Origin of the sequence: Rhizobium ecuadorense, assembly GCF_001187535.1 — a bacterium.
Lineage (GTDB): Bacteria > Pseudomonadota > Alphaproteobacteria > Rhizobiales > Rhizobiaceae > Rhizobium > Rhizobium ecuadorense.
The window spans coordinates 167,870-225,162 of record NZ_LFIO01001796.1; the positions used below are offsets into that span (position 1 = coordinate 167,870).

Below are 57,293 nucleotides of genomic sequence, written 5' to 3' on the forward strand. Positions count from 1 at the left end.
CTCGCCGAGCAGCAGGGCTGCGAGCGAGGCGCCGAAAAGCGCTTCGGAGGAGAGAAAGATCGCGGCCTGCGAGGGTGTAGTATAACGCTGGGCGATCACCTGCAGCACGAAGGCCAGGCCCGAGGAGAAGATGCCGACATAGAGGATCTCAGGTCCTGCGGCCCATATCGCCGATAGGGTGATCGGTTCAAAGGCTGCGGCCATCGCGAGCGCACAGACCGCGGTGACGGCGAATTGCGTGGCCGAGAGCGCGAGCGGCCTGCCGGTCGCAGAAACCGTCGTGCCGGCAAGGGTGATCTGGATTGCCCAGAAGACGGCGCAAGCGACGGTCAGGAGATCACCTGATGTGAGCGCCGAGAGATGACCGCCGGACAGGAGATAGATACCGGCGACGGCCATCAGCGCGCCCGGCCAGATGATCCAATGCGGGGCGCGGCGCAGGAAGAACACGGCAATCAGCGGCACGAAGACGACATAGAGGCCGGTGATGAAGCTGGAATTCGTCACAGTCGTCGTCTGCAGCCCGACCTGCTGCGTGACTGCGCCGCTGAAGAGGGCAAGGCCGGTGAGGACATAGAGTTTCGCATGGCGTGCGCTTGTCTTCGCCTTGGCTTTGCGCGCTTCAAAAACGACGAAAGGCAAGACGGCCAGCGTGGCGACGGCAAAACGCAGGGCGATGAACCAGAAGGGTCCGACTGCCTTCATCGCCGTCGACTGGGCAACGAAGCCGCCGCCCCAGATGGCGGCTGCGAGCAATAGCAGGAGGTTCGCCTGAGCGCGCGTCATGTCGGCCTCGATGGGAAAGGGTGCGCCCGAGCGGTTAGCAGTTGCGTTTCCTCAAGGCAAGGGTGAAGACTTCATGCCTATCGGCGGAGATGGCAGGATGCGACACGAAGAAAGCCGGCCGGCCGGCGATACGGCAGCGACGTCCGGGACGGCAGGATATTCAGGCAGACCGCTCGCCAGCAAGCTCGGCCTTGGACGCGGGCAGGCGGCTGCTCTTCTCGGCGTTCCCGAAACGATGGGCGACATTCATGGCTTCGAGGGTTTTGCCTCGCTCGCCCTTGCGCTTCCGGACACGGCTTGGCGGGCGTTTGACTATGTGCATCTGTTTGTGACCGAACGCGCGGCGCTGGAGGCTGCCGCGGTTAAACTCTTCGGGGTTCTCAAGCCGGACGGCATGCTCTGGATCTCCTGGCCGAAAAAAAGTTCGCGGGTGCCAACCGATGTCACCGAGGACGTTTTGCGGGAGATCCTGCTTCCGACCGGTCTTGTCGACGTCAAGGTCTGCGCCGTCGACGGGATTTGGTCCGGGCTGAAATTCGTCATCCGCAAGGAGCTGCGCGGGGCTTTGTGATCTTTCAGCCGTTATTGGCCTCAGCGCGCGAAACCCTGAGCAGCGCGCCGTTATCCTCATCCGTCACCATCAGCAGCGCCCCATCGGGCGCGACGATGACATCGCGGATGCGGCCGTATTCGCCCTCGAACAGGCGTTCCTCGGCGACGAAGACGCCGCTCTCGTCGCGCTGCATGCGCGAGAGCAGCTGGAACTTCAGCGCCGCGACGAGGAAATTGCCGTCCCATTCCGGAAACATGGCGCCGCGATAGACGGTGAGCGCGCCGGGGGCGATCGATGGATCCCAGTAATGCAGCGGCTGTTCCAGCCCCTTTTTGGCGGTGCCTTCGCCGATCTCGGCACCAGAATAATCGCGGCCGTAGGTGATGATCGGCCAGCCGTAATTCTTGCCCGCCTCGGGTTCATTGATCTCGTCGCCGCCGCGCGCGCCGTGTTCGACGGTATAGAGTTTGCCGTCCTTGGTGTCGAAGGTGATGCCCTGCGGGTTGCGGTGGCCTTTCGACCAGATTTCCGGCAGCGCCTTGCCGCCGTCCTTGAACGGATTGTCGGCCGGAATGCTGCCGTCGGCATTGACGTGGATGATCGAGCCGGCATCGTCCCGCCAGTCCTGCGAGCGGTCGCGGTCGCCACGGTCGCCGACGCTGATGAACAGCGAACCGTCGCGGGCAATGGCGATGCGCGAGCCGTATTGGATATTGCCCGAGGTGAAGCGCCGCATGGTGAAAACGGGTGTGACGGCATCGAGTCGCCTCTCGTCAACGGACAGCGTGGCGCTGAAGGCCTCTGTGCCGGAGCCCTGTCCATTGGCGACAGCGGCGGTGAAATAGAGCTTTCTCGATGTCGCAAAGTCCGGAGCGAGCGCAGCGTCCATCAGGCCGCCCTGGCCGCGGGCGCTGACCTTGGGCACGCCGCCGATCGGGTCGGAGACCTTGCCGTCGCGGACGATGCGCACGCGGCCCGGCCGCTCGGTGACGAGGTATGCGCCGTCGGGCAACACCTCGACCGCCCAGGGATGGTCGAGCCCGTCGGCGAGCTTTTCGACACGGACCGTGGGGCCTTGTGTGTTGACCGTATCGGCGGCATCAGCCGATATGGTGCCGAGCAAGACCAGCGCTGCGGCGAAATGGAAGGCGGACAGTCTCTTCATCTTGTTTCCCCGTCGTCTCTCCAGCGTCAAACCTGGAGCGGACAGGGGAGGGGTTCAACCCTCATTCGGCCTGCAATAACGGCTTTGTGTTTGCCGGTTGAACGGAACCTGTCGCTTGTCCATCGACCAGTTCGGCTTCGAGGATGTAGCGCAGCGGCCCGCGTTCGGTCGTGTCGAAGGGCCAGCAGGTGGTCAGCACCAGGTGACGACCATCGGAGGCGGGATCGATGCCGCTGGCATCCCAGGGAGCGATGCGGCCTTCGCCGGCCTTGAAGGTCAGCACCTTGCCGTCGCGGCGGGTGACTTCGATGCTGTCACCCGGCTTTATGTATTGCAGCCAGCGAAAGTGGGTGTCGCGATGGGCGGCGATAACAGCGGTGCCTTCATCGCCTGGCTGCGGCGTGTTGGCGAGCCAGGCAGGACCAAAGGCAAGCGCTTCGCCGGAAGCGCCGGACAGCACGATCGCCTCTTTGCCCAGGCGCGGCGCACGCACTTTGGCCTCGGTGGTGAAATCCGCCCAAGGCCAGGGTTTTGTCTCCTGGCCCTTGAGTTCCGCGGCGAAGGCGCGTTTCAGCAGGATCTGAGAGAGCTCCGCCTTCGCCTTCAGCAGGAAGCCGTCGCCGATCAGCACCAAGCCGTAGAGCGCAAGGCCGGCAATGGCGACGGCGATCGCTTTTTCGATCGAGGAAAGGCGCCAGAGGAAGAAACCCTTCCTCTGGCGCGCCTTCGGCCGGTCGTGGGCCGTGGCAGCGGCCATGGCGAGCTCCAGATAGGTCGGAAGCGGCTCGAATTCGGCCGCTTCCTCGTCCCGGCTTGCTACGAGCCTAGAGGCCATTTGGCTTGGCTCCGACTGCTATCATACGCTTGATGCGCCGGCGCCAGACGGCGAGCCCGCTTGCCGCCGTCAGTGCCAGGAGCAGCATGGTAAACCCGCGGATGATCTGCCCGTCGGCGCGCGTCGCCGTCTGCGGCAGGTTCACGGTCGAACCCTTCTGCGCGATCATCGTCGCGGCCTTGGCGGTCGGGGCTGCGGCCATCATATTTGCAATTTCAGGCGATGCCGCGAGTTCCGCTGTTCCCGCCGCGGCCTGCTGCGGTCCGGCATTTCCTGCAGGCGTAGCCGCGCCATGACGTTCTCCGCCACCGGGAGGAACAGCGTTTTCGCCGAAGACCTTGTCGAAGTCCCAACCCTCAGGCAGGTTGAGCGGCAGTTTCGCCGAGCCGAGCGGCTCGCCGGCCGGCCGAGACGGGGTGACATCGACGGCGACCAGGCTGGTGAGGCGGGAGACGAGATGGTGGGCGAGTGCCACCGTCTCGATATCCTTGTCGAGCGCAGCCGGATCCTGACGCTCATAGGCGCGGGCTTCGAAATCGTCGATCTTGCGCCGCGCCCAGAGCTTGGAGATGCCGCTGCCGTCGGCGGCATTGGCGATATCCATTTCGACGCGCCAGGGCTGGTCGCCTGTCTTGCCGATGATCTCGAGCTTGCCGGCGGGCTTATTCCCAGGCAGCTCCGCTGTGAGAATGACAGGTTCGCCGCTATAAAGGTCCGGCATCGGGTTCGGCGTGATGTCCTCGGCTGCGATGCCTTCGAAATGCGCTGATATATCGGTCATGGCGGGGTTCTGCAGCTTGGCGAAAAGCTCGCCCATGCGGCTTGCCACCTGATCGGCCGAACCGATCTGAGTGAAGGTCCCACGGCCGATTTCGGCGGCCTTGGTCATGAAATAGGTGTTCGGCGCCGAGCCGATGCCGACGGTGAAGACACGGGCATCGCCGCGGTTTGCGGTAATTTCCTGGAAGAGCTGCTGTTCGTTGCCGATCGCGCCATCGGTCAGGAATACGACCTGCCGCAGTGCGCCGGCTGCGACCGGTCCCTGATTGCGCAGCGCATCCTCAAGAGCGGGCAGCATTTCCGTGCCGCCGTCGGCAGTCAGGCCCCTGACATAGGCGATCGCCTTTTCGCGATTATCCGGGGTGGCGGCGACGAGGCCCTTGAAATAGTCGGTCATCGTGTCGTCGAAACGGATGACGTTGAAGCGGTCGTCAGGGTTCAGCCTGGAGATGGCGAGCGCCAGGCTCTGCCTTGCCTGCTCGATCGACGGGCCGGACATGGAACCGGAATTGTCGATGACGAAGACCACTTCGCGTTTTGCCGGCGGCGTTGCCGCATCCGGCGCCGTGGGCGGGGTGACGAAGGCGAGCAGATAGGCCTTGCCATCCTTCACCTCGCGGAAGAGGCCGGCACTCGGCAACTTGCCGGGAGCAGCCTTCCAGGTAAGCTCGAAATCCTTGTCGGCGGGAACGGCGTCCCCCTTCAGGCTGATCGTTCTCGCCTGGTCGCTGTCCTGGCGGATATCGACCTCGTGAAAGGACGATTTGACGTCGCCGAGCGGGAAGCCGGCCTTGAGGTTGACGGTCAGCGATACCGGATTGATCCTGGCATTCTCGCGCGGATCGAGTACCGGGGCCTCGATCTTCTCACGATTTTCCACCGGATCGCGCGGCGTCGCGAAACCGGCGCCGTTGTTGAACTCGACGGTCTGAACGATCGGTGCCGGATTGTAGCGCGGCGCGACCACCATCGGGAAGCGCAACGAGAACTCGCCGCCCGACTGGTGGACCGTCTCCTGATATTCGATCTGAACGACGATCTCTTCGCCGGGGCCGATATTGGCAACCTGGTTGGTGAAGATGTTCGGCCGCTGCTGTTCGAGCAGCGCCGTCTTCTTCCCCTCGGCCTTGGCCTGCTCGTAGATCTCGCGGGCTTCCTGGCGCGGCTTGATCTGGCCTTCGATGAAGCGTTCGCCGATTTGCATCTTCAGCGCATCGACGGCGGAATTGTCCGGCAGCGGAAAGACGTAGGTGCCCTCGACCCAGCCCTTGCTCGGGTTCTGGAAACGCTGCGTCACCTTCACCCTGGCGACCGGGCCGGAGACATCGATGGCGACATCGGTCTTCAGCCGCGGCGCCTCGACATAAAAGCCCGGCTCCGTCGACGGGAAGAGCAGCGAGCCGCTGTTGACGTCGTTCGGCCGGACGAAGGCCACGCGTTGGCCGGATATCTGCTGCGTCTCGGCGCGGGCAGCGGAGGCAAGCCCCAGCATCGCCGTGACACAGGCGACAAAGGCGGTGGCGGCGACAAGAAATGAAATGGAAATTCGGCGCGCGCGTATGCGCCCTATGGCATACTCATCTTCCAGAAACATTGGCATACCCTCAATAACCAATTTCGGATGTGAGAATGATGCGGCTTCGATCTCGGCGCGCTCGCGACCGAATTGCGGCGCGGCGTGGCATTTGTTGCGGCTTATTCGTGGCCATGACGAAATCCGACGATCTGTCTGATTTCAAAAGACATAGGTGAGGAAAAATCGCGATCGTCGCACCCGCGAAAGTGCCGGATGCTGTCGAGACGTCACCGACCGTCCGCCGCAGTCGTTAGCGATAATCCTAATCTCTTTGACATGCCCGCAAATGACTTCGAGGAAACGGAGAATCCCGATGATCTCAGATCTGGCTGCAAGAGTTGCGCCGAGCACTTCAACTTCTGTCCGAAGCGCCGGCAAGCTGGGCGGCCGGTGCGGCAAAAGGATCAATAAGAATCATTGCCCCCATCACGCCTTTGCGCTTGAAATGCCGTCATACATTGGACATAGAGCTAACCGCAGAACTCCGGTCGCGGCTTTCTGCCCGTTTCAACCAATAGGACCGATATCATGGCCTTCCTTGCCGATGCTCTTTCCCGTGTGAAGCCTTCAGCCACCATCGCCGTTTCCCAGAAAGCGCGCGAGCTGAAAGCAAAAGGACGTGACGTCATCGGCCTCGGTGCAGGTGAACCGGATTTCGATACGCCCGAGAATATCAAGACGGCCGCCATTGACGCGATCAACCGCGGCGAGACGAAGTACACGCCCGTCTCCGGCATTCCCGAATTGCGCAAGGCGATCGCCGCCAAGTTCAAGCGCGAGAACGGCCTGGAATATTCCTGGGAGCAGACGATCGTCGGCACCGGCGGCAAGCAGATCCTGTTCAACGCCTTCATGGCGACGCTGAACCCCGGCGACGAAGTCGTCGTCCCGGCACCCTATTGGGTGTCCTATCCTGAGATGGTGGCGCTGTGCGGCGGCACGCCGGTTTTCGTTTCGGCCAGCCAGGAGCATAATTTCAAGCTCCAGGCCGCCGATCTCGAAAAGGCGATCACGCCGAAGACCAAGTGGTTTATCTTCAACTCGCCGTCCAACCCGACGGGTGCTGCCTATACGCATGATGAGCTGAAGGCGCTGACGGATGTGCTGATGAAGCACCCGCATGTCTGGGTGCTGACCGACGACATGTACGAACACCTGACCTACGGTGACTTCAAGTTCGTCACGCCCGTCGAAGTCGAGCCGAAGCTCTACGACCGTACGCTGACGATGAACGGCGTCTCCAAGGCCTATGCGATGACCGGCTGGCGTATCGGCTATGCGGCAGGCCCGATCCAGCTCATCAAGGCGATGGACATGATCCAGGGTCAGCAGACCTCGGGCGCGACCTCGATCGCCCAGTGGGCGGCCGTCGAAGCGCTGAACGGCACGCAGGATTTCATCCCCGAGAACAAGAAGATCTTCGAAGGCCGCCGCGATCTCGTCGTTTCCATGCTGAACCAGGCCAAGGGTATCGTCTGCCCGGTGCCGGAAGGCGCCTTCTACGTCTATCCCTCCTGCAAGGGCTTGATTGGCAAAACCGCCCCCTCGGGCAAGGTTATCGAGACGGACGAGGATTTCGTTTCCGAACTGCTGGAATCGGAAGGGGTTGCTGTCGTTCATGGCTCGGCCTTCGGCCTCGGCCCGAACTTCCGCATTTCCTACGCAACCTCGGAAGACCTTCTCGAAGAAGCCTGCCGCCGCATCCAGCGCTTCTGCGCCGCCTGCAAGTAAGCGGACTGCGCTAGTATCGATCGAAGGCCTGCCGGCGACGGCGGGCCTTGTTCTTGCGGCGACGTTGATGATGTGGCTGCATGTAGCTACATTTGTGGCATGAAGACCGTTTCGATCCGCGATGCGAAGAACCGCCTGACCGAGCTTGCCCGCGAGGTCGAGGAAGGCGAGACTATTGTCGTGACGCGCAACGGCCGGCCGGTGTTCGATCTCGTGCCGCATCAGAAGCGCGGCGGCTTGGACCTGGAAGCCGGTCAGGCTTATCTTTGTGCGCGGGGCATCACCAATCCTGTACCGTTCATCGCCGATGATTTTGATGATCCGCTGCCCGAGGATTTTCTCCTGCAGCCTTTGCCGTAGCGATGAGGCTTCTTCTTGATACCCACATCGTTCTTGCCATCCTCCGGAAAGACGCTGGCCGACGATTTCCTGAGATCGTCTCACTGCTTGGCGATAGCAAAACTGTAGGCTTCGTCAGTGTAGCAAGCCTTTGGGAAACGGCGATCAAGGCTCGTCTGGGAAAGCTGGATCCTGGCATGCCGCTTGAAGACATTGCCGGGTCTCTCGAGGAAATAGGGCTGATACTGCTGCGGATCGACATCCCGCACGTCATCACCGCCGCCGACCCGGAGCCGGAGATGCGCGATCCTTTCGACCGACTGCTGCTGGCGCAATGCAAGGTCGAGGGCCTGCAGCTTGCGACGGTTGATCGGCTGCTCGTTGGTCATCCGCTGGCGCTGCGACTTTAGGCTCACATCCTGATTCAAGGCCTTAGGGCGTTGAATCCATTTTTCTTCGCAAGTCGTTGAATTCAGATTCAAAACGTGACGAGGAGCGACAGTTCATCCGGTGATCTGCGGTTGCGGGCGGCCGCCAAACCCACTAGATATCCGGCATCAAATTTAAGTTGCCGCTTCGGGGGGCCGGGATTTTGCAGCAGAGTGCGGTGATCGTCTGTTCGGATGTCAACATGCTGCCAGCCGCCTGCTGCACGCTGCTTTCGGTCAAGCGCAATCTCGGCGGTCCTGGCGTGGAGTTCCTGCTTCTCGGTATCGACCTTAAGCCGAACGAGATCGCCGAGGTCGGCAATTTCGCGAAGCTGCACGACATGGCGATCACTGTGCTGCCCTACAATACCCCGGATACTGCAAAGCAGGCCCGGGGCCGCTGGTCGGGCGCGACGCTGGCGCGGCTCTATATGGATCTGCAAATCCCTGAAACGGTCGAACGCCTGCTTTACCTCGATGCCGACGTGCTTGCGGTGGCGCCCGTCGACGAACTCTTCACCAGAGATCTCCGAGGCAAGGCGCTTGCCGCGGTCGACGATTATGTCATGGCCTTCCCAGAGAAAGCCGGAGCACGGCAGCGTAAGATCGGCATGAGCGAGGGCGGACGCTATTTCAATGCCGGCGTATTGCTGTTCGACTGGTCGGCCTGCCAGGCGAAGGGACTTTTCGCCAGAACCCGGGAAATCTTCGAGGAGCGGTCGCATCTGTTCGAAAACAACGACCAGGACGCGCTGAACGTCACGTTCGACGGCGACTGGCTGGTGCTCGATCCGCGCTGGAACACGCAGACCGGGCTCCTGCCTTTCGTCGCCCGGCCGGCCATTTTTCATTTCACCGGCCGCAAGAAACCGTGGCAGGCGACCGTTCCCTGGGTGCATCGGCGGATGGCCAGGCAGTATGTCGAGGATCTCCGCAATACGCCCTGGGCGTCCTTCTGCAGGCAGCCGTCGGCCGCGGGCCGGATCGGCGGATTCTTCTCGCATGTGGGAAAGCAGATCGGCGGGCTGGCGCGGCTTGCCCGGATGCGCGCCTATTTCAGCAACAGCTAGCAAGGTGCGTCCTTGGAAAGTGCATGTGAGCCGATATGGAATCGATCCCCAGTGATATGCAGAGGCTAGCCGCCGCCGATAGCGGCTTCAATTTCCTGACGCCGGAGGCGTGGACGGCGCTGCTGTCGCGCTATTCCCACATCGTGCTGGTGGCAAACAGCGAGGCGGTCGATTTCGAGCGGCTGCGAAGCGAGCTGCCGGAGACGGCGCTCTACGTCTTCTTCAACAATGTCTACAAGGTGCTCGACGAACCCTTCGCCGGTCATGGGGTGCTGGTTGCCCGCAGCGGCGTGATGGGCGCCAATATCGTCCACCGGCGCGAGGTGGCGGATGTCCTGCGCTTTTTTGCCGGCGGTGATTTTCTGGGCGTCGTCAACATCCGCGTTTCCCCCGAGGAGAACTTCAGCGAGGAGAGCCGCTTCAACGGCGCCGGCGCCCGCCACCTCGACCTGACGCAAATGATCGGAGATCTCTATCCGACCGGCAAGATCGCGACGAGCGGCTTTGCGATGGCGCTCTGGCTCGCCGACTTGCACCTGCCGGGCAAGATCCTGCTTGCCGGCTTTTCGGCAAAGAGAAGCGAGAAGTGGAAGGTCTTCGACGTGCACGATTGGACGTTCGAGCAGATTTTCCTGCGCCTCTTTGCCAGGATGGGCACGATCTCGATGATGGGCGGCGTCGATGCCAGCCCTTATGCGGCGCTCGCCAAACGCTTTCCGCAGGTGCCGCCGATCGAGATCGCGATGACGGCGGCCGAAGTCCTTTCCGAGCGGCTTCACAATGCGAACAGTCAGATCGACAGGCTGATGTCCGTCACCAAATCCATCCGCGCCATCGAGGGTTTCTTCCGGCGTTTCAAGCCGAAAACCCGTAAGGAGCGTTTCCTCGAGAAGTCGAAGGAGTGACGGCGCGCCGCTTTTAAAGCCCCAGCGCCGTCAGCATGACGAAGGTGGCAAAGAGAATGAAGTGCGTCATGCCCTCGATGGCGTTGGTCTCACCGTCGTTGAGGTTGATCGCCGCGGCAATCAGCGTGATCGTCACCATCACCGTCTGCACCGGGGTCATCGCCATGAAGAAGGGCTGGCCGGTATAGAGCGCGATCGCCTCCATGACAGGCACCGTCAGGATCACCGTCGACAGCGAGGCGCCCATGGCGATGTTGACGGTCGCCTGCATGCGGTTTCTGAGCGCTGCCCTCAAGGCGGTCAGGATCTCAGGGGCGGCTGAAATCGCTGCGACCACGACGGCGGTCACGGCGATCGGCGCGCCGCTGTCGCGCAGGCCTTCGCTCATGAAAGCGGCCATGAACTCGGCCAGCAGGCCGATGATGACGACGCCGACGAGAATGGTGGCGATCGAGATTGCGGCCGGCTCGTCGGAACCATGCTCGTCCGGGCTTTCTTTTTTCCGTTCGGAGCGCGGGTAGCTGTAGCTGAAGAAATAGCTGTGCTGGCCGACCTGCATGCGCAGGAAGAGGCCGTAGAGCGCAATCATCGCAACGATGGTGAAGGCGGAATAATAGTGCCATCTGTCACCGGGCACGAATTCCGGAACAATCATCGAGATGCCTATGGCGGTCAGGATCATCACACCGTAGGTCTTGCCCGAATTGTCGTTGTAGGGCTGTTCGCCGTGCTTGAGGCCGCCGAGCAGGGCGGCGAGACCCAGAATGCCGTTGATATCGAGCATCAGGGCAGAATAGATCGTGTCGCGCACCAGTGTCGGCGAAGTCTCTCCGCTCATCATGATGGCGAGGATGATGACCTCGACGGCGACGGCCGACAGGGTCAGGATCATCGTGCCATAGGGATCGCCGACCTTGATGGCGAGCAGTTCGGCATGATGGGCAACGCGGATCGAGGCGAGAACGATGGTGCCGACCAGGGCGGCGGCGGCGATCAGCGCGACGCCACGTCCCATCTCGATCACGGCCTGTTCCAAGAGATAGGCGACGGCTGCAACGGCAAGTGCGGCGACCAGAAACTTCTCTTCTTTCAAGCGTGACGCAATCCCCACGTCTCAGCTCCTGTCCTGATTCATGCGTTTTATCTAAGTCACTGATTTCGCATATCAAGCAGGCGGCTATCCAGGGCCATTTGCAGTCTTTGGCGTTTAATGGAATACTGAACGTCATCGGGGCCGGAAAGCAGATCGCGGCGTCCTCGAATTCTCGTCAAGCGGCCGCGATGATCCGGATCCTGTCCGGAAGCGTGCGAATGCGCAACAAAGATGAGGAGACGGATGCATGATCAAGGTGGTCTACGAAGTCGTGCCGCACGATGGCGGTTGGGCCTACAGGCTCGGAGGCGTCTATTCCGAGGCATTTCCGACTCATGCCGAGGCGCTCGAAGCTGCGCGCATCGTCGCGGACGAACAGCAGGTCGGCGGCGATTCCGCCGAGATCAGCTGGCAGGACGAGAATGGCAAGTGGCATGAGGAATATGCCGAAGGTGGCGACCGGCCCGAAACTGAGGTGGTGGATGGTCAGTGGAAGGACCGCGGGGCCGGGGCCTCGCAAGGCATATGAAGTCAACGATCGTCCGCCAATGCCCGCGCGACGATCGCGTCGACGAATTCGCGCTTGTGCGCGGTATAGCCGTCGCCATCCATCCTGAATTCGCCTGCCAGCCTGCGTTTGAGCGCGGCATATTCGGCCGCTACCTCCGGGTGCGCGATGAGATAATCCCGGAACGCCAGCCTGTTTCGATGCGTGCCATTGCCGGCAGGACAAAGGTAGACTCGCTGCCGCGGCACCGAACCTCTCGATAGAAACGCCCAGACCTCGTCGTCATAACGATTGCCGCGTGGTTCGTAGCCTTCCGCCAGAAGCACAGCGGTAGCCTCCTCGATATGCCCGAGGCCGGGAAGAACGATGTCGATATCGATCAGCGGCTTGGCGGCCATGCCTGATATGGACGTGCTGCCGATGTGATCGATGGAGAGCGCCTGCGGCAGCAAAGCGAGCAACCTGTCGCGGATGCGCCGGAACGCCTGCGGCCATTGCGGATCGTAGGGCACAAGTTCAACCGGATCGTGGCTCATCATCTCTTTCCGCTACAGGGCCGCGCATCCAATAGCGACGGGATGCTCTCTTGCGTTGAAATTTGCGCATGATTCTCTCCGAAAATCGATGCCGGATTTCGAGACGAAAGCGCGTCGCGATCTTTCAGATTCGCTCCTTGCGCTTTGGCTCTTTGTTTTGACGCATGTCGTTGCCGCAAAAGCGCTTCGGGCTTTGCCTGGCAAAACCCCTTCGCGCTTTGCCTGGGAAAGCCATGGTACACTTTTGCGCGACTTGCTTTATGTGCCGATCGAATATCGGTGATAGTCCTGAAGCCCCTTGACCAGGGCATCGAAGGTGGCGCGGCAGCGCGGCGAGGTCTTCAGGCTCTCATGCATCGCCACCCACGTGCCGAGCGGGATGCTTAACGCATCGGGCAGGAGGTGAACTAGATCGGGATTGTCCCGCGCGAGCCCGATCTGGCAGAGACCGATGCCGACGCCGGCGCGGATCGCCGAAAGCTGGGCAAGATTGCTGTCGGTCCGGTAGGAGAAGTCGATGCCCGGCACGTCATAGCGTTTTGTTACCATGCGAATATAGGCCGTCTGCCGGTCGAAGCCGATGAGCCGGTGGTTTGCGAGTTCAGCCAGGGTTTGCGGAATGCCGTGTCGCTCGAGATAGCGGCGATGGGCGTGGAAACCGAGCGGGATATCGCCGATGCGGCGCACGACGAGCGCAGCTTGCTGCGGCTCGGCCATGCGCACGGCGATATCGGCCTCGCGGTTCACCAGATCCTCAATCGCATCGGAAGCCGAGAGCTCGATCTGGAGCTCTGGATAGGCCTCCTGCAGCGGTCCGAGAATCCCAGGCAGGACTTCGACGGCGATGACCTCGCTGGCGCTGACCCTGACGGTTCCGGCAACACGCTGCCGCTCACCGGATGCGGTGCGCAAAAGGGCCGCGGTGGTTGCCGCCAGCGTCTCGGCATAGGGCTTCAGTGCCAATGCGGCATCGGTTGGCAGCAGCCCGTTCGGGGATCGGGTGAAGAGTTCAGCGCCGATTGCCGTCTCCAGCGCGTCGACATGGCGGCCTATGGTCGGCTGCGTCAGCCCCAATTCTCGGGCGGCGGCCGAAAGCGAGCCCTGCTGAAGCACGGTCAAGAAACTGCGGTAGAAATCCCAGCTCGGTTCGATGTTCATATATTTTTGTATAGCGGCAGCATTTATTTCGTCAATTTTGTTTATTGCGGACTGGTGGCATAGTCCTTCCACCCAATCGAAGGAGATGATTGTCATGAGCAGCGAAATGAAGACGACGGCGCTCGTTCTCGGCGCCACCGGCGGTATCGGCGGCGCGGTCGCCCGCAAGCTGCTTGCGCGCGGCTGGCGCATCCGGGCGCTCAACCGTGACGCCGCCAAGGTGTCGAGGCGCGAGCCGGCTTTCGAATGGGTGCAGGGCGATGCGATGAATGCCGGTGACGTGTTGAGAGCGGCTGAAGGCGTCAGTCTGATCGTCCACGCCGTCAATCCACCCGGTTACCGCGACTGGGAAACACTGGTGCTGCCGATGCTCGACAATACCATCGCCGCTGCCCGCACCGTGGGCGCGCGCATCGTGCTGCCTGGAAACGTCTATAATTTCGGTCCCGATGCCCTGCCGGCGCCGACGGAGGAAAGCCCGCAGCAGCCGCTGACGAAGAAGGGAGCGATCCGCGTCGAGATGGAGAAGCGGCTGGAAGCGGCGTCGCAAGCCGGCGCCGGCGCGATCATCGTCAGGGCCGGGGATTTCTTTGGTCCGGGCACGACTGGAAACAGCTGGTTTTCATCGGGATTCGTCACCCCGGGCAAACCCGTCGGCACGATCCGGAATCCGGGGCGGCGCGGCGTCGGCCATCAGTGGGCCTATCTGCCCGATATGGCGGAAACCATGGCCCAGCTCATCGAGCGGGCCGATCGGCTGCCGCCCTTTGCCGTCTACCATCTGGAGGGATTCTGGGATGGCGATGGCATGCAGATGGCCGAAGCAATCAAGCGTGTCGCCGGCGGCGCGGCGAAAATCGGCCGTTTTCCCTGGTGGATCGTACCGCTCGCTGCGCCGTTCGTTCCGATCATGCGGGAGATCAAGGAGATGCGTTATCTCTGGAAGGTGCCGCTCAGGATGCGAAACACCAGGTTGACGGCCGAACTCGGCAAGGAGCCGCAAACGCCGATCGACGAGGCGGTCAGAGCTTCGCTCACAGCACTCGGCTGCTTGCCGGAACCGCATCGTGAAACGGCGGCCGCCTTGATCGTGCCTTCGCCCGAGAATGCGGGTTAAGCCGCTAGCTCGGCCAGCGCAATCCGGGCGACAGTCAGGGCCGTCTCTGCCTGCAGAATATTGCTATCGCCGAGGAACCAGGCGGCGGAAAGGCCGGAATAGGCGGCGATCCATTGCAGCAGCCGCTTCGGCTCCAGCCGAGCCTCTGCCGAAACGACGGCTAGCTGGCGGCGGAAACGGGCAGGAACGGTGATGACAGGCAGTTCCTCATTGGCGAAGATATTGGCGAAATCGAAGCCGCGCTCACCATGGAGCCGCTTCGGATCGATCGCCAGCCAGCCACGCGCCTCGAAATCGAGAATGTTCTCGTGATGAATATCGCCGTGCAGGACGGTGATATCACGCTGGTTGGAAAGCAGGGTGTCGGCAATCGCCGAGCAATCGGCCAGTGTGCCGCCATGTTTTCTGGCTGCCGGTTCCAGATCGCGGAACCAGCGGGTGAGGGGCACGGGGTCGGGAAGCGGTCTTTCGCGCGGCGCATGCAGCCGTGCCGCTGTCCGGCAGAGGATGCGGCTCGCCTCGTCGTCCTCGCCGTTCATCGCCATGGCAAGCAGCGAGCGTTTTCCCGTCGCCCGTTCCAGGAGCACGGCGTCGTCTTCATGGGCATAGACATGGGCCGCGCCGTCGCCGTCCCACCACCGCATCAGCAGCGCGCCGTAGCGTTCGTCGATATCGGTGGCGACTTTCAACATCGCGGGCCTGCCCTGCCAGAGGACCGGCAGCAGGCGGCTCGAATGGGTGATGATGGGCTCGCCGTCTGATATCAGCGACCAGCGATCAAGATGGGGAGCGAACATGATGGCACCCTACAGAGACGGGTCGAAAATGGAAATCCCGCCTTTCGGCGGGATTCGCGTTGGCGTGGAAGGGCTCAGGCGACCTTTTCGAGGGCGGGGTAATCGACATAGCCCTTGGCGGTGCCGCCATAGAAGGTCGACTGGTCTGGCGTGTTGAGCGGCAGGTTCTTCGCCAGCCGTTCGACGAGATCGGGATTGGCGATGAAAGGTTTGCCGAAAGCGACGAGGTCGACGCGGCCGCTTTCGACGGCATCGATCGCCAGCGCCCGGTCATAGCCATTATTGACCATCCAGTCGGCCTTGCCGCCGGCCGCTTCATAAGCCTGGCGCAACGCCTTATAATCGAAGGAAGGATTGTCGCCCTGGCGGTAGTCGCGATCGCCGCCGGTCTGGCCTTCGATCACATGGAGGTAGGCGAGATCGTATTTTGCCAGGCCTTCGACGACATGGGTGAAGGTCGCCTGCGGATTGGAATCGTAGCTTTCACCCGACGGCGTTACCGGCGAGATGCGGATCGCGGTGCGGCCTGCGCCGATTTCGCTCACCACGGCATCGACGACCTCGAAGGTCAGCCGCGTGCGGTTTTCGATCGAGCCGCCATATTGGTCGGTGCGATCGTTGACGCCGTCGCGGATGAACTGGTCGAGCAGGTAGCCGTTGGCGCCGTGGATCTCGACGCCATCGAAGCCGGCGTCGATCGCCGCACGGGCGGCCTTGCGGTAATCTTCGACGATGCCGGGGATTTCGGCGGTTTCGAGCGCGCGCGGTTCGGAGGTGTCGGCAAAACTGCCGCTGCCGTCGCCATTGACCAGATAGGTCTTGGCCTTGGCGATGCGGTCGGTCGAGGAGACCGGCTTGTTGCCGTTCGGCTGCAGCGTCGTGTGCGAGATGCGGCCGACATGCCACATCTGGACGACGATCTTGCCACCGGCTGCATGAACGGCATCGGTCACGCGTTTCCAGCCGTCGAGAGCCTCTTTGCTATAAAGGCCCGGTACGTTGGCATAGCCTTGGCCCTGATGGGTGATCGCGGTCGCTTCGGTGATGATCAGGCCAGCCGTGGCGCGCTGGCGGTAATATTCGACATTGAGGTCGTTGGGGATGGCGCCCGGCGAGCGGTTGCGGGTGAGCGGCGCCATGACGATGCGGTTCTTGACTGTGATGTCGCCGACCTTGGTGGGTTCGAAAAGCTTGGCCATGATGGTCCTTTCTTTTGCGGGAGGATCACTCGGCAGGGGCGAGGGCGGCCCGGCCCCGGGCGGAGAGATAGGTGAGCGCGGTTGCGCCGAGGCCGATCAGGGCCATCAAGGCTGCGGCGCGCGGAACGCGTTTGAGATCGAAGCCGAGGGGCATTCTACTAAAGATCCTGCGTCAGCTGCTTCAGGAAGGCGGCGATCGTTTCTTCGTTGCGCTTGTAGAAGATCCACTGTCCGACGCGTTTGGTGGTGACGAGACCGGCGCGATGCAGCGTTCCCAAATGGGCCGAGACCGTCGATTGCGACAGGCCGCAGCGCTCGAACTGGCTGGCGCAGACGCCCATTTCGAAGGGGTGCTCCTGCGAGGGGAAATGCTGCTCGGGATTTTTCAGCCAGGTCAGAATGTCCATCCGGGTGGGATGGGCGAGCGCCTTGATAATCTCGTCTTTGTCCATCGTCGTGCACCGAACTATAAATCGCGTTTGTTCGATATATCGATCGTCGGACGTCGATATGCAAATCACGGAGGCGTGAGGCGGCGAATTTTGTCGGGTGAGCAAAATTTGGGCAAAAAAAGAGGGCCACCGGAAAACCAGGGCCCTTTTAATTGTGAAGGTCAAAAACCTCCAGAGGGGAACAGCTAATGCGGTGGTACTGGGAGAGAAACCACAAGATGCATCAGCTGAGAGAGATATGGTGCTTCATTGAGCAGGTTTCAATGCTTTTTTGTGCATGCCTGCTATGCGCCGCACAATTTTTTTGCGGTGCGGCATTTCCCGAAGGGCCAAGGCAAAAAAAGAGGGCCACTGGAAAACCAGGGCCCTTATAAGTGTGAAGGTCAAAAACCTCCAGAGGGGAACAGCTAATGCGGTGGAACTGGGAGGAAAAGCCACCATGTGCATCAGCTATGTGCGATATGGTGGTTTAATGGGCAAACGGCAACCCTTATTTGTGCATGCCAGTTATGCGCTGTCCGCATAGTATGGAAATCATTCCATAAATCTGGCCTAGATCCGGATGATTTAAGGCCAATCCGGCCTAAAATCGTCCGGATCTAAATCAAGAGAGGATGATGTCGACCGAAAACCGCTCACACTTTTCGGCATCATGCTCTAGAAATTCCAGTTTCTAGCCTTGCTGACGATGAAGTCACGGAAAGCCTTCAGCTTGGCGGCGTTCTTGATCTCATCGGGATAGCAGAAATAGGTGTCGAAGGAGGGGACGTCGGCATTGATCGCCAGCTGGATCAGGCCGGGATCGCGGCCGACGATATAATCGGGCAGGCAGGCGACGCCAATGCCGAGCAGGGCGGCGCGCTTGATCGAGGTTTGGCTGTTGATCTGCAGGTGCGGGATGCGTTTGTTATCCGACGAGCGGCCGGCAACTTCAAGCCAGTTGACGTCGAGCAGGTAGCTCGGCGCCGGCTCGCCGAAGGTGATGATGCGGTGATTGTCGAGATCCTCGATCTTCTGCGGCTCGCCGTGGCGGTTGATGTAGGAGGGGGCGGCATAGACGTGCATGTGCACGGTGAAGAGCTTGCGCTGGATGAGGTCGGACTGCTGCGGCTGGCGCAGGCGGATGGCGCAGTCGGCATGGCGCATGTTCACATCCACTTCCTCGTTGTCGAGGATCAGCTGGATCTGCACATCGGGATAAAGCTGCAGGAATTCCTGGATCTTGTCGGTGAGCCAGCCCTGGCCGAGACCGACCGTCGTCGTCACGCGCAGCTTGCCGGACGGCGTCTCGTTCGTCTCCGTGAGCTGCATCTTCACAGTTTCGAGCTTCAGCAGCACGTCATGGGCGGTGCGGTAGAGCAGCTCGCCCTGTTCCGTCAGGATCAGGCCGCGCGCATGGCGGTGAAACAGCTTGGTGCCGACATCCTGCTCCAGCGCGCTGACCTGGCGGCTGATGGCGGATTGGGACAGATGCAGTTTATCCGCCGCATGCGTGAACGAGCCCGCCTCGGCAGCTGCGTGAAAAATACGCAGCTTGTCCCAATCCAATGGCATTCCCCCACCCCGCATGCCGATCTTACTCCGCTGCCACGGCGACGGGCACGTGGCTCGTCAGATAGCGTTCGGCTTCAAGCGCCGCCATGCAGCCCAGGCCGGCAGCGGTGATCGCCTGGCGGAACGTATCGTCGGTCACGTCGCCGGCGGCATAGACCCCTTCGAGGCTGGTCGCGGTCGAATCCGGCGCGGTCCAGAGATAGCCGTTGTCCTTCAGCTTCAGCTTGTCCTTGAAGAGCTCGGTTGCCGGCGCATGGCCGATGGCGACGAAGACGCCGTCGATCGGCATCTCGGTGATCGCGCCGGTCCTGGTGTCGCGCAGCCGCGCGCCGGTGACGGATTGCGGCATCGGGGGCTTGGCCGGCGTGCCGGTGATTTCGGCCACCTCGGTGTTCCACAGTACCTTGACATTCTCCTTGGAGAACAGGCGTTCCTGCAGGATCTTTTCGGCGCGGAAGAAGTCGCGGCGGTGGACCAATGTCACCGACTTGGCGATGTTGGAGAGATAGAGCGCCTCCTCGACGGCGCTGTTGCCGCCGCCGACCACGATCACATCCTTGTTGCGATAGAAGAAGCCGTCGCAGGTAGCGCAGGCCGAGACGCCGAAGCCCTGGAAATGCTGCTCGCTCTCGATGCCGAGCCATTTGGCCTTGGCGCCGGTGGCGATGATCAGCGTGTCAGCCGTCCAGACCTGGCCGCTGTCGGTGCGGGCGACGAAGGGGCGCTGGTTCATGTCGACTTCGGTGACGAGGTCGTTGACGATCTCGGCGCCGACATGTTTTGCCTGCTGCAGCATCTGCTCCATCAGCCAGGGACCCTGGATCGGATCGGCAAAGCCCGGATAATTCTCGACATCGGTGGTGATCATCAGCTGGCCACCCTGTTCGAGGCCGGCGATCAAAACCGGCTTCAGCATGGCGCGCGCGGCATAGACCGCGGCTGTATAGCCTGCGGGTCCGGAACCGATGATGAGCACCTTCGTATGGCGGGCGGGCATGTCATTTCCTTTCGACTGGCAGGAGGGCGGCGGCTAAGTGGCGATTGCGGCCGTTTCGCGGTCCTCGCGCCATTTATGAACGTCCAATGCTTTTATTCAAGGGCAGCCTTGCGTTACCAACAAGGCAAATCGTCCTGTTGTGCAAGAATCCGTCATCGGCGTGAAACATTCTTGCGTATTCCGCCGCTTTATATAGAAGCTCCCCGCGGAGAATTAAAGAAAGGCAATGATGTGGGTCGCGCCGAACTCGACGTCATCGATATAAAGATCCTCCGGGAATTGCAGGCCGATGGCCGCATGACCAATGTGGAGCTTGCCGATCGTGTCGGCATTTCGGCGCCGCCCTGCCTGCGCCGGGTGCGCAAGCTCGAGGAAGCCGGCATCATCGAAGGCTACCATGCGATGCTGAACAGCCCGCGGCTCGGCTTCGATCTCGTCGCTTTCTGCATGGTCGGCCTCAAGCATCAGTCGGAAGGCAATCTCAAAGCCTTTGCAGCCGCCACAGCCGAATGGCCGCTGGTGCGCCAGGCCTGGATGGTCTCCGGCGACAGCGATTTCCTGCTGCATTGCGTGGCGGAAAATCTCACCCATTTCCAGGATTTCGTCATCGAAGTGCTGACGGCGAACGAACATGTCGACACCGTGCGCACCATGCTGACGATCCGGCAGGTGAAGAAGCTTGGGCTGGTCGAAGTCTGAAACAGTTTATTTGCGCGCGGAATAGCCGCCGCGGTTGATGCCGTGGCGCTGAAGCTTGTCGTAAAACGTCTTCCTCGGAATGCCGAGCGCCTCGATGGTGCTGCGCACGTCGCCGTCATTGGCCGTGAGCGCCTCGCGGATGATCTCCGCCTCGTAGCGTTCCAGCCGTTCGGGTAGGGTGCCGCCCGCCGTCTGCGGGGGGACGGGTGCGGCTGTGCCGCCTTCGACACCCAGCACCACACGTTCGGCATAATGCGAGAGCTCGCGGACATTGCCCGGCCATGCATGCGAGGCAAAGTGGCGGCGCACCTCGGGCGAAATCTCCGGCACCTCTCTGCGGAAGCGCTCGGCGGCGCGCGCGGCGAAGTGGGAAAACAGCAGCGGAATATCGTCGCGGCGCTCCCGAAGCGGCGGAATGGAGATCGTCACCACATTCAGCCGGTAATAGAGATCCTCGCGAAAATCGCCGCGCAGCTCGGGATCGCCGAGATCGATCTTGGCCGCCGCGACGACGCGCAGATCGACCGGGCGCACCTCGTTGGTACCGAGCGGGGTGATTTCGCGCATCTCAAGCACCCGCAGCATCTTGACCTGGGTGGCGACCGGCATGCTCTCGATCTCGTCGAGGAAAAGCGTGCCGCCGCTGGCATGTTCGATGCGGCCGGTGCGGCGTTTCTGGGCGCCGGTAAAGGCGCCGGCCTCGTGACCGAACAGCTCGCTTTCGATGACGGTTTCGGGTAGCGCGCCGCAGTTCAGCGCCACGAAATTGCCTTTCCCGCGGTGGCTCCACTGGTGCAGGATCTGGGCGACGACTTCCTTGCCGCTGCCGGTTTCGCCGGCAACGAGCACGTCGACATCGGTATCGGCGATGTGGCGCAGAATCTTCCGCAAATTCTCCATGACCGGCGTCTGACCGATCAGCGGTGAATTCTCCTGCGCATCTTCGGCAGCCTTGCGCAGCATGCGGTTTTCCAGGACAAGCCGCCGCTTCTCGCCGGCGCGGCGCACGCTCTGGACGAGCCGGTCGGCCGCAAAGGGTTTGGCGATGAAATCATAAGCGCCGTCCTGGATGGCTTGAACCGCCATCGGAATATCGCCATGGCCGGTCATCAGGATCACTGGCAGGTCGGCGTCCATGCCCTTGAGCGTGGCGAAGAGCTGCAGTCCGTCGATCTCCGGCATGCGGATATCGGTGACGACGGGGCCGGCAAAGTCGGCGGGCAGGTCGGCCAGAGCGGCCTTCGCGCCGTCATAGGCCAAAACAGAAAATCCGGCGAGTTCGAGCGTCTGGGCGGTGGCGCGGCGCAAATCCCTGTCGTCGTCGATCAGCGCAACGGGCATCGGTGTGGCCATGATCTCAAGCCTTCCTCAAATGGACGACGAAGCGGGTGCCGCTGCCGTCGCTGTCCACTTCCATGCGGCCGCCGTAATCGCCGACAATATCCTTGGAGATGACCAGCCCGAGGCCGAGGCCGCTTTCCTTCGAGGTGTTGAACGGCGTGAACAGGCCCTTGCGGATCTCCGGCGAAATGCCGGGGCCGTTGTCGGCGACCGTCAGCGTCACCATTTCCGCGTCGCTCGACGTCCTGACCTCGACGCGCGCCTCGTCGGCCTTCGGCGCCACGGCTTCGAGCGCGTTCTGAAGCAGGTTGATCAGCACCTGTTCGAGGCGGATCCTATTGCCCATGACTTGTAGATCGGGCGGCGGCAGGTCGATGTCGAGTGTGTCCATGCGGCCGGCAAAGCGGCTGCGCAGCAGCATCACCGCGCCCTCGATCACATCCTTCAAACCGGTTGGTTCGGCGCTGCCGCGGCCTTTGCGGGCGAAAGTCTTCAGCTCGTCGGTGATCGAGCCGATGCGCTCCGTCAGCTCAGCGATGCTTTCGAGATTTTCACCGGCAGGGGCCGTCTGTCCGCGGTCGAGGAAGGTGCGGGCATTGTCGGCATAGGCGCGGATGGTCGCCACCGGCTGATTGATCTCATGGGCGACGCCGGCTGCCACCTGTCCGAGGATCGCCAGCCGGTTGGCCTGCACCAGATCCTGCTGCACCGCCTGCAGCTTCTGCTCCGTGCTCCTGTGGCCGATGATCTCGGCCTGCAGCCGGTCGCGCGCCTGGCTGAGATCGAGCGTCCGCTCGGCGACGCGCCGTTCCAACTCCTCCCGCGCCTGCTGTTCCCTGAAAATCCTGAGGGTGACCGCCTGGCGGCGGCGCAGCAGGAAGGCCGCGCCCGCCAGCAGCGGCAAGAGCATGAGCAATGCCAGCATGCGGGCTTCGCGAATGCCCGCATCGACGGATGGCCCCAGCGCCACGAGATGCTGCAAATGCCAGGCGGTGGCGGGCACCGGCATTCCGACATCGAGAAAGTTGGTTTTTCCGGCGCCGCCCGGCATGACGATTTCGACGACATCGAGGTTTTCGCCAAGGCTTCGGACGGTATCGAGCGGCAGCGGCTGAAGCGGCGCATCGCCGAATTGCAGGCTCTCGCGGATCGCCGTCAGCCGGTCCTCGGCGATCCTGCCGATCGTCATGAACCGCCAGGAGGGAATGCTGGTGATCAGGACGATGCCGCGATCGTCTATCACGTAGGATGGTGCGTCCTTGGCATTCCAGTCGGCCTCGACATCGTCGAACTCCACCTTGACCACGACGACGCCCAGGAGCCCGTCGGTGCCTGATATCCGCTCGGAGATATAGAGGCCCGGTTTCTTGCTGACGGTGCCGAGCGCGAAGTGCTCGGCCTGTCCTGCAGCGACCGCGCCCTGAAAATATTCCCGGAAACGATAGTCGTTGCCGACGAAGCTCGTCGGTTCGCGCCAGTTGCTGGCCGCAACCGCCATGCCGTCCTTATCGATGACATAGATGACCGCAGCCTTCGTGCCCGCAGCCAGCGTTTCCAGCTTCTGACTGAGGTGCTCGAAGGTGCGGGCGTCCTTTCCCGCCAGGGCTGCGGCGAGTGCCGTATCCTGCGACAGCACGAAGGGCAGCGCCCGGTATTTTTCGAGAACCGTGCGCAGCAGGGCCGCATTCAGTCGGGCATCGGTGCGGGCCTGTTCTTCCAGGGCAGCCTCGGCCTGGCGCCGGCCGATCTCGCCGCCTGCCCACAGGCTTGCGGCGACGGCGAGAAGCGCGACCACCGCATAGGCCCGCCACATCCGGCGGATGCGGTGCCGCAGGGGCAGGGAAGGCCACAGCGATGATAGCGACAGAGACATGGCGGATTTGTGCATTTTTCTGCACTGGTTGCAAATAGATTTGTGCGGATTTCCGCATTTATTGATAAGTGATCGGCGGTTGCGGAAATTTTTATTGCATTAAATCAATTACTTAAATCGGTGCCGTCAAACTGGCACGGCGATTGCGAAGGAGAAGGCAACAACGGCTGAGCTGTTGGATTGAAGCGAACGGCTCGGGAGGCCGGAGTTCGTTCCGGACGAGCCTTAAGGAGGACATCATGATCGCAGCACCATTCGATGCAGTCGCAGACAGCAAGGGCAAGAAGCCCTTTTATTCCCATCTTTACGTTCAGGTTCTCGCCGCTATCGCCGCGGGTATCCTGCTCGGCCATTTCTATCCCGAACTCGGCACCCAGCTGAAGCCGCTCGGCGATGCCTTCATCAAGCTCGTCAAGATGATCATCGCCCCGGTCATCTTCCTGACGGTCGCGACCGGCATTGCCGGCATGAGCGACCTGAAGAAGGTCGGCCGCGTCGCCGGCAAGGCGATGCTGTACTTCCTCACCTTCTCGACACTGGCGCTCGTCATCGGCATGGTCGTCGCCAATGTCGTCCAGCCCGGCGCCGGCATGAACATCGATCCGGCTTCGCTGGATCCTGCCGCCGTCGCCACCTTTGCCACGAAGGCGCATGAGCAGAGCATCGTCGGCTTCCTCACCAATATTATTCCGACGACGATCGTCGGCGCTTTTGCCGATGGCGATATTCTGCAGGTGCTGTTCTTCTCGGTGCTCTTCGGCGTCGCGCTTGCCATGGTCGGCGAGAAGGGCGAGCAGGTTGTCAATTTCCTCAACGCCCTGACGGCTCCGGTCTTCAAGCTCGTCGCCATCCTGATGAAGGCCGCCCCGATCGGCGCTTTCGGCGCCATGGCCTTCACCATCGGCAAGTACGGCATCGGCTCGATCGCCAACCTCGCCATGCTGATCGGCACTTTCTACATCACCTCGCTGCTCTTCGTTCTCGTCGTTCTCGGCGCCGTCGCCCGCTATAACGGCTTCTCGATCCTGGCGCTGCTGCGCTACATCAAGGAAGAGCTGCTGCTGGTTCTCGGCACCTCGTCTTCGGAGGCCGCACTTCCGGGCCTGATGAACAAGATGGAAAAGGCCGGCTGCAAGCGCTCGGTTGTCGGCCTCGTCATCCCCACAGGCTATTCCTTCAATCTCGACGGCACCAACATCTACATGACGCTGGCAGCCCTGTTCATCGCCCAGGCAACCGGTATCAATCTCTCCTGGGGTGACCAGATCCTGCTGCTGCTGGTGGCGATGCTGAGCTCCAAGGGTGCCGCCGGCATCACCGGCGCAGGCTTCATCACCCTTGCCGCGACGCTCTCGGTCGTACCTTCCGTGCCGGTCGCCGGCATGGCGCTCATCCTCGGCATCGACCGCTTCATGTCGGAATGCCGGGCGCTGACCAACCTCGTCGGCAATGCCGTTGCGACGATCGTCGTGGCGCGTTGGGAAAACGAACTGGATACGGCGCAGCTTTCCAGAGCTCTGGGCGGCCAGGCAGAAGAGGGCACTCCGGCTGGCGGACTTCAGCCGGCGGAATAACCAGCCACTCGTCAGTCTTGGATAGTTGCAACGGCCCGCCTTCCAGCGGGCCGTTTGCTTATTGATGATTTCGTTCTCTATTCATCGTCATCCTCGGCCTTGTGCCGAGGATCTGCTGCCCTATCGACCGAAGGCAGATGCTCGGGACAAGCCCGAGCATGACGACGGAGGGGTTGCCGCCCGTTACGCAACGGGCCGTTTCGTTTTACTCTTCAGCGGTTGTCACCGAGAAGGCGGTCGTAAATGGCGCCGATGGCGTTTGCTTCCCTCTCCAGCGCAAAATTCGCCCGGACATGGCGCAGCGCATTCTCGCCATGGGCAATCGCCAGCGCGGGATCTGCGATATAGGGGGCTATGGCCCGCGTCAGCGCCTCGCCGTTGCCGGCGGCGACGACCGAGCCGGTCTCTCCTTCGGCGATGAGTTCTGCATAGGCGCCGGCGTCGGATGCCACCACCGCCGTTCGCGAAGCCATGGCTTCGAGCGGCGTCAGGCCGAAGCCCTCGTTGCGGGAGGGGGCGACGTAGAGTGTCAGGCGGCGATACCAGACCTTGATATCGGGCACTTCGCCGAGGAAGAGAATGCGGTCGCCGAGGCCGGCGGCCGCGACATCGGCCTTGAGCTTGTCTGCGAAGGCCGTGTGCTCCGCCGTCACCCGGCCGGAAACAACAGCCGTCCATTCCGGGTGCTGCGGCAAGAGCTCGATCATCGCCTTGACGAAAAGATCGGTGCCCTTCTGGTGGCGCACGCGGCCGAAACAGCCGACGAGATAGCGGCCGGGCAGGCCGGTGGCGGCAATACCGTCTTCCGCCGTTTCCGGCGGATGGAACAGGCTAAGATCGACGCCGTGCTGGATGACCGTGTGCGGCACCTCGAGGAACGAGCCGGAGCGGTCGCTGGTCGCAATGACAGCGTCCATGCGGCGGATCAGCCATTTCGTATAGGCGGTGTGGCGGCGTTGCGCCGCCGATGTGAAGACGAGTTTCAGCGGCATGCGCAGCAGATGGCGAAGCAGGATGCCGACGGCCATCTCATTGTTGCGGCGGGCGTGCCAGACACGCCGGCGCCGGCGCGCCGGCGGGCGCCAGAGACCAGGGAGCTGCGACCATCGCAGCTTCGGCAGACCCTCCGGCAGGCCGGGGCCGAGGGTTGCAATCCTGACACCGAGCCGAATCTGGCAGGGGATGAGCTGGACGATGGTCGACGTGACGCCGGAGAGCCGGCGCTTGAAATTGGGCGCGATGATCTCGACGTCACGCATATCAGGCAAGGGAGGGGTCTCGTCTGTGGCGGGCGATCAGCCCCAGGAAACCTGGAGAATTTCGTAGGCCTTGGAGCCGCCGGGCGCATTGACCTCGATGGAATCGCCGACTTCCTTGCCGATCAGCGCACGCGCGATCGGGGAGGAGATGGAGATGCGGCCGGCCTTGACGTCGGCTTCCTGGTCGCCGACGATCTGATAGGTCTTTTCTTCCTCGGTGTCCTCGTCGACGAGCTTCACCTTGGCGCCGAACTTGATCTTGTCGCCCGACATCTTGGTGAGGTCGATGACCTCGGCGCGCGCCGTCAGATCTTCCAGTTCGCTGATGCGGCCTTCATTGTGGCTCTGGGCTTCCTTGGCGGCGTGATATTCGGCGTTTTCGGAAAGGTCGCCATGAGCACGGGCTTCGGCGATCGCCTCGATGATTCGCGGGCGCTCCTCCTGCTGACGCCAGCGCAGCTCTTCCTGCAGCTTGACGAAACCACCCTGTGTCATCGGTACCTTATCAACCATTTTTCTGTCCTTCACTCCCTGTGGCCGCCGTCCCCGCTTCACGCAGACAGGCACACACAAAAGAAAACAGGTCCCGAAGGGGAGCTTCGGAACCGTGCCACAATACTAGTTAAGTGCTTATAGCAGATCGCCAAGGCCGATTTCCAGAAAATTCGCATGAACGAAATGCAGGCCGCCGCGACAGCCGGTGCCCCGCCGTAAAAACGCGGCCAAAGCGGAATTGCCGTCATTGACTTTACGCGCAAGAACATATAGTGAACATACTAATGAAGAAGTCGCTAACAGAACGCTTGGCCATCCTTTCCGACGCCGCCAAATATGATGCTTCCTGCGCCTCCAGCGGCACGGTGAAACGCGATTCGGGAACAAGCGGCGGGCTCGGTTCGACCGAGGGATCCGGCATCTGTCATGCCTATGCGCCGGACGGGCGGTGCATTTCGCTTCTGAAAATACTGTTGACCAATTTCTGCATCTACGACTGTGCCTATTGCGTCAACCGCTCGTCGAGCAATGTCGAGCGGGCGCGCTTCACGCCCGAGGAAGTCATCTGGCTGACGCTGGAATTTTATCGCCGCAACTATATCGAGGGCCTGTTCCTTTCCTCCGGCATTATCCGCTCGTCCGATTACACGATGGAAGAGATGGTCCGCATCGTCCGCGAACTGCGCGTGACCCATAATTTTCGCGGTTATATCCATCTGAAATCGATCCCCGAGGCGTCGCCGCGGCTGATCGAGGAGGCGGGGCTGTTTGCCGACCGGCTGTCGCTCAATATCGAACTGCCGACGGATAACGGCATCAGCCGCTTTGCGCCGGAAAAGAAACCCGCCAATATCCGCCGATCGATGGGCGATCTGAGGCTGAAGATCGAGGCCGCCGGCGAGCCGACGCTGCGCACGAGGAAGCGCCAGCGCTTCGTGCCGGCTGGCCAGAGCACGCAAATGATCGTCGGCGCCGACGGCGCGAATGATGCGACGATCCTTGCGACCAGCGGCCGGCTTTACAGCAGCTACGGCCTGAAGCGCGTCTATTATTCGGCCTTCAGCCCGATCCCGGATTCGTCGAAGAACCTGCCGCTGATCAAGCCGCCGCTGATGCGCGAACACCGGCTCTATCAGGCCGACTGGCTCTATCGGTTCTATGGTTTCGGCATCGACGAGATCACCGCCAATCAGGCAGGGGGCATGCTCGATCTGAACCTCGACCCGAAGCTTGCCTGGGCGCTCGCCAACCGGGCCGAATTCCCCGTCGATATCAACAAGGCCGAACGTGAACGCTTGCTGCGCGTGCCCGGTCTCGGCACCAAGACCGTCAAAGCCATTGTTTCGGCCCGCCGCTTTCGCCGCCTGCGGCTCGACGATCTCTCGCGGCTCGGCATCTCGCTCAAGAGGGTGCAATCCTTCATCTCCGCGGAAGGCTGGTCACCGCGCCGGCTGATCGACAGGCCGGGTCTTCGTGCCATGTTCGAGCCGAAACCCGAACAATTGTCGTTGCTATGATGCGCCGGGTCGTGCTTGCAGGACGCGGCGATCTTGCCGAGTGGCGTGATGCCGCACGCGCCTTTGCTGCTGCCGGCATATTGCCCGAGGAGATCGACTGGCGCGAAAAGAACGCAGAGGCTGATCTTGCGTTCCAACGCGACGCCATGCCGCCCGCCCCTGTGACACGAAAGCCGATGACGGTGCCGCCGGCCTTTATCGAGCTTGCGGAGACGGTGCTTTGCCATTCCGACCCGGCGCGCTTCTCCCTGCTTTACCGCCTGCTCTGGCGACTGCAGCTGGACCGGCAACTGCTGGAGGTGGCCTCCGACGAGGATGTCGTGCGTGCTCGGCTGATGGCGAAGAATGTCCGGCGCGACGCCCACAAGATGACGGCCTTCGTCCGGTTCAAAGAGGTTGGTGCGGCAGCGGCGGGCCGTCGAAAATTCATCGCCTGGTTCGAGCCGGACCATCATATCGTCAGGCGGACCGCGCCTTTCTTCCAGCGCCGTTTCACCGATATGGACTGGCTGATCGCCACGCCCAAGGGGTCGGCGGGCTGGGACGGCAAACGGCTGACGATGAACGACGCGCCGTGCGAGAAGCCCAATCTCACCGATGCCACCGACGATCTCTGGCGCATCTATTATGCCAGCATCTTCAATCCGGCGCGGCTGAAGCTGAAGGCGATGCAGGCGGAAATGCCGAAAAAATACTGGAAGAACCTGCCGGAGGCCGATCTCATCCCGGGTCTGATCGCCGCTGCGGAAAGCCAGGTGCGGGCCATGGCCGCGCGCGAGGCGACGCAATCGCTGCCTTTTCACGACCGGCTGCAGGAGGCGGCGCGCAATATCCCTGCCGAACCCGAGGCGCCGGCCGGCACGCTCGAAGCCCTGCGCGCTGAAGCCGCCGTCTGCACCCGCTGTCCGCTGCATGCCAAGGCGACGCAGACCGTCTTCGGCGAGGGGCCGCGCGATGCGGCGGTGATGTTCGTCGGCGAGCAGCCGGGTGATCAGGAGGATATTTCAGGACGCCCCTTCGTCGGTCCGGCCGGCAAGCTGCTCGATCAGGTCATTGCCGAAGCCGGCATCGACCGCTCGGCGCTCTATGTCACCAATGCGGTCAAGCACTTCAAATATGAGCCGCGCGGCAAACGCCGGATCCATCAGAAGCCCAATATGGGCGAGGTGAAACATTGCCGCTGGTGGCTCGATCGGGAACTGGCGCTCATCAAGCCGAAGCTGATCGTCGCCATGGGGGCGACGGCGCTTGCGGCGCTGACCGATGTGAAGGAACGCCTGCAGGACGTCAGGGGAAAGGCGATGGCGATCGAAGGAGGACGCACGCTCTTTGTGACGGTGCATCCATCCTATCTGCTGCGGATTCCCGACGAGCGGCTGAAGGCGCAGGAGATGGCGCGGTTTCGTCAGGATATGTTGGAGATTCAGCGGCTTATGGCGTCAGCCGGATAAAGTGATTCCGCTTGAAGCAGCGTCACCGCTCATCGAGCGGTGACGTTGTTCTTTGTTTTTTGGGTAATTCCGTAGGAAAAACCGCGGGCGCGCTTTTTGATGCGATTGCTCCAATCTCAGGCGAAGTAGCTCTGCAGCGGCCGGACTTCCAGATTGCCGGCCTTCAGCGCTTTGATCGCCTGGGCGGCGGCTTCGGCGCCTGCCATGGTGGTGTAATAGGGCACCTTCTGCATCAGCGTCGCGCGGCGCAGCGATTTCGAATCCGAGATCGCCTTGTTGCCGTCGGTGGTGTTGATGACGAGCTGGACCTGGCGGTTGCGGATCGCGTCCTCGATATGCGGACGGCCTTCGAGCACCTTGTTGATCTTGGTGGCGGTGATGCCGTTTTCGCCGAGGAAGCGGGCGGTGCCGCCGGTTGCCAGCACCTTGAAGCCCTGTTCGACGAGAATGCGGATCGCCGGCAGCACACGCGCCTTGTCCTCGTCGCGGACGGAGACGAAGACGGTTCCGTCACGCGGCAGCTCGACGCCGGCGCCGAGCTGCGACTTGGCAAAGGCCAGCGCGAAATCGGTATCGAGGCCGATGACTTCGCCGGTCGAGCGCATTTCCGGGCCGAGCAGCGTGTCGACGCCGGGGAAGCGGGCGAAGGGGAAGACGGCTTCCTTGACGGCGATATGCGTGAGTTTGCGCGGATCGGGCTTCTGGCCGTAGGCGGCGAAGGTCGCATCGAGTTTTTCGCCGGCCATCACGCGGGCGGCGATCTTGGCGATCGGCGCGCCGATGGTCTTGGCGACGAAAGGCACGGTGCGCGAAGCGCGCGGATTGACTTCGAGAACGTAGACGGTGCCGTCCTTGATGGCGAACTGGACGTTCATCAGGCCGCCGACATTGAGCGCCTTGGCCATCGCCTTTGCCTGGCGCTCCAGCTCGTCGAGCAGTTCGACGGGCAGCGAGCGCGGCGGCAGCGAGCAGGCGCTGTCGCCGGAATGGATGCCGGCTTCCTCGATATGCTCCATGATGCCGGCGACATAGACGTCGGTTCCATCAGAGAGGCAGTCGACATCGACTTCGATGGCATGGCTGAGATAGCTGTCGAAGAGCAGCGGGTTCTTGCCGAGCAGGGTGTTGATCTGGCCGGTCTTGTCGTTGGGATAACGCTGCTTGATGTCTTCGGGCACCAGTTCCGGAACCGTGTCGAGCAGGTAGGTCTGCAGCTGGCCTTCCGAATGCAGGATCTGCATGGCGCGGCCGCCGAGCACGTAGGACGGGCGCACGACCAGCGGGAAGCCGATTTCGGCGGCGACCAGGCGGGCCTGCTCGACCGAATAGGCGATGCCGTTGTTCGGCTGGTTGAGATCGAGCTTCATCAGAAGCTTCTGGAAGCGGTCGCGGTCCTCGGCAAGGTCGATCATATCGGGCGCGGTGCCGAGGATCGGAATGCCGTTCTTTTCGAGCGCCTCGGCAAGCTTCAGCGGCGTCTGGCCGCCGAACTGGACGATGACGCCGACGACTTCGCCCTTTTCCTGCTCGGCGCGCAGGATTTCGATCACGTCTTCCGCCGTCAGTGGCTCGAAATAGAGGCGGTCGGACGTGTCGTAGTCGGTCGAGACGGTTTCCGGGTTACAGTTGATCATGATCGCTTCATAGCCCGCATCCTTCAGCGCGAAGGCAGCATGGCAGCAGCAATAATCGAACTCGATGCCCTGGCCGATGCGGTTGGGGCCGCCGCCGAGGATGACGACCTTCTTGCGGTCGGATACTTCGGCCTCGGAGCGGGCGGCGCCGACGAAGGGCGTTTCATAGGTGGAATACATGTAGGCGGTCGGCGAGGCGAATTCGGCCGCACAAGTATCGATGCGCTTGAAAACAGGGCGGACGTTCAGGCCGTTGCGGAGTTCGGCGACCTGCTTGGGGCGCTTGCCGGTGAGCGTCGCCAGACGGGCGTCGGAAAAGCCCATGGCCTTGAGCATGCGCAGGTTGGCGGCATCTTCAGGCAGGCCATGCTCGCGGATGCGGGCCTCCATGTCGACGATGTTCTTGAGTTCGGCGATGAACCAGGGATCGATCTTGCAGCCCTCATGCACCTCTTCGATGCTGAGGCCCATGCGCAGCGCCTGGGCGACCATGCGCAGGCGATCCGGAGTCGGCGTGCCGATCGCAGCGCGGATCGCGTTATGGCTGGATTCGCCTTCCTCGGAATCGGGGATTTCGATTTCGTCGAGGCCGGTCAGGCCGGTTTCGAGGCCGCGCAGCGCCTTCTGCAGCGATTCGGCGAAGGTGCGGCCGATCGCCATGACTTCGCCGACGGATTTCATCGCCGTCGTCAGCACCGGTGAGGCGCCGGGGAATTTCTCGAAGGCGAAACGCGGGATCTTGGTGACGACATAGTCGATCGACGGCTCGAAGGAGGCAGGCGTCGCGCCGCCGGTGATGTCGTTGTCCAGCTCGTCGAGCGTATAGCCGATGGCGAGTTTGGCGGCGACCTTGGCGATCGGGAAGCCGGTGGCCTTGGAAGCCAGCGCCGAAGAGCGCGAGACGCGCGGGTTCATTTCGATGACGACCAGGCGGCCGTCCTTGGGATTGACGGCGAACTGGACGTTCGAGCCGCCGGTCTCGACGCCGATCTCGCGCAATACCGCGATCGAGGCGTTGCGCATGATCTGGTATTCTTTGTCGGTCAGCGTCAGCGCCGGAGCGACGGTGATCGAATCGCCGGTGTGGACGCCCATCGGGTCGATGTTCTCGATCGAGCAGATGATGATGCAGTTGTCCGCCGTGTCGCGGACGACCTCCATCTCATACTCCTTCCAGCCGAGCACCGATTCTTCGATCAGCACTTCGGTCGTCGGCGAGGCATCGAGGCCGCCGCCGACGATTTCGAAGAATTCCGAGCGGTTGTAGGCAATGCCGCCGCCGGTGCCGCCGAGCGTGAAGGACGGGCGGATGATGGCGGGCAGGCCGACATGATCGAGCGCCTGGGCGGCAATCGCCACGGCGTGGTTCATGTAGCGCTGCTTGCGATCGCTCTCGCCGAGGTTCCACTGGTTTTCCAGTTCGTCCAGCGCCTTGTCGAGGTCGGGGCCGGAGAGGCTTTCGCGCAGCTTGCTGCGCTCGGCCTCGTGCGTCTTGCGGTCGAGGTCCTTGATGTCGGTGGCGTTCGCCAGCATCGAGCGCGGCGTTTCCAACCCGATGCGGACCATCGCCTCGCGGAACAGCGCGCGGTCCTCGGCCATGTCGATGGCGGCGGGCTTGGCGCCGATCATCTCGACATTGTAGCGGTCGAGCACGCCCATGCGCTTCAGCGAAAGCGCGGTATTCAAAGCCGTCTGGCCGCCCATGGTCGGCAGCAGGGCGTCCGGGCGCTCCTTGGCGATGATCTTGGCGACGACCTCGGGGGTGATCGGCTCGACGTAAGTGGCATCGGCAAGGCCCGGATCGGTCATGATCGTCGCCGGGTTGGAGTTGACGAGGATGACGCGGTAGCCTTCCTCCTTCAGCGCCTTGCAGGCCTGGGTGCCGGAATAGTCGAACTCGCAAGCCTGGCCAATGACGATCGGTCCCGCGCCGATGATGAGGATCGATTTGATGTCTTGGCGCTTCGGCATGGGCGATATCCATTATCTAGCTGCGCAAAAAACCGGCCAGGGTGGGAGATCACCGGGTCGGGTCGCGCATTGAGGTCTTTTCAGGCTAGAAGCGGCTTATAGGCAAATGTATTTGCAAACGGAACCCCATAAATCGCGGAATCGACAGGAATCCAATACGGCATGGAAGACTATTTTCGTCAGGCACGACCATCACCCCCCGATGAACTCGCTGGAATTCCAGCCGTCGACGGATATATAGATTCTTTAGGTGCAATCGCGGGCATTGCCGGGGAGAACGAAGATGGAATGGAGAGGCCGGCGTCAGTCCGACAATGTCGAGGATCGCCGCGGCGACCCGAGCAGCGGCGGTTTCGGCCGCGGCGGTGGCTTCAACTTTCCCTCCGGCGGCGGCGTTCGCCGCGCCGGCGGCGGCTTGAGCATCGGCACGATCATCTTCCTCGTCGTGATCTATTTCATCTTCAAGATGATGGGCGTCGATCTGCTGCAGGTGCTCGAAGGCGGCGGCATGTCGAGCGGTCCGGGCTACGAGCAGAGCGAGTCACAAGGCACGCGCACGCCCGCCAATGACGAGATGACCGCCTTCATGCGCACCGTGCTTGCCGAAACCGAGGATACCTGGACGGGCATCTTCCAGGCGCAGGGCCGGGATTACGAGGAGCCGCGCCTCGTGCTGTTTTCGGGCTCGACGGCATCGGCCTGCGGCTCCGCATCGGCGGCAACAGGCCCGTTCTACTGCCCCGGCGACCACAAGGTCTATCTCGACACGGATTTCTTCCAGGAACTCTCCGACCGTTTCGGCGCGTCCGGCGATTTCGCCGAGGCCTATGTCGTCGCCCACGAGGTCGGCCACCACGTGCAGAACCTGCTCGGCATCCTGCCGAAGTTCAACGAGGCCCGCCAGCGCATGAGCGAGGAGGAGGCCAACAAGATGTCGGTGCGCGTCGAGCTGCAGGCCGATTGCTTCGCCGGCATCTGGGGCAAATTTACCCAGCAGAAGGGTCTGCTGGAGTCGGGCGACCTCGAGGAAGCGCTGAACGCCGCCCAGCAAATCGGCGACGATACGCTGCAGAAACGGTCGCAGGGCTACGTCGTGCCCGAAAGTTTCAACCACGGCACCTCGCAACAGCGCGTCAGATGGTTCAAGCGCGGCTTCGACAGTGGCCAGCTGTCGGCTTGCGATACGTTCTCGGGGCCGGTTTGAGGGCTCCCTCTTCTCCCCAGCGGGGAGAAGGTGGCCCGAAGGGTCGGATGAGGGGGCCGCACGGCACTCCCTTCATGATTGCCCTTCGCTTGCGCTCAGCGCATTCGCGGCTCTGCCGCTCACCCCCTCATCTGCCTGCCGGCACTGACCGGGGTCGAGCCGCGGGTCTCGACCCGTCCTTCGGACCCCCGCTGGGGAGAAGGGAATCGTGGCAATCGCCGCGCCCGCCGGTTGAGACATCTTCTAAATTTCCCGTTCTGCATCATCAAAAACTTTGAAATGTTCACGGATTGTTTCGGTTTCTTTTCTGAGCTATGTCACTTTCTCGGCGACGAGATCGTCTTTTCAGAACCAACCGCTGTAGAGATGCCTCATGCTTGACCCCAAATTCGTGCGTCGCGGCCTTTTCCTGGTCTTCATCATCCTCTTCCTCGACATTATCGGCATCGCCATCATCATGCCGGTGCTGCCGGCCTATCTGGAGCAGCTGACCGGCGGCGGCGTCAGCGATGCGGCGATCGACGGCGGCTGGCTGATGCTCGTCTATGCCGGCATGCAATTCCTGTTTGCGCCGCTGCTCGGAAACCTCTCCGACCGGTTCGGCCGCCGGCCGATCCTTCTGCTTTCGGTGCTGACCTTTGCGATCGACAATTTCATCTGCGGCATTGCCACCAGCTTCTGGATGCTGTTTGTCGGCCGCGTGCTTGCCGGCATTAGCGGCGGCAGCTTCGCCACCTGCTCGGCCTATATCGCCGATATCAGCACGGAGGAGAACCGGGCGAAGAATTTCGGGCTGATCGGCATCGCCTTCGGCGTCGGCTTCACCATCGGCCCCGTTATCGGCGGTGTCCTCGGCGAATTTGGCCCGCGTGTGCCGTTCCTCGGCGCGGCAGCACTCTCGCTCGTCAATTTCATCGCCGCCTGCTTCCTGCTGCCGGAAACGCTGGAGGCTAGGAATCGCCGCCGCTTCGAATGGAAACGCGCCAATCCGCTCGGCGCCTTGCGGCAGATGCGCCATTATCCGGGCATCGGCTGGGTCAGCCTCGTCATGTTCCTGTTTTTTCTCGCGCATGCCGTCTATCCCTCGGTCTGGTCCTTCGTCTCGACCTATCGCTACGGCTGGAGCGAGGGGCAGATCGGCCTGTCGCTCGGCATTTACGGCATCGGTGCAGCGCTGGTGATGGGACTGGTATTGCCGCGTGTCGTGCCTCTGCTCGGCGAATGGAAGACAGCGCTTCTCGGCCTCTGTTTTTCGGCCGCAGGGCTTACCGGCTACGCCTTCGCCTGGGAGGGCTGGGTGGTCTATGTCGTGATCGTCGCGACCGTCATGGAAAACGTCGCCGATCCGCCGCTGCGCAGCATCGCCGCCGGCAAGGTGCCGCCCTCGGCGCAGGGCGAACTGCAGGGCGCGCTGACCAGCCTCAGCAGCATCACCACCATCGTCGGGCCGCTGATTTTCACGCAATTGTTCAGCTATTTCACCCGGCCCGAGGCGCCGGTCACCTTTGCCGGCGCGCCCTATCTGACCGCTGCCCTGTTCATCCTGGTGGCCGCCGGCGTGTTCCTCGTGCGGGTTCGAGCGCGCCAGCCGGCCGATGCGCTTGAGGCGGCGGGCTGATCAATCAGAAATGGTGATGCGATGATGAATTTTTCATCATCTGCCTGTTTTGGGGTAGTTCTTTGCGGGGCTTTCCTCTAAATCCCGATGATATTTCTCCGCCAATTGCGCGGCGAGGCATATTTCAATCACAGGACCAGGTGTCATGGACACGCCGATCGACGCGCGCAGGCTTGCGCCGACAACCGATAATCGTTGGGGCGCACATTTCCGTGCAACGCTGGCGCTCGGCATTCCGCTGATCGGTGCGCAGCTCGCCCAGCTCGGCATCAATACCACCGACGTGATGATCGTCGGCCGGCTCGGCGCCGAGCATCTGGCGGCGATGGTGCTTTCGGCGCAGTTCCTGTTCACGATCCTGATCTTCGGTTCGGGCTTTGCCATCGCCGTCATTCCGATGGTGGCGCAGGCCTATGGCCGCGGTGACGTCGTCTCCGTGCGCCGGGCGCTGCGCATGGGTCTCTGGGTGGTGATCGCATATTGGGTCGTCATGCAGCCCGCCTTCTTCAATTCGGAGCAGATCCTTCTCTTCGCGCAGCAGAAGCCCGAGGTGGCCAGGCTCGCCCATGGCTACATCATGATCGGCCAGTTCGGCGTGCTGCCGGCGCTGCTTTTCAATGTCATGCGTGCGCTGGTCAGCGCTATCGGCAAGGCGGGCATCATCCTCAATGTCACCATCGCCACGCTGGTGCTGAACGCGATCTTCGCCTATGCGCTGGTGCTCGGCCATTTTGGCCTTCCGGCGATGGGGCTCGAGGGCGCTGCGATCGTTTCGGTCGTCGTGCAGACGGCCGGCTTTCTCTTCCTTCTCGCCTTCGTGCAGAAGCGGGAAGAGACACGCCGCTACGAGATCTTCGTGCGGTTCTGGAAGCCCGACTGGCATGCGCTGCTGGAGGTCCTCCGGCTCGGTTTTCCGATCAGCGTCACCGTGCTTGCCGAGGTCAGCCTGTTCACGGTGGCATCGCTCCTGATGGGTTATATCGGCACCATAGAGCTCGCCGCTCACGGTATCGCCCTGCAATGGGCCTCGATCGCCTTCATGATCCCGCTCGGCCTCAGCCAGGCCGCGACGGTGCGCGTCGGCGTCGCGCACGGGCAGGGGGATTATCGCGGGCTGGTGCGGGCTTCGATCGTGGTGCTCATCCTTGCCTGCGCCATTTCTGCGGTGGGCTCGGTGCTCTTTGCCACCATGCCGCAATTTCTCGGCAGCTGGTTCCTCGACGTCAACTCGCCGGAGGCGCCCGCAGTGCTTGCCTATGCCGGGCCGCTGATCGTCGTCGCCGGGCTTTTCCAGCTCGTCGACGGGCTGCAGGTGGTTGCCAACGGATTGCTGCGCGGCCTGAAAGATGCGCGGGTGCCGATGATCATGGCGTTGATTGCCTATTGGCCGATCGGCTTCTTCCTCGCCTGGGCCTTTGCCTTCCCGCTGGGCTTCGGCGGCATCGGCATCTGGTTCGGCTTCCTCGTCGGGCTGGCGGCGGCTGCCGTCATGCTCTGCTGGCGCTTCTATCTTCTGCTTCGCCGGGAGGAGGCGACTTCAGGCGGCTGATCGGCCGTCTTTACCCTCAGGCCGCTACAGGCTTGTAACTGGCGATATCGGCTCGAATGCCGAGACGTGCGAACATTTCTTGCGGATCGAAATTTGCGGCCTTATGGGCGGCCGCCACGGCTATCCGCGCGCGTTCGACAACCTCGGTATTTTCCCATTCGGCAATCGTTACGAAATTGAATTCGCCGGGACCGGCGACCTGCTCCAATACCCTATGATCGATGAAACCTTCCTGCGCTTCCAGCAGCTTGTGGGTCATCATCACCTTGACGAGAAACTCCTCACGCGCCGCAGCCGGCACGACGAATTTGTCGACACGAAAGAAAGCTCCGCTCATCCATTTTCCCCTGCATCAGATGTCTGCCGGGAGTTTGTAATTCCTCAAGTACGGTTGAGGTCAACATGGAAGCGAAGACGTCCGGTCACTAACTTGGAATCGCGGGGCGACCACTTCCTGAAGCCGTCGTGTTCCAGAGTGACGGCATTACCTCTTAACCACTTATTGACTCACCCGCAGTTGAACAATAACTTGCTAATTTGGTCGTTGGGCTTGTCCTCACATGACGGATCAATCTCTTCAGCGTCGTCTCGCTGCCATCGTCGTTGCCGATGTGGTGGGATATTCACGCCTGATGGAGGCTGATGAAGTCGCAACGCTTGAAAACCTTAGGGAACTCCGTTCAGGCGTTATCGAGCCGGCCGTGATGCGCCACAACGGTCGCATCTTCAAGATCGTGGGCGACGGCTTCCTGATCGAATTCGGTAGCGCGGTGGATGCGGTCGAAGCAGCGCTGGAAATGCAACGGGCCAACACTACTGTCGAGGCTTCCGGAGATCGACAACTACTTTTGCGTGTAGGTGTCAATCTGGGAGATGTCATTGACGATGGTCCAGATGTCCTCGGCGACGGGGTCAATGTCGCGGCGCGCTTGGAGACGCAGGCCGCGCCGGGAGGTATCTGCATTTCAGCCGGCGTTCACGGCGAGATCGTCGGCAAGATCGGCGACCGGTTCTTCGACGCAGGCGAACGCTACCTGAAGAACCTGACCCGCCCTGTCCACGTGTGGCATTGGCCCGATGCGCTGCAGAGCATATTGCCGCTGCCCGACCGTCCCTCGATCGCTGTATTGCCGTTCACGAATATGAGTGGGGATGAAGCGGACGCGCCTTTCGTCGACGGCCTGACTGAAGACCTGATCACCGACCTTTCCCGTACGGCCGGCCTGTTCGTCATCGCGCGCAATTCCGTGTACGGCTACAAGGGCAAGCCGGTCAACGTAAAGCTGGTCGCTCAGGAACTCGGCGTCCGCTACGTTCTGGAGGGCAGCGCCAGACGCGCAATGGGCCGTGTCCGCATCAATGCCCAATTGATCGACGCGCTTGCCGGCGGGCACTTGTGGGCTGAAAGGTTCGACAGGACGGTGGAAGATGTTTTCGAATTGCAGGACGAAGTCAACGCCAAGATTGTCGAAGCCCTCGTCGGCCGGCTGACCATCCCGACGCCGCGCAATCGGCCGAAGAACTTTGAGGCGTACGATCTGTGTGTGCGCGCCCGCCTCCTGACGGAAGAGTCGCCGCAAACCGAGCGTGAGGCCTATATGCTGCTCCAGCGCGCGGTCAAGCTCGAGCCATCATATGCCGAGGCGCTCGGTCTGCTTGCCTATAACCGTTGGCTGGCCTGGACCCATTTCGGCGAGCCCGAAGATCCAAACCGTAAGATGGCGACGACATCAGCGCAGAAGGCGGTCGAGCTTGATCCCAACGATGCCGGATGCCGTTACGTCCTGGGGACTATTTTGGCCTATGAGCGGCGATGGGAGGAATCGGAGGCCGCCTTCGCCAAGGCCCTGGAACTGGACCCCAACCACGCCGACACCTGGGCCGCCATCTCTGACATCTCAGTGCTGGACGGCAGGGTTGCCGACGGACTGGCGCAGATCGAAAAAGCTCTGCGGCTCAATCCCCGTCCAGCCTGCTGGTATCTTTGTCATCTTGGACAGGCGCAATACGCCGCGCGTGACTATGAGGCGGCAAGCGCTACCCTGCGCAGGGAAGACACCTATCGTACCAACTCACGCAAATTCCTGGCTGCTACGCTTGCGCAGTTGGGCCACAGTGAGGAGGCGCGGCGAGAAGCAGAATTGTTCCTGATCGCCCACCCTCATTTCACGATCGGCCATTGGCTCAGCTCCCAGCCGCTGCGCGATGCATCTGTACGAGACCACTTTGTCGACGGCTTTCGAAAGGCAGGCCTGCCGGAGATGTGACAGCGGGTGGGAACAATCTCGACGCGTTCGAGGACTTGATCAACGGATATGCGCTGCGCGAAACGGCGGTCTGGATCGCAGTGCCAAGCTTCTTCAGACGCTCCACAAAACGCGTCAACCAGCCCGAGTCTCGCATGACTTTTCCGCTGGACCGCCTTGCATCATGGTGGCGATGAGCCCGTAGCCCAGAATGAAGACAGGATGCTTTGCGAAACATTTAAGCAGCTTCGTCGAGACATGAAGGCGACGACGCTTACTTCCGCTATCGGCGGCGCAAAGATGCCGTTACCTTGAAACTAGACAATGTCTGCTTTCCGGCAGGTGCAAGGTCTGCTCCAACGGCTGAAATGAGGGCGCGAGGCGGACGGTGTGATGGCTCCGAGTTACTCACCAACGGGTCTTTGACCCCAGACCGCCACTCCTCCGCCGCCAAACGACCAGAAGGTGGGATCGGAAAGCAGTCGCATTGACCTTGCAAACGTCGAGGGATCGATTGTTCCGGCGTCAAACATTCGCTCCCTCATCTGTTCGGCAGTGAGCTTAAAAAATTCAGCAACCGGGGATCCGCCCTGCAATATCGAATAATCGCCCTCGGCACCGACATTGGATAGGCCCATTCCCGCAATTGTTTTGGGGAGCGCCCTAGCCCAGAAGCAATCCCGTCCGGAGGCTTTGACGACTGTGTTCACCAAGGCGGTCATGAAGTCACTGTAGTCGGCGGAAGGTGATGCGTGGACTGGAAAAAAGTCGACTTCCTCCACCAGAAGCCATCCGCCGGGGCAAAGCGCTTCTACCATTCTTCGCAGCGCCTTCTCGGGGTCGGGGAGGTGATGGAGCAGCCATCTGGTATGGACAATGTCGAACCCCGTCTCAGGCAACGGATCATTCAGGATATCGTGCTGCAGCGTAACGAGGTTCGGCCGTCTGAGGTTGTCGAACAGGGCCGTGTTGATATCCGTCGCAACAACTTTGCCGGAAAGGCCGACCTTCTCGCTCAGCCAAAGGGCAATCGATCCGCCTCCGGCGCCGATCTCCAGACAACTCAGTCCGTCGCGGATGCCCAGAGCTGCGAAACGCCGCCGTGTGAAGGGGTCCAGATAGTGCTCCAGCAGTTCAAGTCGGCGTTTTGCCCTGTCCCAGGAATTGTCCAATGCATATCCGGGCATCGGTGTTCCTCCTTTGTTTCGCATGATTGCCGGCGTGCCGGCCAGCATTTTCACCGGGCTTTTTCCGAATCCTCAAAATGCCAAAGACGGCGTCATGAGCCTGATCGTTCTCAGAGTTTAACCCACTCCGGGTCCATTCTTGCCTCAGGCGGGATGCTGCATTTCGGGATAGGCTGTCGAGATGCGTGGCGATCGCGTCATAAAATGCTGTGGAGACTACAAAGCCAAAAACAGCCAACGCTCAGAACATGCTGAGCCAAACGGCAAAGGCAATCTACTTGCGCACTGGATCACGGCATTAAGCGCAGCCATGCCCGAGTTTCAGTCCAGAGGGGTGGTCCGCTACCGTTTCTCGGCTTCGCTAGAACTGTCGGCAATATGCGATAAGTACAATCACAGGCTACCCAGTGAAATAATTCACCTAAGCTGGCACAATTTATACGGAAGTCAATATTTCGATCAGCGGAATACTGCCTAAAGCGATGTCCGTATTTAGCTGCAACACCGATTTCCGCAATTGATGCTGTGGACGGCTCCTCCGCCGGCATCGCGATGTGCCATGATTGCGGTGTTGTCAGGAACCACATGCGGTGCGAACGACCAAAACGGGCGCGCAAAGCAGCCTTGTTCTTCTATAACGAAAAAAGACCGCTATCGGCAGATAGCAGTCCTTCCTCTCATTGCTGCCTTTCAAGATTCAAGGGATTCCACATCACGCTAGCGGCTGCCGGTTTGGCGGGCACTTGCGAAATCGGCAGTTCTTGAAATCAGCGTTCGGCGAGCGCCGGTTCGCCCTTCTTCTCGCGCACCATGTTGATGAAGCGGCGGAAGAGATAGTGGCTGTCCTGCGGGCCGGGCGAGGCTTCCGGGTGGTGCTGGACGGAGAAGACCTGCTTGCCGCGCACGCGCAGGCCGCAATTGGTGCCGTCGAAAAGCGAAATGTGAGTCTCTTCAACGCCATCGGGCAGCGACTTCGAGTCGACCGCGAAGCCATGGTTCATCGAGACGATTTCGACCTTGCCGGTCGTATGATCCTTGACCGGGTGGTTGGCGCCGTGATGGCCCTGATGCATCTTCTCGGTCTTGGCGCCGAGGGCCAGCCCCAGCATCTGATGGCCGAGGCAGATGCCGAAGACCGGGATATTGGTCTTCACAAGCGTCTTGATCACGGGCACGGCATATTCGCCGGTTGCCGCCGGATCGCCCGGGCCGTTCGACAGGAAGATGCCGTCGGGCTGCATGGCGAGCACGTCTTCGGCGCTCGTTGCTGCCGGCACGACGGTCACCTTGCAGTCGAGACCGGCAAACAGCCGCAGGATGTTGCGCTTGACGCCGTAATCGAGGCAGACGACGTGGTATTTGGCGTCCGCTGCGGCGAGTTCGCCGTAACCTTCGTTCCAGACCCACGGCGTCTCGGTCCATTGCGAGGACTGGCCCGAGGAAGCGATCTTGGCAAGGTCGAGACCTTCGAGGCCGCTCCAGGCCTTGGCTTCGGCCTTCAGCGTCTCGATGTCGAAGACGCCGTTCGGATCGTGGGCGATCACCGCGTTCGGGGCACCGTTCTCGCGGATCCAGGCGGTCAGCGCGCGTGTGTCGATGCCGCAGAGTCCGATGACGCCGCGCGCCTTCAGCCATTGGTCGAGATGCTTGGCGGCGCGGTAGTTCGAAGGCTCGGTGATGTCGGCCTTGAAGATGACCCCGACGGCGCCGTGGCGGGCGGCAGGCGTCAGATCCTCGATGTCTTCATCGTTGGTGCCGATATTGCCGATATGCGGAAAGGTGAAGGTGACGATCTGGCCGAGATAGGAGGGGTCGGTCAGGATTTCCTCGTAGCCGGTCAGCGCCGTGTTGAAGACCACTTCGGCCTGGACCTCGCCGGTGGCGCCGATGCCCCTGCCTTCGATGACCGTGCCGTCGGCAAGAACGAGCAGGGCGGTCGGCTTTTCGATTGTCCAGGGTGCTGTCGCGGTCATCTTCATCCCGTTTCCGGCGGTCGGTGCGCGTTGCCGCGCTCGTCGCCATTTGATCTCGCAGGCGTGTGGACGCGGCAATGCCGCGCGCTTCAGGCCTGATCACGAATTTTGGTGCAGGTGGCGGTAAATAGCCACGCAATCGCTGAGCGTCAATCTTTGTAACCGGGATTGCCGCCGTTTTCCTGCGCTTTATCGCGGCGACCGCGCAATTTATTTGATCCGCCGCATCAGCGTGGTTTATGAAGCGGCATCAAAACAGGAGTGAAGACCATGCTGCGCGATCAACTCGCCACCCAGCTGAAAGAGGCGATGAAGGCCAAGAATGCGGAGCGGCTTTCCACCGTCCGGCTGATTCAGGCCGCGGTCAAGGATCGCGATATCGCCAATCGCGGCACCGGCAAGGAGCAGGCGAGCGACGACGAGATTTTGCAGATCCTCGCCAAGATGGTGAAGCAGCGCGACGAATCGGCAAAGATCTACGAGGAGAATTCCCGGCCGGAGCTCGCCGCCAAGGAGCGCGCCGAAATCACCGTCATCCAGGATTTCATGCCGAAGCAGCTTTCGGACAGCGAAGTGCGCGCCAATGTGTCTGCGATCATCGCCGAAACCGGTGCGGCGGGCGCTAAGGACATGGGCAAGGTGATGGCCGCGCTCAAGGAGCGTTATGCCGGCCAGATGGATTTCGCCAAGGCGTCGGCGACCGTCAAGGAACTGCTGAGCTAACCTCAGACCACCCGTCTCGCCTGCGGCTCCTCATGGACCGCAGGCCCGAGCGCCGCTTCGGCTGCGGCATCGATAATGGCGAATTTCGCCGCCTGATAATTCCAGTATTCGAGAATGAAGCGGCGCGACAGCCAGAAGTCGCCCTTGCGGGAGGGGGCTGTCCAGCCGACGCTCTCCATGGCCGCCGCCTGGGTCAGTAGCCGCTTCAAGTGGGTGTTGGAGATCATGAACTGTTCGCGGATTTCCCTGAGCGACAGGGGGCCGACCGCGACGCGCTCGGCTGCGCGGGGAAATTCCGGAAGGCGCGAAATCAGGTAGTCCATCACCAGCCCGCCGGTATTTGCCCAGTTGAAGAGGTTGAAGGTCGGGCCGGGATTGCGCACCGCTTCGCTCCCGATGATCGCCCTGGCGATCCGCGGCTGGATCGCTGCCATCATCGCCGAGGGATCGGCACTGACCTTGCTGGCGCGTTCACCGCCGTCGAGGTTGTCGAGGATCATCAGATGGGCGACGAGCCATCGGGTGAAATGCTCCTCGGCGGTTTCCGTGGGCTCCAGATAGCGCGTGCGTTTGTCGGGGCCGGGAACCGGCCGCAGAAAACGATAGGCCAGCATTTCCTGCATGAAGGCCGCGGCCGTATTGCGGCTGGCGATGTCGTTCCTGACGGCGAAATCGATGAAGCGGCCGGAATAGAGACCGCTCTTGCCGTCGCCGGGATAGCCATAGTGAAGCGCAAAGCCGGCATGGGCCATCAGCCAGCGCTGCTGTGCGGCGAAAATCGAGGCGATGCGCGGGCTCTCCCGATAGATCGAGAGCATCTGATCGGCGCAATGCAGGATCGCAGCGAGAAAGCGATCGTCTGCTGCAAGAGTTTCAGCGGTAAAGGCCATGTGGAAGGGGTCCAGGGAGTTCGGCGCATACTTCTTTCACGCAAGCGCCGCCTGTCAACGGTTTTGTCAATAATCGGTTAATTTCAAAAGGGAATTTGTATCAGGGGAAGGCAAAATTTAAGAAGGCAGGAGCTGGGGGCGCTCCTGCCTTCTTGCTCTTTGCTTCCGCCGGCAAACGCAGGGCCGAGGCCCAAGCCGGAGGGTATTTGCAAAGGCACCCTTGCGAAGCGGCGCCGGGGGTAGGGATGGTGCTTCGCTCGGGGATCGCTTTGTTGAGATCGAACCTATTGCGGGGCGGCGGCTTATTCAAATTACAAAAAAATAATGATTGCCGAAAATGTCGGTTTTGGAGAGGCAGAAGCGAAGACTCTGTAGGCGCCGCGACGATCGGGCCGTGCAATCGATGCACAAGGCAAGCATTTGTTTTAAAACGGTTTAATTCAACCCGGCTAAAGGCCTTCACACTTGCCGAGGCAGTTGCAGCGGTGGAAATTCAGCGCTTGAACGACAATAATGTCGCACCCTGTCGCAGGGGGCGATAACGCGTTTTTGATTGGATAACCGACGCCACTGCGGACCGGTGCACTTGCCTGTGAATAGCGGGTTTTCATGACAAGTTTCGTGGCGTGAAGCGGTAAAGCAGCTTATATGGAGGCTGGCCAAGAGGTATAGATGCGCTTTTCCAACACCTTTCTCGATGATATTCGCGACCGCGTTCCGATTTCGAACGTGATTGCGCGCCGTGTCAGCTGGGATAAGCGCAAGACCAACGTGTCGCGTGGCGATTACTGGGCCTGCTGCCCGTTCCACGGCGAGAAATCGCCGAGTTTCCACTGCGAGGACCGGAAGGGCCGCTATCACTGCTTCGGCTGCGGCGTCACCGGTGACCATTTCCGCTTCCTCACCGAGCTGGAAGGTCTGAGTTTTCCCGAGGCGGTGCAGCAGATCGCCGATATGGCCGGCGTTTCGATGCCGCTTGCCGATCCTGTGATGGAGAAGCGTGAGAAGGAACGCGGCTCGCTGATCGACGTCATGGAAATGGCGACTCAATTTTTCCAGGATCAATTGCAGACGGCGAATGGGGCGAGGGCGCGCGCCTATCTGCGCGATCGCGGGCTGACCGGGCGCACCATCGAAACCTTCCGTCTCGGCTATGCGCCTGACAGCCGCAATGCGCTGAAGGAGTTTCTCGCCGGCAAGGGCGTGCTCAAAGAGCAGATCGAGGCCTGCGGCTTGGTCGTTCATGAAAACGTACCGGTTTCCTATGATCGCTTCCGCGACCGCATCATGTTCCCGATCCTCTCGTCGCGGGAAAAGGTGATCGCCTTCGGCGGCCGCGCCATGTCATCAGATGCGCCGGCGAAATATCTGAACTCCAACGAGACGGAGCTCTTCCACAAGGGCAACGTCCTTTATAATTTCGCTCGCGCCCGCCGCGCCATCCAGGGGCCGGGCCGCAGCGATGCGCAAGACGACAATGCGACCGGCACCATCATCGCCGTCGAAGGCTATATGGATGTGATCGCGCTCTATCAGGCCGGCATCGAGAATGCGGTGGCGCCGCTCGGCACGGCACTCACCGAAAACCAGCTTGAGCTTCTCTGGAAGATGGTGCCGCAGCCGGTGCTCTGCTTCGACGGCGACGGCGCCGGTATCCGCGCCGCCAATCGTGCCGCCGAGCTGGCGCTGCCGCATCTGAAGCCCGGCCGTTCCGTCCGCTTTGCGCTTCTGCCGGATGGCAAGGACCCGGACGATCTCGTGCGCGATGACGGCCGCGCGCCCTTCGACAAGGTGATGAGCCAGGCAAAGCCGCTGTCGGAGATGCTGTGGAGCCGGGAGATCAACACCGGCAAGTTCGACACGCCCGAGGCGCGCGCCGAGCTCGAGGCGCGGCTGAAGCAGCTGGTCGCCGTCATCGCGGACGAGAATGTGCGCCGCCATTACCAGCAGGATATTCGCGACCGGCTGAACACCTTCTTCCAGCCGCAGTTCCAGAACCGCAGCAATGGCGAACGCCGCGGCTTCAACGGCAACGGCAATTCCCGGACGGGCCGCGACAATGCGGGTAAGGCAGGGCCGAAAAGCCCCAGCGTCATTTCCGACCGGCTCGCCCGCTCGGGCCCCGTGCGTGGCCACCGGGACAATACGGCGCTGCGCGAAAGTGTGCTGGCGCTGACCATCGTCAATCATCCGGCGCTGATGATCGACGATTATGACGAGATCGCCGCGATCGACTACGACAGCCGCGAGCTGCAGCGGCTCTGGTCGGCCATGCTTGGGGCAGCCGCTGCCGTCGCTGGCCCGCATCTGACGCGCGACTATCTGACCGAAAGGCTGGAATTCGAAGGATTCGGCCCTCTCATCAAGAGCCTCGACCAGCAGGTGCGCAATGCCAGGCTCTGGACGGCGACCGAGGAGGCGGCGATGGAGGATGCGCGTGAGGGTTATCGACAGGCGCTCGCCTTCCACAAACGGGCAAAGGCGTTGCGCCGGCAGAAGATGGAGCTCGAACGCGAGATTGCGCTGGCGACCGAAGCCGGCGACGGCGAGGCGATCGTTCAGCTGATGCGGGCGCAGCAGGAAGTGCATTTCGAAGGAGTGCGGCTTGAGAACCAGGAGGCGATCATCGACGGCTTCGGCGTGCTATCCGGCCGCGTCAAAGGGGTGGCGAACCACTGATGCCGCAGACCGAACGGAACGAACCGGGCTTTTCCGCCTCCGTTGCGCTGTTTTCCGCCGGCCGCGCGCCGCTCGATATTCTCAAGCAGGTCTACGGCTATTCCTCCTTCCGCGGCAAGCAGCAGCAGGTGGTCGAGCATGTGGTGTCAGGCGGCGATGCCGTGGTGCTCTTCCCCACGGGCGCGGGTAAATCGCTGTGCTTCCAGATCCCGGCACTCTGCCGTGACGGCGTCGGCATCGTCGTTTCGCCGCTGATTGCGCTGATGCGCGATCAGGTGGAGGCGATGAAGCAGCTCGGCATTCGGGCGGCCGCGCTGAATTCGTCGCTGTCGCGCGAGGAATTCGTCGAGGTCCGCCGCGCGCTTTCGGCCGGCCGGCTCGATCTTCTCTACGTCACGCCCGAACGCATCCTCACCGATGGTTTCCGCGAACTGATCGCCAACGAGAAGATCGCGCTGTTTGCCATCGACGAGGCCCATTGCGTCTCGCAATGGGGCCATGATTTCCGCCCGGAATATCGTGCGCTCGGCCAGCTTGGCGAGCAATATCCCGGCGTGCCGCGCGTGGCGCTGACGGCGACGGCCGATCCGCATACGCGCGACGACATTATCGAGCGGCTGGGGCTCGACGCTGCCCGGATCTTCACCACCAGCTTCGACCGTCCGAACATCGCTTACGAAATCGTCGAGCGCGACCAGCCGCGTCAGCAGCTTTTGCGCTTCCTATCCGGCCACAAAGGAAACAGCGGCATCGTCTATTGCCTGTCGCGCGCCAAGGTCGAGGATACGGCCGAGTGGTTGAACGGCCAGGGCGTACGCGCGCTTGCCTACCATGCCGGCATGGACAGGGCGGTTCGCGACGCCAATCAGGATGCCTTTCTGAAAGAGGAAAACCTCTGCTTGGTCGCCACCGTCGCCTTCGGCATGGGCATCGACAAGCCGAATGTACGGTATGTCGCCCATCTCGACCTGCCGGGATCCGTCGAGGCTTATTACCAGGAGACCGGGCGTGCCGGCCGCGACGGCCTGCCGTCCGAGGTCTGGATGGCTTATGGCATGGCCGATGTCATCCAGCGCGGCCGGATGATCGACGAGGGCGCTGCCGCCGCTGAGATCAAGCGGGTCGAGCGCGCCAAGCTCAATGCATTGCTGGCGATCTGCGAGACCGCCTCCTGCCGCCGCCAGGCGATCCTTGCGCATTTCGGCGAGGCGCATGCCGGCCAATGCGGCAATTGCGACACCTGCCTGAAGCCGGTCGAGACCTGGGAGGGCACGGAAGCGGCGATCAAGGCGCTGGCCGCGATCTACCGCACCGGCGAGCGTTTCGGCGCCGGCCATGTCGTCGATGTGCTCGTCGGCAACGTCAATGAAAAGACCGAGCGTTTCGGCCATGTCGATATGCCGGTCTTCGGCGCCGGCAAGGATATTCCGTCGCGCATCTGGCAGTCAGTCTTCCGCCAGCTGCTCGCCATGGGATTGGTCCGGGTCGATCACGAGGCCTATGGGGCGCTGAAGCTGGAGCCGGAGGCGCGCGCCGTCTTCAAGCATGAACGGCAGGTGTTCTTCCGCAAGGACCGTCCGGCCTCCGAACGGCGCACGAAGAAGGCGGAGCGCAGCGAGCGCAAGTCGGGACTGTCGGGTGCCGACGGCGCTCTGTTCGAGGCGCTGCGGGCCGAGCGCATGGCGATCGCCAAATCCCTCGGCGTGCCGCCCTATGTCGTCTTTCCCGATACGACGCTAATCGCCTTTGCCACGGAGAAGCCGAGGAGCCGCAAGGAATTGCTGGCCATATCGGGTGTTGGCCAGGCGAAGCTCGAGCGTTACGGCGACGCCTTCCTGGAGATCATCCTGGCGCAGGATGGCTGAGCGGATCGGCGGATGTCTTCGGCCCAGCGCTGAACAAGACAAGCCGATGGCGATATGCTAACCCGGAAGCTATAAAAAACATCAGGAAGGGCCGCCCATGACCTCGCCATTTCTCTCCCATCTCAGTGCCGAAATTTCGGCGCTGAAGGATGCCGGCCTCTATAAATCCGAGCGGGTGATCAGCTCCAAGCAGGCAGGCGAAATTGCCATTTCGACCGGCGAGCGGGTGCTGAATTTCTGCGCCAACAATTATCTCGGCCTTGCCGACAACGAGGAACTGGCCGCGGCCGGCAAGCAGGCGCTCGACCGCTATGGCTACGGCATGGCCTCGGTGCGCTTCATCTGCGGCACCCAGGAGGAGCACAAGCAGCTCGAGGCTCGTATCTCTTCCTTCCTCGGCATGGAAGACACGATCCTCTATTCCTCCTGCTTCGATGCCAATGGCGGCCTGTTCGAGACTCTGCTCTCCGAAGAAGATGCGATCATCTCGGATGCGCTGAACCACGCCTCGATCATCGACGGTGTCAGGCTGTCGAAGGCCAAACGCTTCCGCTACGCCAACAACGACATGGCGGCACTCGAAGAGGAATTGAAGAAAGCCGAAGGCAGCCGTTTCAAGCTGATCGCCACCGACGGCGTCTTCTCGATGGACGGCATCATCGCCAATTTGGGCGGCGTCTGCGATCTCGCCGAGAAATACGGGGCCATGGTCATGGTCGATGACAGCCATGCGGTGGGCTTCGTTGGCAGGAACGGCCGCGGCTCGCCCGAACATTGCGGCGTCGAGGGCCGGATCGACATCATCACCGGCACCCTCGGCAAGGCGCTCGGCGGCGCGTCCGGCGGTTATACCGCGGCGAAAGCCGAGGTCGTCGAATGGCTGCGGCAGCGCTCGCGGCCCTATCTGTTCTCGAACACCTTGGCACCGGTCATCGCCGCCGCCTCGCTCAAGGTCTTCGACCTCATCGAAAACGGCGATGCCTTGCGCAAGCGCCTCTCCGACAATGCTGATCTCTTCCGCGCCGAGATGACGAAGCTCGGCTTCACGCTCGCCGGCGAAGGCCATCCGATCATCCCGGTTATGCTCGGCGACGCCAAGCTTGCCCAGGACATGGCGGGGTTGATGCTGAAGAAGGGCATTTACGTCATCGGCTTCTCCTTCCCCGTCGTGCCGAAAGGCCAGGCCCGCATTCGCACGCAGATGTCGGCGGCACATTCCAGGGCTGATGTTGAGCGGGCGATTGCGGCCTTTGCTGAGGCTGGGCGGGAATTGGGTGTGATTTGAGAATGGGGGATTGCCCCTCACCCTAACCCTCTCCCCGTAAACGGGGCGAGGGGACGTGCCCTGCGAGAGGATGGTGGGGACGGAGAGGTCGCCGCGTGTCCCCTTCGCCCCGCCTGCGGGGAGAAGGTGCCGGCAGGCGGATGAGGGGCCGAAACAGGCACTGACCAAGGATACAGATATGTCGAACATGATGAAGGCGCTGGTCAAATCAAAACCCGAAGTCGGGCTGTGGATGGAGAATGTGCCGGTGCCGGAGGTCGGGCCGAACGATGTGCTGATCCGGGTGAGGAAATCGGCGATCTGCGGCACCGACGTGCATATCTGGAACTGGGACCAGTGGGCGCAGAAGACCATTCCGGTGCCGATGGTCGTCGGCCATGAATTCTCCGGCGAGATCGCCGAGATCGGTTCGGCGGTCACCCGCTATCACGTCGGCGAGCGGGTTTCCGGCGAGGGTCATATCGTCTGCGGCAAGTGCCGCAACTGCCGGGCGGGCAGGGGGCATCTCTGCCGCAACACGCTCGGCGTCGGCGTCAACCGGCCGGGTTCGTTCGGCGAGTTCGTCTGCATTCCCGAAAGCAATGTCGTGGCGATCCCTGAGGATATATCCGATGAGATCGCCGCAATCTTCGATCCGTTCGGCAATGCCGTGCACACCGCACTCTCCTTCGATCTCGTCGGCGAGGACGTGCTCGTCACCGGCGCCGGGCCGATCGGCATCATGGGGGCGCTGGTCGCCAAACGGTCCGGCGCCCGCAAGGTCGTCATCACCGATATCAACCCGCACCGGCTGGAACTGGCGCGCAAGCTGGGGATCGACCATGTCGTCGACGCCTCCCGGGAAAATCTGGCCGACGTGATGAAGACGATCGGCATGACGGAGGGTTTCGACGTCGGGCTGGAAATGTCGGGGGCGGCGCCCGCCTTCCGCGACATGATCGACAAGATGAACAATGGCGGCAAGATCGCCATTCTCGGCATCGCGCCGGCCGGTTTCGAGATCGACTGGAACAAGGTGATCTTCAAGATGCTCAATCTCAAGGGCATCTATGGCCGCGAGATGTTCGAGACCTGGTACAAAATGATCGCCTTCGTCCAGGGCGGCCTTGACCTTGCGCCGATCATCACTCATCGCATCGGCATCGACGATTTCCGCGACGGCTTCGAGGCGATGCGCTCGGGCAACTCCGGCAAAGTCGTAATGGATTGGATGTGAGGAGGAAGACATGCTCTATGAAGGAAGCTGCCATTGCGGCAAGGTCGCTTTCGAGGTCGAAGGCGAATTCACCGAGGCGCTGGACTGCAACTGTTCGCTCTGCCGCCGGCGGGGCGGGCTTCTGGCCTTCGTGCCGCGCGACAAGCTGGTGCTGAAGACGCCCGAAGAGGATCTCTCCACCTATACTTTCAACCGGCATGTCATCCGGCATCACTTCTGCGCCAAATGCGGCATCGCGCCGTTCGGCGAAGGCGTGGCCCCGAATGGCGCGGCGATGGCCTCGGTCAATCTGCGCTGCATTCCCGCGGTCGATCTCGGCGCGCTGAAGGTGACGGCCTATGACGGCGAGGCAAAGTAGCCAATATTGGTGCGGACAGAGGCGAATAGAGCAACGATAGGACTGCAAAAATGGCGCGAACAACTGGCTCGGCGGGCAAAATCTTTGCTGCCCTTGTCTTTTGTTCGCCGCATCTTAAATAAGGCTTCGCAATCGCTGCCGCGGTTCAAAGCCTGTGGATAAGGCTTTTTCCGAGCTTTCGTGAGCTTTTTTTGTAGAAAAGCTTGACGAGAACAAAAAATGTGGGAATCACCGTTCGACTTGTTGAAACGGTGAACTGGGTCAAGGCGGATCGCGCAACCATGGCCGGAAATCCAAAAGCAAAAAAGCTTTGCTGTCCGATGCCGGCGATCGTGGTTAATCAGGCTTTAAATGTCATCCCGTTAGGTGGGCAAAGGTGATTCGAGGGCGGCGCGAGCGACGCGTCAGGCCCTGAGACGGCCCATTCACCGTAGCGAGATTGGATAGCGTCAGGAAGGCGACGATATAAATGGCAACCAAGGTCAAAGAGAACGAAGACGCGGAAGTCGAACGCGACGGCGCAAGCGACGGCCCTCTTCTCGATCTTTCCGACGACGCGGTCAAGAAGATGATCAAGGCCGCCAAGAAGCGCGGCTATGTGACGATGGACGAGCTCAACGCGGTCCTGCCGTCCGAAGAAGTGACATCCGAGCAGATCGAAGACACGATGTCGATGCTGTCGGACATGGGCATCAACGTCATCGAAGACGAAGAAGCCGAGGAAGCCGGTGCTTCCAGCGGCGGCGATGACGACGACGCCGGCGGCGACGAGGAGAGCGAAGGCGGCGAACTCGCACCCTCGAGCGGCACGGCGCTCGCAACCGCCAAGAAGAAAGAGCCGACCGACCGCACCGATGACCCGGTGCGCATGTACCTGCGCGAGATGGGCTCGGTGGAGCTTCTTTCCCGCGAGGGCGAAATCGCCATTGCCAAGCGCATCGAGGCTGGCCGCGAAACGATGATCGCTGGCCTCTGTGAGAGCCCGCTGACCTTCCAGGCGATCATCATCTGGCGCGACGAACTCAACGAAGGCACGACGCTGTTGCGCGAGATCATCGATCTCGAAACCACCTATTCCGGCCCTGAAGCCAAGGCTGCGCCGCAGTTCCAGAGCCCCGAGAAGATCGAGGCCGACCGCAAGGCCGCCGAGGAAAAGGAAAAGACCCGCCGCGCCCGCTCCGGCGACGACGACATCACCGATGTCGGCGGCGAGGGACTGCCTCCCGAGGAGGAGGAAGAGGACGAGGACGAATCCAACCTTTCGCTGGCGGCGATGGAAGCCGAGCTTCGCCCGCAGGTGATGGAGACGCTCGATACGATCGCCGAGACCTACAAGAAGCTGCGCAAGCTGCAGGACCAGCAGGTCGAGCAGCGCCTGTCGGCATCCGGCACGCTGTCTTCAGCCCAGGAGCGCCGCTACAAGGAGCTCAAGGACGAGCTGATCAAGGCCGTCAAGTCGCTGTCGCTCAACCAGAACCGCATCGACGCCCTGGTCGAGCAGCTTTACGACATCAACAAGCGCCTCGTTTCCAACGAAGGCCGCCTGCTGCGCCTGGCCGAATCCTACGGCGTCAAGCGTGACTCATTCCTGGAACAGTATCAGGGCGCCGAGCTCGATCCGAACTGGATGAAGTCGATCGGCAATCTGGCCGCCCGCGGCTGGAAGGAATTCGCCCGCGGCGAAAACACGACGATCCGCGACATCCGCCAGGAGATCCAGAATCTCGCGACCGAGACCGGCATTTCGATCTCGGAATTCCGCCGCATCGTGCACATGGTGCAGAAGGGCGAGCGCGAAGCGCGCATCGCCAAGAAGGAGATGGTCGAAGCGAACCTTCGCCTTGTCATCTCGATCGCCAAGAAGTACACGAACCGCGGCCTGCAGTTCCTCGACCTCATTCAGGAAGGCAATATCGGCCTGATGAAGGCGGTCGACAAGTTCGAATACCGCCGTGGCTACAAGTTCTCGACCTATGCGACCTGGTGGATCCGTCAGGCGATCACCCGCTCGATCGCCGACCAGGCCCGCACGATCCGCATTCCGGTGCACATGATCGAGACGATCAACAAGATCGTCCGCACCTCGCGCCAGATGCTGCACGAGATCGGCCGCGAGCCGACGCCTGAGGAACTGGCGGAAAAGCTCGCCATGCCGCTCGAAAAGGTCCGCAAGGTCCTGAAGATCGCCAAGGAGCCGATCTCGCTCGAAACCCCTGTTGGTGACGAAGAGGATTCGCATCTCGGCGATTTCATCGAGGACAAGAACGCGCTGCTGCCGATCGACGCCGCCATCCAGGCGAACCTGCGCGAGACGACGACCCGCGTTCTCGCCTCGCTGACGCCGCGCGAGGAACGCGTGCTGCGCATGCGCTTCGGCATCGGCATGAACACCGACCATACGCTCGAAGAAGTCGGCCAGCAGTTCTCGGTCACCCGCGAACGTATCCGCCAGATCGAGGCGAAGGCGTTGCGCAAGCTGAAGCATCCGAGCCGCTCCAGGAAGCTGCGTTCGTTCCTCGACAGCTGATTTGGACAACGTCGTTCTGATTGGAAAGCCGGGCCTCGCGCCCGGCTTTTGCGTTGTGATTAGTACCAATGATCCCGGCGGCTTTCTTGTCGCTGCCTGGTGACAGGCCTATAATCCGGCCACGGGGGAAGAGATCGATCGCGACGCGCGAGCGAGGGTCGACGTATACCTGCGTAGACCGGTCCTCCGTTAGGAGGTGCGACATGACCACTTACATTCTTTTGATCAACTGGACGGACCAAGGCATCCGTACTGTTCGCGACTCGACAAAACGGCTGGACGCGGCGAAGAAACTGCTCGCCGGCGTCGGCGGCTCCTTCAACCAGTTCTATCTGACGATGGGCGGACACGACATGGTCGCCGTCTGCGAGGCGCCCGACGACGCGGTGATGGCGCATTTTACGCTGTCGCTCGCCATGGCGGGGAATGTCCGGACCGAGACGCTGAAGGCCTTTCCTGAGGCGGCCTATCGGGATCTCATCGGTTCGCTCGGCTGAATGCAATTAAAGATTGTGTATTTTATTTGTTGCATGGCTTCGGCTGTGCTGACAGTGTCGCACCGTGCTTCAATTTCCGCGGCAGGGCTCCCGGCCCGATTTTAGGGCAAGCTCCATGATGAAAGCGCTCCCCAGTTTCATGATCACCGCCGATCGTCCGACGGCTGCTTCCTGACCGATGGAACTGGCGGCGGGCAAATGGGACGATGGGATCCAGCGGGGCGCGGCGGCGTCCTTCGCCTTGCATGCCGCGGCGATCCTCCTTCTCCTGCTGCTGTTGCCGAAGGCCGAGCCGCCGCTGCCATCGCCCGATGACGGTCTCTTGGTGGAGATCGTTCCGCAGCCGGTGGGAGCAGTGAAGACGGCCGAGCCGGTCAAGGCGCCTTCGCTTGAAGCGGCAAAGCCCGAAGCCGCGGCGCGCCCAGCAGAAAGGCCTGCGCCGGTTGCCAATAATGCGCCTGCTGCGGCAATCCCGTCTGTGACGCCGATCGCTCCGCCGGCGCCGAAGCCGGCTGAATTCGTCGCCGCAAGCCGGCTGTTTTCCGACAAGGTGCTGGCCGATCCGCGCAGCCGGCGCGCCCGCGAGGCGCTGCGCGGCCTTGCCGGCAGCGAGCGCAATCTGCAGCTTTGCGACCTCGAGGCGCTGGAGCAGGTCCGCCACGCGCGGCCGGATATGCGGCCCGATCTGCTCGCCCCCTATGCGATGGCGCCGGAGAAAATCAGCGGCAACAGCGTCGAGGTGAGGGGCGGGGCGTTGCGCAGCAACAGGGCATGGTACAACATCCAGTTCAAATGCGGCCTCGATGCCGGCTCCGGCAAGGTCACCTCCTTCGCCCTTCTCGTCGGCGATGCCATTCCGCAAGGCGAATGGCAGGCGCATGACCTGGTGGCCGATGACGGGGCTGCCGACCAATGACGCCGATCACGCAGTTTTTTTCCTTTGTGGCTTGATGCTGCCGGTTTTAAAGGCCACATCGCTGCTGTGACAGAAGAAGACGTGGCACCGGCGGAAACGCAGCACGAAACGGGAAAACAGCGGCCTGAAATCCGCTGGGGTGTTGTCGTGTCCGTGCTTCTGCATGTTCCCCTAGTCGCGCTTCTGATCTTCGGCCTGCCGAAGATCGAGCCGAAGCCTGCCGAAGAAGAGAGCGTGAAGGTCGAACTCGTTCCGCCGCCGGAGGAGAAGAAGCCGGAGGAAAAGCCCAAGGAAAAGCCACCGGAGCCGAAGCCGCCGGAACAGGCGAAGAAGCAGCCTCCACCGCCTCCACCTCCACCACCGCCACCACCACCGCCTCCGCCGGCGGCGGCGGCTAAGAAAACTCCCGCGCAAACGAAGCCGATGCCGACCCTGCGCCCGGTCATTGAGTTTGGCGATAAGAATAGCGGCCCCGAAAAGTCGCTGACGGGAAATTCTTCGCAAGGTGAAGCCAAACCTGCGACAACCCCGCCGCAGCAGGATTCCGAAACGGCGGAGATGCCGGCAAAGGCGGCGGCCGATAAACCTAAAACTGAGGAGCCTCCATCAAAACCCCTGCCAGATGACGTGAAGCTTCCTGAGGTTGCGACGGCGGACGTTTCGCCGGAGCGTAATGGGCCGCCGACAGACGTGTCTGGCGAAACCAATACGACGATCGAGCAGGCCAAACCGCCTGAAGAAAAGACCGCTGAGACGCCTAAAGCGATTGCTAAAAACAGCGATCTACCCAAGGCAAAAACGCTGTTTTCACAGACGGACGATGGCAGTCCGTTTGCACAAACTGCGATCAATGGGCTTCCGCGTAAAAATCGAGTGGCCACGCTTTGTACCACCGAGCTTCAGGCCCAACTTGTTCACGGTTCGCCGCGTTATTTCCCCATCTCGTTGCCCAGTTTTGGATTGCGAGCCGGCAGCATTCTCAACGTCGACGATGCGGCCTTTAGCACAGCCAAAGGCTGGTACCACGTTCGTTTCCGGTGCGAGTTGGATGAGGGAGCGACGAAAGTCGTGTCGTTTGCCCACGAAGTCGGCGGGTTGATCCCCCGCAGTCAGTATGCGAAGTATGATATTCTTGACTAGGCCTTGCGATGGGATTGCGTCTCACTG

At 61.8% G+C, this 57,293-nt stretch carries 48 protein-coding genes and 1 pseudogene (1 of these 49 cut by a window edge); 27 read left to right on the forward strand and 22 right to left on the reverse strand.

The annotated features are described in order from the left end of the window. On the reverse strand, nt 1–786 hold the 5' portion of the coding sequence (locus tag AF337_RS38095) for a DMT family transporter (RefSeq protein WP_049736213.1). It extends 105 nt beyond the left edge of the window; 786 of the gene's 891 nt are visible here — the first part of the coding sequence; the start codon lies at nt 784–786; its stop codon lies off the left edge, out of view. A 97-nt stretch (nt 787–883) separates the two neighbouring features. Here AF337_RS38095 and AF337_RS38100 point away from each other — a divergent pair, with 97 nt between their 5' ends. Further along, entirely contained in the window at nt 884–1,357 is a 474-nt protein-coding gene (locus tag AF337_RS38100) for a hypothetical protein (RefSeq protein WP_049736214.1), read from the forward strand. 4 nt (nt 1,358–1,361) lie between these two features. On the opposite strand, the gene AF337_RS38105 is transcribed toward AF337_RS38100, so the two are convergent. The 3 genes from AF337_RS38105 to AF337_RS38115 form a co-directional block, all read right to left on the reverse strand. Next, nucleotides 1,362–2,504: a PQQ-dependent sugar dehydrogenase gene (locus tag AF337_RS38105; RefSeq protein WP_049736215.1), complete on the reverse strand. Its 1,143-nt coding sequence runs from the start codon at nt 2,502–2,504 to the stop codon at nt 1,362–1,364. 61 nt (nt 2,505–2,565) lie between these two features. Further along, a complete protein-coding gene (locus tag AF337_RS38110) occupies nt 2,566–3,339 on the reverse strand; it encodes a class GN sortase (protein WP_049736216.1) in 774 nt (257 codons plus the stop codon). After that, nucleotides 3,329–5,713: a marine proteobacterial sortase target protein gene (locus tag AF337_RS38115; protein ID WP_049736217.1), complete on the reverse strand. Its 2,385-nt coding sequence runs from the start codon at nt 5,711–5,713 to the stop codon at nt 3,329–3,331. The genes AF337_RS38110 and AF337_RS38115 overlap by 11 nt, the downstream gene beginning before the upstream one ends. Nucleotides 5,714–6,223: 510 nt before the next feature. On the opposite strand from AF337_RS38115, the gene AF337_RS38120 reads away from it, so the two are divergent. The 5 genes from AF337_RS38120 (at nt 6,224) to AF337_RS38140 (ending at nt 10,168) form a co-directional block, all read left to right on the forward strand. After that, nucleotides 6,224–7,426 (forward strand): pyridoxal phosphate-dependent aminotransferase, encoded by a 1,203-nt coding sequence (locus AF337_RS38120; RefSeq protein WP_049736218.1) that lies wholly within the window; start codon nt 6,224–6,226, stop codon nt 7,424–7,426. 99 nt (nt 7,427–7,525) lie between these two features. Next, nucleotides 7,526–7,786, forward strand: a complete 261-nt coding sequence (locus AF337_RS38125; RefSeq protein WP_049736219.1) for a type II toxin-antitoxin system Phd/YefM family antitoxin — start codon at nt 7,526–7,528, stop codon at nt 7,784–7,786. 2 nt (nt 7,787–7,788) lie between these two features. Continuing rightward, nucleotides 7,789–8,175 carry a type II toxin-antitoxin system VapC family toxin gene (locus AF337_RS38130; RefSeq protein ID WP_049736220.1) on the forward strand — a complete coding sequence of 129 codons (387 nt, stop codon included), beginning with the start codon at nt 7,789–7,791 and terminating at the stop codon, nt 8,173–8,175. Nucleotides 8,176–8,357: 182 nt separating this feature from the next. Then, nucleotides 8,358–9,263 (forward strand): glycosyltransferase, encoded by a 906-nt coding sequence (locus tag AF337_RS38135; RefSeq protein WP_049736221.1) that lies wholly within the window; start codon nt 8,358–8,360, stop codon nt 9,261–9,263. A gap of 35 nt (nt 9,264–9,298) precedes the next feature. Then, nucleotides 9,299–10,168: a hypothetical protein gene (locus tag AF337_RS38140; RefSeq protein WP_049736222.1), complete on the forward strand. Its 870-nt coding sequence runs from the start codon at nt 9,299–9,301 to the stop codon at nt 10,166–10,168. A gap of 13 nt (nt 10,169–10,181) precedes the next feature. Here the strand turns inward: AF337_RS38140 and AF337_RS38145 are convergent, their stop codons facing one another. Further along, a complete protein-coding gene (locus AF337_RS38145) occupies nt 10,182–11,279 on the reverse strand; it encodes a calcium:cation antiporter (protein ID WP_049736223.1) in 1,098 nt (365 codons plus the stop codon). 229 nt (nt 11,280–11,508) lie between these two features. Between AF337_RS38145 and AF337_RS38150 the strand changes: the two genes are divergently transcribed. Continuing rightward, complete coding sequence (locus AF337_RS38150; protein ID WP_049736224.1) at nt 11,509–11,790, forward strand: DUF2188 domain-containing protein; 282 nt, start codon at nt 11,509–11,511, stop codon at nt 11,788–11,790. A gap of 2 nt (nt 11,791–11,792) precedes the next feature. On the opposite strand, the gene AF337_RS38155 is transcribed toward AF337_RS38150, so the two are convergent. After that, nucleotides 11,793–12,308, reverse strand: coding sequence for a GrpB family protein (locus AF337_RS38155; RefSeq protein WP_049736225.1), 516 nt, complete (start codon nt 12,306–12,308; stop codon nt 11,793–11,795). Between the two features lie 85 nt (nt 12,309–12,393). Here AF337_RS38155 and AF337_RS38160 point away from each other — a divergent pair, with 85 nt between their 5' ends. Continuing rightward, nucleotides 12,394–12,588, forward strand: coding sequence for a hypothetical protein (locus AF337_RS38160; protein WP_049736226.1), 195 nt, complete (start codon nt 12,394–12,396; stop codon nt 12,586–12,588). Here the strand turns inward: AF337_RS38160 and AF337_RS38165 are convergent. After that, the gene (locus AF337_RS38165) at nt 12,564–13,463 is read right to left on the reverse strand and encodes a LysR family transcriptional regulator (RefSeq protein WP_049736227.1); all 900 of its coding nucleotides are present in this window, start codon (nt 13,461–13,463) and stop codon (nt 12,564–12,566) included. The genes AF337_RS38160 and AF337_RS38165 overlap by 25 nt on opposite strands. A 94-nt stretch (nt 13,464–13,557) precedes the next feature. Here AF337_RS38165 and AF337_RS38170 point away from each other — a divergent pair, with 94 nt between their 5' ends. After that, on the forward strand, nt 13,558–14,580 hold the full coding sequence (locus tag AF337_RS38170; RefSeq protein ID WP_049736228.1) for an NAD-dependent epimerase/dehydratase family protein: 1,023 nt from the start codon (nt 13,558–13,560) through the stop codon (nt 14,578–14,580). Here the strand turns inward: AF337_RS38170 and AF337_RS38175 are convergent. From AF337_RS38175 to trxB, 6 genes and pseudogenes are all read right to left on the reverse strand, one after another. Beyond that, nucleotides 14,577–15,377, reverse strand: a complete 801-nt coding sequence (locus tag AF337_RS38175; protein ID WP_049736229.1) for an aminoglycoside phosphotransferase family protein — start codon at nt 15,375–15,377, stop codon at nt 14,577–14,579. The genes AF337_RS38170 and AF337_RS38175 overlap by 4 nt on opposite strands. A gap of 74 nt (nt 15,378–15,451) precedes the next feature. Beyond that, nucleotides 15,452–16,576, reverse strand: coding sequence for an alkene reductase (locus tag AF337_RS38180; RefSeq protein ID WP_049736230.1), 1,125 nt, complete (start codon nt 16,574–16,576; stop codon nt 15,452–15,454). Nucleotides 16,577–16,601: 25 nt separating this feature from the next. Continuing rightward, nucleotides 16,602–16,721, reverse strand: a pseudogene (locus AF337_RS43030) (MFS transporter); the annotation flags it as partial. 13 nt (nt 16,722–16,734) lie between these two features. Continuing rightward, entirely contained in the window at nt 16,735–17,028 is a 294-nt protein-coding gene (locus tag AF337_RS38185; protein WP_049736231.1) for an ArsR/SmtB family transcription factor, read from the reverse strand. Nucleotides 17,029–17,685: 657 nt separating this feature from the next. Beyond that, entirely contained in the window at nt 17,686–18,582 is an 897-nt protein-coding gene (locus AF337_RS38190; RefSeq protein WP_003593139.1) for a LysR family transcriptional regulator VtlR, read from the reverse strand. Between the two features lie 22 nt (nt 18,583–18,604). Then, on the reverse strand, nt 18,605–19,579 hold the full coding sequence (trxB, locus tag AF337_RS38195) for a thioredoxin-disulfide reductase (RefSeq protein ID WP_049736232.1): 975 nt from the start codon (nt 19,577–19,579) through the stop codon (nt 18,605–18,607). Between the two features lie 231 nt (nt 19,580–19,810). Here trxB and AF337_RS38200 point away from each other — a divergent pair, with 231 nt between their 5' ends. Continuing rightward, nucleotides 19,811–20,278, forward strand: coding sequence for an Lrp/AsnC family transcriptional regulator (locus tag AF337_RS38200; RefSeq protein WP_049736233.1), 468 nt, complete (start codon nt 19,811–19,813; stop codon nt 20,276–20,278). Nucleotides 20,279–20,284: 6 nt separating this feature from the next. Here AF337_RS38200 and AF337_RS38205 read toward each other — a convergent pair whose 3' ends face one another. After that, nucleotides 20,285–21,631 (reverse strand): sigma-54-dependent transcriptional regulator, encoded by a 1,347-nt coding sequence (locus AF337_RS38205; protein ID WP_049736234.1) that lies wholly within the window; start codon nt 21,629–21,631, stop codon nt 20,285–20,287. Nucleotides 21,632–21,635: 4 nt separating this feature from the next. Then, nucleotides 21,636–23,507 (reverse strand): sensor histidine kinase, encoded by a 1,872-nt coding sequence (locus AF337_RS38210; RefSeq protein ID WP_049736235.1) that lies wholly within the window; start codon nt 23,505–23,507, stop codon nt 21,636–21,638. Nucleotides 23,508–23,731: 224 nt separating this feature from the next. Here AF337_RS38210 and AF337_RS38215 point away from each other — a divergent pair, with 224 nt between their 5' ends. Next, a complete protein-coding gene (locus tag AF337_RS38215; protein WP_049736236.1) occupies nt 23,732–25,066 on the forward strand; it encodes a dicarboxylate/amino acid:cation symporter in 1,335 nt (444 codons plus the stop codon). Nucleotides 25,067–25,278: 212 nt separating this feature from the next. Here the strand turns inward: AF337_RS38215 and AF337_RS38220 are convergent, their stop codons facing one another. Both AF337_RS38220 and greA read right to left on the reverse strand, forming a co-directional pair. Beyond that, entirely contained in the window at nt 25,279–26,334 is a 1,056-nt protein-coding gene (locus AF337_RS38220; RefSeq protein ID WP_082336914.1) for a glycosyltransferase family 4 protein, read from the reverse strand. 27 nt (nt 26,335–26,361) lie between these two features. Then, nucleotides 26,362–26,838, reverse strand: a complete 477-nt coding sequence (gene greA, locus AF337_RS38225) for a transcription elongation factor GreA (protein ID WP_049736238.1) — start codon at nt 26,836–26,838, stop codon at nt 26,362–26,364. Between the two features lie 266 nt (nt 26,839–27,104). On the opposite strand from greA, the gene AF337_RS38230 reads away from it, so the two are divergent. Both AF337_RS38230 and AF337_RS38235 read left to right on the forward strand, forming a co-directional pair. Further along, a complete protein-coding gene (locus tag AF337_RS38230; RefSeq protein ID WP_049736239.1) occupies nt 27,105–28,337 on the forward strand; it encodes a putative DNA modification/repair radical SAM protein in 1,233 nt (410 codons plus the stop codon). Then, a complete protein-coding gene (locus AF337_RS38235) occupies nt 28,337–29,788 on the forward strand; it encodes a UdgX family uracil-DNA binding protein (RefSeq protein ID WP_049736296.1) in 1,452 nt (483 codons plus the stop codon). The genes AF337_RS38230 and AF337_RS38235 overlap by 1 nt, the downstream gene beginning before the upstream one ends. A 116-nt stretch (nt 29,789–29,904) precedes the next feature. Here the strand turns inward: AF337_RS38235 and carB are convergent, their stop codons facing one another. Further along, complete coding sequence (carB, locus tag AF337_RS38240) at nt 29,905–33,393, reverse strand: carbamoyl-phosphate synthase large subunit (RefSeq protein ID WP_049736240.1); 3,489 nt, start codon at nt 33,391–33,393, stop codon at nt 29,905–29,907. A gap of 283 nt (nt 33,394–33,676) precedes the next feature. On the opposite strand from carB, the gene ypfJ reads away from it, so the two are divergent. From ypfJ to AF337_RS38255, 3 genes are all read left to right on the forward strand, one after another. Further along, nucleotides 33,677–34,597: a KPN_02809 family neutral zinc metallopeptidase gene (gene ypfJ / locus AF337_RS38245; protein WP_049736241.1), complete on the forward strand. Its 921-nt coding sequence runs from the start codon at nt 33,677–33,679 to the stop codon at nt 34,595–34,597. Nucleotides 34,598–34,970: 373 nt separating this feature from the next. Next, nucleotides 34,971–36,215 (forward strand): TCR/Tet family MFS transporter, encoded by a 1,245-nt coding sequence (locus AF337_RS38250; RefSeq protein WP_049736242.1) that lies wholly within the window; start codon nt 34,971–34,973, stop codon nt 36,213–36,215. 145 nt (nt 36,216–36,360) lie between these two features. Then, nucleotides 36,361–37,764: an MATE family efflux transporter gene (locus AF337_RS38255; RefSeq protein WP_049736243.1), complete on the forward strand. Its 1,404-nt coding sequence runs from the start codon at nt 36,361–36,363 to the stop codon at nt 37,762–37,764. A 16-nt stretch (nt 37,765–37,780) separates the two neighbouring features. Here the strand turns inward: AF337_RS38255 and AF337_RS38260 are convergent, their stop codons facing one another. Beyond that, complete coding sequence (locus AF337_RS38260) at nt 37,781–38,101, reverse strand: antibiotic biosynthesis monooxygenase family protein (RefSeq protein ID WP_049736244.1); 321 nt, start codon at nt 38,099–38,101, stop codon at nt 37,781–37,783. 223 nt (nt 38,102–38,324) lie between these two features. On the opposite strand from AF337_RS38260, the gene AF337_RS38265 reads away from it, so the two are divergent. Next, entirely contained in the window at nt 38,325–40,031 is a 1,707-nt protein-coding gene (locus tag AF337_RS38265; protein WP_049736245.1) for an adenylate/guanylate cyclase domain-containing protein, read from the forward strand. Between the two features lie 383 nt (nt 40,032–40,414). Here the strand turns inward: AF337_RS38265 and AF337_RS38275 are convergent, their stop codons facing one another. Further along, the gene (locus AF337_RS38275) at nt 40,415–41,245 is read right to left on the reverse strand and encodes a class I SAM-dependent methyltransferase (RefSeq protein ID WP_082336915.1); all 831 of its coding nucleotides are present in this window, start codon (nt 41,243–41,245) and stop codon (nt 40,415–40,417) included. Between the two features lie 719 nt (nt 41,246–41,964). Then, nucleotides 41,965–43,170, reverse strand: a complete 1,206-nt coding sequence (carA, locus tag AF337_RS38280) for a glutamine-hydrolyzing carbamoyl-phosphate synthase small subunit (protein WP_049736297.1) — start codon at nt 43,168–43,170, stop codon at nt 41,965–41,967. Between the two features lie 270 nt (nt 43,171–43,440). On the opposite strand from carA, the gene AF337_RS38285 reads away from it, so the two are divergent. Further along, nucleotides 43,441–43,893 carry a GatB/YqeY domain-containing protein gene (locus AF337_RS38285; protein ID WP_049736298.1) on the forward strand — a complete coding sequence of 151 codons (453 nt, stop codon included), beginning with the start codon at nt 43,441–43,443 and terminating at the stop codon, nt 43,891–43,893. A gap of 2 nt (nt 43,894–43,895) precedes the next feature. Here AF337_RS38285 and AF337_RS38290 read toward each other — a convergent pair whose 3' ends face one another. After that, nucleotides 43,896–44,783 carry a hypothetical protein gene (locus AF337_RS38290; RefSeq protein ID WP_049736247.1) on the reverse strand — a complete coding sequence of 296 codons (888 nt, stop codon included), beginning with the start codon at nt 44,781–44,783 and terminating at the stop codon, nt 43,896–43,898. Between the two features lie 672 nt (nt 44,784–45,455). On the opposite strand from AF337_RS38290, the gene dnaG reads away from it, so the two are divergent. The 9 genes from dnaG to AF337_RS38335 all read left to right on the forward strand — a co-directional run bounded on the left by dnaG (nt 45,456) and on the right by AF337_RS38335 (nt 57,266). Then, nucleotides 45,456–47,462: a DNA primase gene (gene dnaG, locus AF337_RS38295; protein ID WP_049736248.1), complete on the forward strand. Its 2,007-nt coding sequence runs from the start codon at nt 45,456–45,458 to the stop codon at nt 47,460–47,462. After that, nucleotides 47,462–49,327, forward strand: a complete 1,866-nt coding sequence (gene recQ, locus AF337_RS38300; RefSeq protein ID WP_049736249.1) for a DNA helicase RecQ — start codon at nt 47,462–47,464, stop codon at nt 49,325–49,327. The genes dnaG and recQ overlap by 1 nt, the downstream gene beginning before the upstream one ends. A 97-nt stretch (nt 49,328–49,424) precedes the next feature. Further along, nucleotides 49,425–50,612, forward strand: a complete 1,188-nt coding sequence (locus AF337_RS38305; protein WP_049736250.1) for a glycine C-acetyltransferase — start codon at nt 49,425–49,427, stop codon at nt 50,610–50,612. Nucleotides 50,613–50,790: 178 nt separating this feature from the next. Continuing rightward, nucleotides 50,791–51,828 (forward strand): L-threonine 3-dehydrogenase, encoded by a 1,038-nt coding sequence (gene tdh, locus AF337_RS38310; RefSeq protein ID WP_049736251.1) that lies wholly within the window; start codon nt 50,791–50,793, stop codon nt 51,826–51,828. 10 nt (nt 51,829–51,838) lie between these two features. After that, nucleotides 51,839–52,186 carry a GFA family protein gene (locus AF337_RS38315; RefSeq protein ID WP_049736252.1) on the forward strand — a complete coding sequence of 116 codons (348 nt, stop codon included), beginning with the start codon at nt 51,839–51,841 and terminating at the stop codon, nt 52,184–52,186. Between the two features lie 469 nt (nt 52,187–52,655). Continuing rightward, nucleotides 52,656–54,713 (forward strand): RNA polymerase sigma factor RpoD, encoded by a 2,058-nt coding sequence (gene rpoD / locus AF337_RS38320; protein ID WP_049736253.1) that lies wholly within the window; start codon nt 52,656–52,658, stop codon nt 54,711–54,713. Between the two features lie 203 nt (nt 54,714–54,916). Continuing rightward, nucleotides 54,917–55,210, forward strand: a complete 294-nt coding sequence (locus tag AF337_RS38325) for a GYD domain-containing protein (protein WP_049736254.1) — start codon at nt 54,917–54,919, stop codon at nt 55,208–55,210. A gap of 178 nt (nt 55,211–55,388) precedes the next feature. Continuing rightward, nucleotides 55,389–56,126: a DUF930 domain-containing protein gene (locus AF337_RS38330; RefSeq protein ID WP_049736255.1), complete on the forward strand. Its 738-nt coding sequence runs from the start codon at nt 55,389–55,391 to the stop codon at nt 56,124–56,126. Between the two features lie 24 nt (nt 56,127–56,150). Continuing rightward, a complete protein-coding gene (locus AF337_RS38335; protein WP_049736256.1) occupies nt 56,151–57,266 on the forward strand; it encodes a DUF930 domain-containing protein in 1,116 nt (371 codons plus the stop codon). Nucleotides 57,267–57,293: the final 27 nt, after the last annotated feature.

Excerpts from the sequence above, each read along its gene's own strand:
- tdh (WP_049736251.1), top strand. The coding sequence starts at position 50,791 with ATGTCGAACATGATGAAGGCGCTGGTCAAATCAAAACCCGAAGTCGGG.
- AF337_RS38155 (WP_049736225.1), bottom strand. The coding sequence starts at position 12,308 with ATGATGAGCCACGATCCGGTTGAACTTGTGCCCTACGATCCGCAATGG.
- AF337_RS38140 (WP_049736222.1), top strand. The coding sequence starts at position 9,299 with ATGGAATCGATCCCCAGTGATATGCAGAGGCTAGCCGCCGCCGATAGC.
- AF337_RS38325 (WP_049736254.1), top strand. The coding sequence starts at position 54,917 with ATGACCACTTACATTCTTTTGATCAACTGGACGGACCAAGGCATCCGT.
- AF337_RS38175 (WP_049736229.1), bottom strand. The coding sequence starts at position 15,377 with ATGTTCGCTCCCCATCTTGATCGCTGGTCGCTGATATCAGACGGCGAG.
- recQ (WP_049736249.1), top strand. The coding sequence starts at position 47,462 with ATGCCGCAGACCGAACGGAACGAACCGGGCTTTTCCGCCTCCGTTGCG.
- ypfJ (WP_049736241.1), top strand. The coding sequence starts at position 33,677 with ATGGAATGGAGAGGCCGGCGTCAGTCCGACAATGTCGAGGATCGCCGC.
- AF337_RS38235 (WP_049736296.1), top strand. The coding sequence starts at position 28,337 with ATGCGCCGGGTCGTGCTTGCAGGACGCGGCGATCTTGCCGAGTGGCGT.
- AF337_RS38160 (WP_049736226.1), top strand. The coding sequence starts at position 12,394 with ATGCCGGATTTCGAGACGAAAGCGCGTCGCGATCTTTCAGATTCGCTC.
- AF337_RS38330 (WP_049736255.1), top strand. The coding sequence starts at position 55,389 with ATGGAACTGGCGGCGGGCAAATGGGACGATGGGATCCAGCGGGGCGCG.
- AF337_RS38275 (WP_082336915.1), bottom strand. The coding sequence starts at position 41,245 with ATGCTGGCCGGCACGCCGGCAATCATGCGAAACAAAGGAGGAACACCG.
- AF337_RS38255 (WP_049736243.1), top strand. The coding sequence starts at position 36,361 with ATGGACACGCCGATCGACGCGCGCAGGCTTGCGCCGACAACCGATAAT.
- carA (WP_049736297.1), bottom strand. The coding sequence starts at position 43,170 with ATGACCGCGACAGCACCCTGGACAATCGAAAAGCCGACCGCCCTGCTC.
- AF337_RS38265 (WP_049736245.1), top strand. The coding sequence starts at position 38,325 with ATGACGGATCAATCTCTTCAGCGTCGTCTCGCTGCCATCGTCGTTGCC.
- AF337_RS38285 (WP_049736298.1), top strand. The coding sequence starts at position 43,441 with ATGCTGCGCGATCAACTCGCCACCCAGCTGAAAGAGGCGATGAAGGCC.
- AF337_RS38305 (WP_049736250.1), top strand. The coding sequence starts at position 49,425 with ATGACCTCGCCATTTCTCTCCCATCTCAGTGCCGAAATTTCGGCGCTG.
- AF337_RS38170 (WP_049736228.1), top strand. The coding sequence starts at position 13,558 with ATGAGCAGCGAAATGAAGACGACGGCGCTCGTTCTCGGCGCCACCGGC.
- AF337_RS38125 (WP_049736219.1), top strand. The coding sequence starts at position 7,526 with ATGAAGACCGTTTCGATCCGCGATGCGAAGAACCGCCTGACCGAGCTT.
- AF337_RS38110 (WP_049736216.1), bottom strand. The coding sequence starts at position 3,339 with ATGGCCTCTAGGCTCGTAGCAAGCCGGGACGAGGAAGCGGCCGAATTC.
- AF337_RS38315 (WP_049736252.1), top strand. The coding sequence starts at position 51,839 with ATGCTCTATGAAGGAAGCTGCCATTGCGGCAAGGTCGCTTTCGAGGTC.
- AF337_RS38130 (WP_049736220.1), top strand. The coding sequence starts at position 7,789 with ATGAGGCTTCTTCTTGATACCCACATCGTTCTTGCCATCCTCCGGAAA.
- AF337_RS38165 (WP_049736227.1), bottom strand. The coding sequence starts at position 13,463 with ATGAACATCGAACCGAGCTGGGATTTCTACCGCAGTTTCTTGACCGTG.
- AF337_RS38290 (WP_049736247.1), bottom strand. The coding sequence starts at position 44,783 with ATGGCCTTTACCGCTGAAACTCTTGCAGCAGACGATCGCTTTCTCGCT.
- AF337_RS38115 (WP_049736217.1), bottom strand. The coding sequence starts at position 5,713 with ATGTTTCTGGAAGATGAGTATGCCATAGGGCGCATACGCGCGCGCCGA.
- AF337_RS38230 (WP_049736239.1), top strand. The coding sequence starts at position 27,105 with ATGAAGAAGTCGCTAACAGAACGCTTGGCCATCCTTTCCGACGCCGCC.
- AF337_RS38250 (WP_049736242.1), top strand. The coding sequence starts at position 34,971 with ATGCTTGACCCCAAATTCGTGCGTCGCGGCCTTTTCCTGGTCTTCATC.
- AF337_RS38150 (WP_049736224.1), top strand. The coding sequence starts at position 11,509 with ATGATCAAGGTGGTCTACGAAGTCGTGCCGCACGATGGCGGTTGGGCC.
- dnaG (WP_049736248.1), top strand. The coding sequence starts at position 45,456 with ATGCGCTTTTCCAACACCTTTCTCGATGATATTCGCGACCGCGTTCCG.
- carB (WP_049736240.1), bottom strand. The coding sequence starts at position 33,393 with ATGCCGAAGCGCCAAGACATCAAATCGATCCTCATCATCGGCGCGGGA.
- trxB (WP_049736232.1), bottom strand. The coding sequence starts at position 19,579 with ATGCCCGCCCGCCATACGAAGGTGCTCATCATCGGTTCCGGACCCGCA.
- AF337_RS38210 (WP_049736235.1), bottom strand. The coding sequence starts at position 23,507 with ATGCACAAATCCGCCATGTCTCTGTCGCTATCATCGCTGTGGCCTTCC.
- greA (WP_049736238.1), bottom strand. The coding sequence starts at position 26,838 with ATGGTTGATAAGGTACCGATGACACAGGGTGGTTTCGTCAAGCTGCAG.
- AF337_RS38100 (WP_049736214.1), top strand. The coding sequence starts at position 884 with ATGCGACACGAAGAAAGCCGGCCGGCCGGCGATACGGCAGCGACGTCC.
- AF337_RS38190 (WP_003593139.1), bottom strand. The coding sequence starts at position 18,582 with ATGCCATTGGATTGGGACAAGCTGCGTATTTTTCACGCAGCTGCCGAG.
- AF337_RS38205 (WP_049736234.1), bottom strand. The coding sequence starts at position 21,631 with ATGGCCACACCGATGCCCGTTGCGCTGATCGACGACGACAGGGATTTG.
- AF337_RS38180 (WP_049736230.1), bottom strand. The coding sequence starts at position 16,576 with ATGGCCAAGCTTTTCGAACCCACCAAGGTCGGCGACATCACAGTCAAG.
- AF337_RS38215 (WP_049736236.1), top strand. The coding sequence starts at position 23,732 with ATGATCGCAGCACCATTCGATGCAGTCGCAGACAGCAAGGGCAAGAAG.
- AF337_RS38120 (WP_049736218.1), top strand. The coding sequence starts at position 6,224 with ATGGCCTTCCTTGCCGATGCTCTTTCCCGTGTGAAGCCTTCAGCCACC.
- rpoD (WP_049736253.1), top strand. The coding sequence starts at position 52,656 with ATGGCAACCAAGGTCAAAGAGAACGAAGACGCGGAAGTCGAACGCGAC.
- AF337_RS38185 (WP_049736231.1), bottom strand. The coding sequence starts at position 17,028 with ATGGACAAAGACGAGATTATCAAGGCGCTCGCCCATCCCACCCGGATG.
- AF337_RS38260 (WP_049736244.1), bottom strand. The coding sequence starts at position 38,101 with ATGAGCGGAGCTTTCTTTCGTGTCGACAAATTCGTCGTGCCGGCTGCG.
- AF337_RS38105 (WP_049736215.1), bottom strand. The coding sequence starts at position 2,504 with ATGAAGAGACTGTCCGCCTTCCATTTCGCCGCAGCGCTGGTCTTGCTC.